Origin of the sequence: Pseudomonas sp. JAI111, from assembly GCF_024809425.1 — a bacterium.
In the GTDB taxonomy this organism is placed as follows: Bacteria; Pseudomonadota; Gammaproteobacteria; order Pseudomonadales; family Pseudomonadaceae; genus Aquipseudomonas.
The window spans coordinates 347,553-402,980 of the sequence record NZ_JANUCB010000004.1; the positions used below are offsets into that span (position 1 = coordinate 347,553).

At 60.2% G+C, this 55,428-nt stretch carries 57 protein-coding genes and 2 pseudogenes (1 of these 59 cut by a window edge); 29 read left to right on the forward strand and 30 right to left on the reverse strand.

The annotated features are described in order from the left end of the window. Positions 1-21: 21 nt before the first annotated feature. From HNR03_RS15695 to HNR03_RS15705, 3 genes are all read right to left on the reverse strand, one after another. The gene (locus HNR03_RS15695; protein WP_259154517.1) at positions 22-360 is read right to left on the reverse strand and encodes an FKBP-type peptidyl-prolyl cis-trans isomerase; all 339 of its coding nucleotides are present in this window, start codon (positions 358-360) and stop codon (positions 22-24) included. A gap of 216 nt (positions 361-576) precedes the next feature. Beyond that, positions 577-1,086, reverse strand: a complete 510-nt coding sequence (locus HNR03_RS15700) for a hypothetical protein (RefSeq protein ID WP_259154518.1) — start codon at positions 1,084-1,086, stop codon at positions 577-579. Between the two features lie 43 nt (positions 1,087-1,129). Further along, positions 1,130-1,852 (reverse strand): hypothetical protein, encoded by a 723-nt coding sequence (locus HNR03_RS15705; protein ID WP_259154519.1) that lies wholly within the window; start codon positions 1,850-1,852, stop codon positions 1,130-1,132. A 159-nt stretch (positions 1,853-2,011) separates the two neighbouring features. Here HNR03_RS15705 and HNR03_RS15710 point away from each other — a divergent pair, with 159 nt between their 5' ends. Further along, entirely contained in the window at positions 2,012-3,085 is a 1,074-nt protein-coding gene (locus HNR03_RS15710) for a sensor domain-containing diguanylate cyclase (RefSeq protein ID WP_259154520.1), read from the forward strand. Positions 3,086-3,095: 10 nt separating this feature from the next. On the opposite strand, the gene HNR03_RS15715 is transcribed toward HNR03_RS15710, so the two are convergent. Next, positions 3,096-3,404: an RcnB family protein gene (locus HNR03_RS15715; RefSeq protein WP_222587165.1), complete on the reverse strand. Its 309-nt coding sequence runs from the start codon at positions 3,402-3,404 to the stop codon at positions 3,096-3,098. Between the two features lie 267 nt (positions 3,405-3,671). On the opposite strand from HNR03_RS15715, the gene HNR03_RS15720 reads away from it, so the two are divergent. Together HNR03_RS15720 and HNR03_RS15725 are read left to right on the forward strand one after the other, a co-directional pair. Then, positions 3,672-4,964, forward strand: coding sequence for an MFS transporter (locus tag HNR03_RS15720; RefSeq protein ID WP_259154522.1), 1,293 nt, complete (start codon positions 3,672-3,674; stop codon positions 4,962-4,964). Positions 4,965-4,985: 21 nt separating this feature from the next. Further along, complete coding sequence (locus HNR03_RS15725; protein ID WP_222587167.1) at positions 4,986-5,762, forward strand: substrate-binding domain-containing protein; 777 nt, start codon at positions 4,986-4,988, stop codon at positions 5,760-5,762. On the opposite strand, the gene HNR03_RS15730 is transcribed toward HNR03_RS15725, so the two are convergent. Continuing rightward, a complete protein-coding gene (locus HNR03_RS15730) occupies positions 5,752-6,666 on the reverse strand; it encodes a LysR family transcriptional regulator (protein WP_259154526.1) in 915 nt (304 codons plus the stop codon). The two genes, HNR03_RS15725 and HNR03_RS15730, sit on opposite strands and share 11 nt — an antisense overlap. Before the next feature lie 182 nt (positions 6,667-6,848). Here HNR03_RS15730 and HNR03_RS15735 point away from each other — a divergent pair, with 182 nt between their 5' ends. Beyond that, complete coding sequence (locus tag HNR03_RS15735; RefSeq protein WP_259154528.1) at positions 6,849-8,660, forward strand: monovalent cation:proton antiporter-2 (CPA2) family protein; 1,812 nt, start codon at positions 6,849-6,851, stop codon at positions 8,658-8,660. 265 nt (positions 8,661-8,925) lie between these two features. On the opposite strand, the gene HNR03_RS15740 is transcribed toward HNR03_RS15735, so the two are convergent. Further along, positions 8,926-9,861 (reverse strand): hypothetical protein, encoded by a 936-nt coding sequence (locus HNR03_RS15740; RefSeq protein WP_259154530.1) that lies wholly within the window; start codon positions 9,859-9,861, stop codon positions 8,926-8,928. Positions 9,862-10,044: 183 nt separating this feature from the next. Further along, complete coding sequence (locus HNR03_RS15745) at positions 10,045-10,353, reverse strand: hypothetical protein (RefSeq protein WP_259154727.1); 309 nt, start codon at positions 10,351-10,353, stop codon at positions 10,045-10,047. 177 nt (positions 10,354-10,530) lie between these two features. Here HNR03_RS15745 and HNR03_RS15750 point away from each other — a divergent pair, with 177 nt between their 5' ends. Further along, entirely contained in the window at positions 10,531-11,214 is a 684-nt protein-coding gene (locus HNR03_RS15750; protein ID WP_010455216.1) for a response regulator transcription factor, read from the forward strand. Next, positions 11,192-12,586: a HAMP domain-containing sensor histidine kinase gene (locus HNR03_RS15755; RefSeq protein WP_259154533.1), complete on the forward strand. Its 1,395-nt coding sequence runs from the start codon at positions 11,192-11,194 to the stop codon at positions 12,584-12,586. The genes HNR03_RS15750 and HNR03_RS15755 overlap by 23 nt, the downstream gene beginning before the upstream one ends. Before the next feature lie 135 nt (positions 12,587-12,721). On the opposite strand, the gene HNR03_RS15760 is transcribed toward HNR03_RS15755, so the two are convergent. Genes HNR03_RS15760 through HNR03_RS15770 form a run of 3 tightly spaced genes read right to left on the reverse strand, consistent with a single transcriptional unit; the run spans position 12,722 to position 14,976 of the window. After that, positions 12,722-13,132, reverse strand: coding sequence for an SRPBCC family protein (locus HNR03_RS15760; RefSeq protein WP_259154534.1), 411 nt, complete (start codon positions 13,130-13,132; stop codon positions 12,722-12,724). A gap of 27 nt (positions 13,133-13,159) precedes the next feature. Continuing rightward, positions 13,160-13,957 (reverse strand): SDR family NAD(P)-dependent oxidoreductase, encoded by a 798-nt coding sequence (locus tag HNR03_RS15765; RefSeq protein WP_090184933.1) that lies wholly within the window; start codon positions 13,955-13,957, stop codon positions 13,160-13,162. Positions 13,958-13,959: 2 nt separating this feature from the next. Further along, complete coding sequence (locus tag HNR03_RS15770; RefSeq protein ID WP_259154536.1) at positions 13,960-14,976, reverse strand: aldo/keto reductase; 1,017 nt, start codon at positions 14,974-14,976, stop codon at positions 13,960-13,962. A 132-nt stretch (positions 14,977-15,108) separates the two neighbouring features. Here HNR03_RS15770 and HNR03_RS15775 point away from each other — a divergent pair, with 132 nt between their 5' ends. Next, positions 15,109-16,005 carry a LysR substrate-binding domain-containing protein gene (locus HNR03_RS15775; RefSeq protein WP_259154537.1) on the forward strand — a complete coding sequence of 299 codons (897 nt, stop codon included), beginning with the start codon at positions 15,109-15,111 and terminating at the stop codon, positions 16,003-16,005. Between the two features lie 104 nt (positions 16,006-16,109). Here HNR03_RS15775 and HNR03_RS15780 read toward each other — a convergent pair. After that, positions 16,110-16,470: pseudogene (locus HNR03_RS15780) on the reverse strand (DUF6124 family protein). 650 nt (positions 16,471-17,120) lie between these two features. Here HNR03_RS15780 and HNR03_RS15785 point away from each other — a divergent pair. Further along, on the forward strand, positions 17,121-17,558 hold the full coding sequence (locus tag HNR03_RS15785; protein ID WP_259154538.1) for a hypothetical protein: 438 nt from the start codon (positions 17,121-17,123) through the stop codon (positions 17,556-17,558). A 164-nt stretch (positions 17,559-17,722) separates the two neighbouring features. On the opposite strand, the gene HNR03_RS15790 is transcribed toward HNR03_RS15785, so the two are convergent. From HNR03_RS15790 to HNR03_RS15810, 5 genes and pseudogenes are all read right to left on the reverse strand, one after another. Continuing rightward, entirely contained in the window at positions 17,723-18,319 is a 597-nt protein-coding gene (locus HNR03_RS15790; RefSeq protein ID WP_259154539.1) for a DinB family protein, read from the reverse strand. Positions 18,320-18,412: 93 nt separating this feature from the next. Then, a complete protein-coding gene (locus tag HNR03_RS15795) occupies positions 18,413-19,528 on the reverse strand; it encodes an NAD(P)/FAD-dependent oxidoreductase (protein ID WP_259154540.1) in 1,116 nt (371 codons plus the stop codon). Positions 19,529-19,561: 33 nt separating this feature from the next. Next, a pseudogene (locus HNR03_RS15800) lies at positions 19,562-19,957 on the reverse strand (SDR family oxidoreductase); the annotation flags it as partial. A gap of 31 nt (positions 19,958-19,988) precedes the next feature. Beyond that, the gene (locus HNR03_RS15805) at positions 19,989-21,329 is read right to left on the reverse strand and encodes a sorbosone dehydrogenase family protein (protein WP_259154541.1); all 1,341 of its coding nucleotides are present in this window, start codon (positions 21,327-21,329) and stop codon (positions 19,989-19,991) included. 150 nt (positions 21,330-21,479) lie between these two features. Then, the gene (locus HNR03_RS15810) at positions 21,480-22,406 is read right to left on the reverse strand and encodes a LysR family transcriptional regulator (protein ID WP_222587179.1); all 927 of its coding nucleotides are present in this window, start codon (positions 22,404-22,406) and stop codon (positions 21,480-21,482) included. A gap of 175 nt (positions 22,407-22,581) precedes the next feature. Here HNR03_RS15810 and HNR03_RS15815 point away from each other — a divergent pair, with 175 nt between their 5' ends. The 11 genes from HNR03_RS15815 (at position 22,582) to HNR03_RS15865 (ending at position 35,028) form a co-directional block, all read left to right on the forward strand. After that, positions 22,582-23,721 carry an iron-containing alcohol dehydrogenase gene (locus tag HNR03_RS15815; protein ID WP_090184967.1) on the forward strand — a complete coding sequence of 380 codons (1,140 nt, stop codon included), beginning with the start codon at positions 22,582-22,584 and terminating at the stop codon, positions 23,719-23,721. A 75-nt stretch (positions 23,722-23,796) separates the two neighbouring features. Next, entirely contained in the window at positions 23,797-24,576 is a 780-nt protein-coding gene (locus HNR03_RS15820; RefSeq protein ID WP_259154543.1) for an enoyl-CoA hydratase-related protein, read from the forward strand. Position 24,577: 1 nt separating this feature from the next. Then, the gene (locus HNR03_RS15825) at positions 24,578-25,783 is read left to right on the forward strand and encodes a CaiB/BaiF CoA-transferase family protein (RefSeq protein WP_259154544.1); all 1,206 of its coding nucleotides are present in this window, start codon (positions 24,578-24,580) and stop codon (positions 25,781-25,783) included. Between the two features lie 160 nt (positions 25,784-25,943). After that, positions 25,944-26,987: a TRAP transporter substrate-binding protein gene (locus HNR03_RS15830; RefSeq protein ID WP_259154545.1), complete on the forward strand. Its 1,044-nt coding sequence runs from the start codon at positions 25,944-25,946 to the stop codon at positions 26,985-26,987. A 15-nt stretch (positions 26,988-27,002) separates the two neighbouring features. Next, positions 27,003-28,901, forward strand: a complete 1,899-nt coding sequence (locus tag HNR03_RS15835; protein ID WP_259154546.1) for a TRAP transporter large permease subunit — start codon at positions 27,003-27,005, stop codon at positions 28,899-28,901. Positions 28,902-28,941: 40 nt separating this feature from the next. Further along, positions 28,942-29,400 (forward strand): thioesterase family protein, encoded by a 459-nt coding sequence (locus HNR03_RS15840; RefSeq protein WP_259154547.1) that lies wholly within the window; start codon positions 28,942-28,944, stop codon positions 29,398-29,400. A 15-nt stretch (positions 29,401-29,415) separates the two neighbouring features. Then, positions 29,416-30,375 carry an amidohydrolase gene (locus tag HNR03_RS15845; RefSeq protein WP_259154548.1) on the forward strand — a complete coding sequence of 320 codons (960 nt, stop codon included), beginning with the start codon at positions 29,416-29,418 and terminating at the stop codon, positions 30,373-30,375. Beyond that, the gene (locus HNR03_RS15850) at positions 30,368-31,309 is read left to right on the forward strand and encodes an amidohydrolase (RefSeq protein WP_259154549.1); all 942 of its coding nucleotides are present in this window, start codon (positions 30,368-30,370) and stop codon (positions 31,307-31,309) included. The genes HNR03_RS15845 and HNR03_RS15850 overlap by 8 nt, the downstream gene beginning before the upstream one ends. Before the next feature lie 30 nt (positions 31,310-31,339). Then, positions 31,340-32,917 (forward strand): aldehyde dehydrogenase (NADP(+)), encoded by a 1,578-nt coding sequence (locus tag HNR03_RS15855; RefSeq protein WP_259154550.1) that lies wholly within the window; start codon positions 31,340-31,342, stop codon positions 32,915-32,917. Between the two features lie 131 nt (positions 32,918-33,048). Next, positions 33,049-33,621, forward strand: coding sequence for a PPC domain-containing DNA-binding protein (locus HNR03_RS15860; RefSeq protein WP_222587188.1), 573 nt, complete (start codon positions 33,049-33,051; stop codon positions 33,619-33,621). A 99-nt stretch (positions 33,622-33,720) separates the two neighbouring features. Beyond that, a complete protein-coding gene (locus HNR03_RS15865) occupies positions 33,721-35,028 on the forward strand; it encodes an OprD family porin (protein ID WP_259154551.1) in 1,308 nt (435 codons plus the stop codon). A 52-nt stretch (positions 35,029-35,080) separates the two neighbouring features. On the opposite strand, the gene HNR03_RS15870 is transcribed toward HNR03_RS15865, so the two are convergent. After that, complete coding sequence (locus HNR03_RS15870) at positions 35,081-36,520, reverse strand: glycosyltransferase family 39 protein (protein WP_259154552.1); 1,440 nt, start codon at positions 36,518-36,520, stop codon at positions 35,081-35,083. 74 nt (positions 36,521-36,594) lie between these two features. On the opposite strand from HNR03_RS15870, the gene HNR03_RS15875 reads away from it, so the two are divergent. After that, positions 36,595-36,762 (forward strand): hypothetical protein, encoded by a 168-nt coding sequence (locus HNR03_RS15875; protein WP_259154553.1) that lies wholly within the window; start codon positions 36,595-36,597, stop codon positions 36,760-36,762. Positions 36,763-36,788: 26 nt separating this feature from the next. Here the strand turns inward: HNR03_RS15875 and HNR03_RS15880 are convergent, their stop codons facing one another. The 5 genes from HNR03_RS15880 to HNR03_RS15900 all read right to left on the reverse strand — a co-directional run bounded on the left by HNR03_RS15880 (position 36,789) and on the right by HNR03_RS15900 (position 41,397). Then, positions 36,789-37,436: an amino acid ABC transporter permease gene (locus HNR03_RS15880; RefSeq protein ID WP_222587191.1), complete on the reverse strand. Its 648-nt coding sequence runs from the start codon at positions 37,434-37,436 to the stop codon at positions 36,789-36,791. 1 nt (position 37,437) lies between these two features. After that, positions 37,438-38,118 carry an amino acid ABC transporter permease gene (locus HNR03_RS15885; protein ID WP_222587192.1) on the reverse strand — a complete coding sequence of 227 codons (681 nt, stop codon included), beginning with the start codon at positions 38,116-38,118 and terminating at the stop codon, positions 37,438-37,440. Positions 38,119-38,121: 3 nt separating this feature from the next. Further along, a complete protein-coding gene (locus HNR03_RS15890) occupies positions 38,122-38,898 on the reverse strand; it encodes an amino acid ABC transporter ATP-binding protein (RefSeq protein WP_259154554.1) in 777 nt (258 codons plus the stop codon). A gap of 16 nt (positions 38,899-38,914) precedes the next feature. Next, complete coding sequence (locus tag HNR03_RS15895) at positions 38,915-39,880, reverse strand: transporter substrate-binding domain-containing protein (RefSeq protein ID WP_222587194.1); 966 nt, start codon at positions 39,878-39,880, stop codon at positions 38,915-38,917. Positions 39,881-39,963: 83 nt separating this feature from the next. After that, positions 39,964-41,397 (reverse strand): amino acid permease, encoded by a 1,434-nt coding sequence (locus HNR03_RS15900; RefSeq protein WP_222587195.1) that lies wholly within the window; start codon positions 41,395-41,397, stop codon positions 39,964-39,966. A 338-nt stretch (positions 41,398-41,735) separates the two neighbouring features. Between HNR03_RS15900 and HNR03_RS15905 the strand changes: the two genes are divergently transcribed. From HNR03_RS15905 to HNR03_RS15920, 4 genes are all read left to right on the forward strand, one after another. Then, on the forward strand, positions 41,736-43,154 hold the full coding sequence (locus tag HNR03_RS15905) for a PLP-dependent aminotransferase family protein (protein WP_259154555.1): 1,419 nt from the start codon (positions 41,736-41,738) through the stop codon (positions 43,152-43,154). A gap of 5 nt (positions 43,155-43,159) precedes the next feature. After that, on the forward strand, positions 43,160-44,404 hold the full coding sequence (locus HNR03_RS15910) for an FAD-binding oxidoreductase (RefSeq protein WP_259154556.1): 1,245 nt from the start codon (positions 43,160-43,162) through the stop codon (positions 44,402-44,404). 28 nt (positions 44,405-44,432) lie between these two features. After that, on the forward strand, positions 44,433-44,783 hold the full coding sequence (locus HNR03_RS15915; RefSeq protein WP_259154557.1) for a RidA family protein: 351 nt from the start codon (positions 44,433-44,435) through the stop codon (positions 44,781-44,783). 117 nt (positions 44,784-44,900) lie between these two features. Further along, positions 44,901-45,215, forward strand: coding sequence for a DUF2388 domain-containing protein (locus tag HNR03_RS15920; RefSeq protein ID WP_259154558.1), 315 nt, complete (start codon positions 44,901-44,903; stop codon positions 45,213-45,215). 59 nt (positions 45,216-45,274) lie between these two features. Here HNR03_RS15920 and HNR03_RS15925 read toward each other — a convergent pair whose 3' ends face one another. Both HNR03_RS15925 and HNR03_RS15930 read right to left on the reverse strand, forming a co-directional pair. Beyond that, positions 45,275-46,195: a pyridoxal-phosphate dependent enzyme gene (locus HNR03_RS15925; protein ID WP_259154559.1), complete on the reverse strand. Its 921-nt coding sequence runs from the start codon at positions 46,193-46,195 to the stop codon at positions 45,275-45,277. A 101-nt stretch (positions 46,196-46,296) separates the two neighbouring features. After that, a complete protein-coding gene (locus HNR03_RS15930; RefSeq protein WP_222587201.1) occupies positions 46,297-47,088 on the reverse strand; it encodes an SDR family oxidoreductase in 792 nt (263 codons plus the stop codon). 125 nt (positions 47,089-47,213) lie between these two features. On the opposite strand from HNR03_RS15930, the gene HNR03_RS15935 reads away from it, so the two are divergent. Further along, positions 47,214-48,161 carry a GlxA family transcriptional regulator gene (locus HNR03_RS15935; RefSeq protein ID WP_259154560.1) on the forward strand — a complete coding sequence of 316 codons (948 nt, stop codon included), beginning with the start codon at positions 47,214-47,216 and terminating at the stop codon, positions 48,159-48,161. A gap of 80 nt (positions 48,162-48,241) precedes the next feature. After that, positions 48,242-48,901 (forward strand): isoprenylcysteine carboxylmethyltransferase family protein, encoded by a 660-nt coding sequence (locus tag HNR03_RS15940; protein WP_259154561.1) that lies wholly within the window; start codon positions 48,242-48,244, stop codon positions 48,899-48,901. 17 nt (positions 48,902-48,918) lie between these two features. Here HNR03_RS15940 and HNR03_RS15945 read toward each other — a convergent pair whose 3' ends face one another. From HNR03_RS15945 to HNR03_RS15965, 5 genes are all read right to left on the reverse strand, one after another. Beyond that, positions 48,919-49,587, reverse strand: coding sequence for an HAD-IA family hydrolase (locus HNR03_RS15945; RefSeq protein WP_259154562.1), 669 nt, complete (start codon positions 49,585-49,587; stop codon positions 48,919-48,921). A 74-nt stretch (positions 49,588-49,661) separates the two neighbouring features. Next, entirely contained in the window at positions 49,662-50,069 is a 408-nt protein-coding gene (locus HNR03_RS15950) for a response regulator (protein ID WP_259154563.1), read from the reverse strand. A 180-nt stretch (positions 50,070-50,249) separates the two neighbouring features. Beyond that, the gene (locus HNR03_RS15955) at positions 50,250-50,546 is read right to left on the reverse strand and encodes a pentapeptide MXKDX repeat protein (RefSeq protein ID WP_259154564.1); all 297 of its coding nucleotides are present in this window, start codon (positions 50,544-50,546) and stop codon (positions 50,250-50,252) included. 69 nt (positions 50,547-50,615) lie between these two features. After that, positions 50,616-51,401: a molybdopterin-dependent oxidoreductase gene (locus tag HNR03_RS15960; RefSeq protein WP_259154565.1), complete on the reverse strand. Its 786-nt coding sequence runs from the start codon at positions 51,399-51,401 to the stop codon at positions 50,616-50,618. Then, the gene (locus HNR03_RS15965; RefSeq protein WP_259154566.1) at positions 51,398-52,018 is read right to left on the reverse strand and encodes a cytochrome b/b6 domain-containing protein; all 621 of its coding nucleotides are present in this window, start codon (positions 52,016-52,018) and stop codon (positions 51,398-51,400) included. Before HNR03_RS15965 ends, HNR03_RS15960 begins: the two co-directional genes overlap by 4 nt. A gap of 172 nt (positions 52,019-52,190) precedes the next feature. On the opposite strand from HNR03_RS15965, the gene HNR03_RS15970 reads away from it, so the two are divergent. After that, on the forward strand, positions 52,191-53,132 hold the full coding sequence (locus HNR03_RS15970) for a class I SAM-dependent methyltransferase (RefSeq protein WP_259154567.1): 942 nt from the start codon (positions 52,191-52,193) through the stop codon (positions 53,130-53,132). A 23-nt stretch (positions 53,133-53,155) separates the two neighbouring features. On the opposite strand, the gene HNR03_RS15975 is transcribed toward HNR03_RS15970, so the two are convergent. After that, positions 53,156-53,929 (reverse strand): helix-turn-helix transcriptional regulator, encoded by a 774-nt coding sequence (locus tag HNR03_RS15975; protein ID WP_259154568.1) that lies wholly within the window; start codon positions 53,927-53,929, stop codon positions 53,156-53,158. A gap of 111 nt (positions 53,930-54,040) precedes the next feature. On the opposite strand from HNR03_RS15975, the gene HNR03_RS15980 reads away from it, so the two are divergent. Together HNR03_RS15980 and HNR03_RS15985 are read left to right on the forward strand one after the other, a co-directional pair. Further along, entirely contained in the window at positions 54,041-55,144 is a 1,104-nt protein-coding gene (locus tag HNR03_RS15980) for a polyamine ABC transporter substrate-binding protein (protein WP_259154569.1), read from the forward strand. Between the two features lie 56 nt (positions 55,145-55,200). Beyond that, positions 55,201-55,428: the start of a P1 family peptidase gene (locus HNR03_RS15985; RefSeq protein ID WP_222587212.1), read on the forward strand. 903 nt of this gene lie beyond the right edge of the window; 228 of the gene's 1,131 nt are visible here — the first part of the coding sequence; it begins with the start codon at positions 55,201-55,203; its stop codon lies beyond the right edge, outside the window.

Sequence of the window (55,428 nt, forward strand, 5' to 3'; positions counted from 1 at the left end):
CCCGTCACTAAAACCACACACTCAATCATCACGCGTCAGCACTTCCAACAACTCAATCTCGAAAATCAGATTCGAATTCGGCGGGATCGCGCCCATCGTGCGCTCTCCGTAGGCCAGATGCGCCGGCACCAGCAGCTTGCGCTTGCCACCGACTTGCATCCCCATGATCCCTTGATCCCACCCTTTGATAACCCTTCCGGTGCCAATCACACACTGGAACGGCTTGCCGCGGCTGTAGGAAGAGTCAAATTCAGTGCCGTCTTCCAGCCATCCGCGGTATTGAGTGGTGATCAGCGCGCCTTTGACGGCGGCTTTGCCGTCGCCTGGTTGAAGGTCGATGATTTGCAGTTCGTCATTCATGCGTCGTACTCGTTTACTGTCGCCCGGGTCTTGAGGGCGCGGACGGAGGTTTTCGCAGAATCTGCCTTGAATGGCAATCGGTGGGGATCGAAAGTATTTCGTTTTGCGCCGGAAGAAATAAAAGATCGCAGCCTCGTTTCACTCGACAGCTCCTACAAGGGATGCCGGGTCCCTGTAGGAGCTGTCGAGTGAAACGAGGCTGCGATCTTTTGAGTTTCACGCACCTTTATCAGGATTTGGCACCTGCGCCTCGACCTTTTTTTCTTCCTTGGCCTTGGCATCGACGGCGAAGTCCTTGCCAAATATGGCTTCTGGAAAGATCCACTTGCCCAGGCTGCTTTTCTGGTCGGTGACAATGCCGATCTGGTCGCCCTTGTTGAAATCGAACCAATGAAAGTCTGTAAAACCTTTCAGGTCCAGGGTCTTGAGCATGTTCCCTTCCATGACTTGGATTTTCTTGTCTTTGGGGTCGACGCTCACCACCTCCAGCGGGGAACGGGTGATCAGCGGCGGCGTCGCCACAATAATCTCCTGGCTGTTCGTACACCGTTGACTGGTCGGCTGGATCTTGCCGTCCGCCGAACTGTGGGGTCGCTTGTCGCAATCGACGAAGATGCCCGAATGGTCCACCGTCTGGTTGCCCAGGTATTGCTCGCCACTGGGCATCAACAATATTTCCTCGCCCTTCGTCGCGCTGGCTAAAAAAACCAGCGACAGCACCATCATTCGTCTGGTCATAGCGCACCTGCCATAAGTCCAGAATGAGTCATTACAGGAACTTGTCAGTAAACAACGTCCGGGTTACGCGTGGCATGTTGGGAACGTCGATTTCGATGTAGGTCACCTGCTTTTTCGGCACTTGATACACCGTGCCGAATGAATCGTAACGTTGTGGCTGCTTATCGGTTTTCACCAGTACCTTTTGCACCAGCACGTAATAGGTCGCAGCCGTTTCAATCAGCAACACCGCCTCTTTTATCCCGCCGTCCTTGCTGGCCGTGGCCATCATCAGTTCAGGCGGATAACTCTTTACGTACTTTTCGTCGAAATGCAGGCGAATCGGGCGCAATACCCCGCCGTCGCGCACTTGCTGAGCCTGGAGAGTGCCGAAGTGCTCGGCCAGCACTGATGTTCCCCACAGGCCGACAATCAGAAATACCGTAAACAACACTTTGTGCAGGAAGTAGGGAATTGGCCTCTCATCCGAAGACCAACCGCTGTTGAGCAAGACATAAACGAGGGCGCCGCCGATCAGGTACCAGAGACCAAACTGTTTCGCGACCGTCCAGGCAAAGGCGAGATAGAAGTACAGCGAGATATCGAGCGACACCAACGGTATGCCGAACGTCTTGAAGTAATAAAACAGGTGTAGCCATGAATAAAAAAACAGGTAAGCGCCGAACAACAACGTCGGACCGCCGAAGTGGGTCGACAATTGCGAACTCTCCGGCGCAGGCGGAGGCACAGCGGCCGATGCGTTGACCTGAGTCATGGTGATGATTCCCTGCCGGGCGGACGATCACGATGCTGATAACGTGCCTATAAAGTCTAGCGTCCGCTGAAGAGAAAGCGACTGCTACTCGGTGCGCGTCTGAACTAATCTATGAGGCATCTCCCTTCATGGTTAATACACAACGATGGCAACGCCTGAATGAATTTTGTCTGGACCAGCGCTGCCATCGGCTCGGTGATGATTGCCCTGATCGCCCTGCTGATCTGCCGCGAGCGCTCGCTGCAAAGGCAGCTGGCCGAGCAACGCGCGTTGATCGCCAGCCTGTCCGAGCGCCAGACGCTACGTCAGGATGGTGATGCCGAACGCTTCAAGCGCAGCCAGTATTTCGCCCGCATCGGCACCTGGGACTGGGATGTCGACACCGACAAGCTCTACTGGTCGGACGCCATCTACGGCATGTTCGGCTTCAAGATCGGCGAGGTGACGCCCTCCTACGCGCTATTTTGTGCCTGCGTACACCCCGATGACCGGGCTCAGGTGCGGGCCGGGGAATTGCGTTGCCTGCAAACCGGTGAAAACCATGACGAGGAATACCGCGTCGTCTGGCCCGACGGCACCATTCGCTGGTTGCGCGAGACCGGCAACGTGGTCAAGAACGACCATGACGCCACCGTCAAAATGATGGGGGTAGTGCGCGACATCACCGAGGAAAAAGCCTCGGCCAGCTACCTGCAACATTTGGCCCATTACGATCCGCTGACCGGACTGCCCAACCGCCTGGTGCTTGAGGAACGCTTGTCCGAGGCACTGGAACAGGCGCGTATCAGCGCAACCAGGGTGGCGCTGGTGTTCGTCGATCTGAATGGTTTCAAGGCCATCAACGACCACTATGGCCATGCCGCGGGTGACCGGGTGCTGATCACGACCGCCACACGCCTGAAGAAAATCCTGCGCTCGACCGACACCGTCGCGCGAATCGGTGGCGATGAGTTCGTGGTGATCCTGCAGGGGCTGCCCCAGGGCATCAGCCTGCAGGATGAAGCGCGCAACATCTGCCAGAAAATCTTCATCGAACTGTCACCGCCCATCACCATCGGCAACGACCAACGCCACATCGGCACCAGCCTTGGCGTCGCGGTGTTCCCGGACCATGCGCCGAGCATGGACCGGCTGATTCACATCGCCGACCTGGCGATGTATGAGGCTAAACGCAGTGGGAATAATCAGTATCGGTTGGGCACCGAAAGCCTGATGCGTGCTCACAGCGAATAGCCGCTTCGGCCTATCGCTCCACTGGCGTGATATCGACAATCATCCCGTTGGTAATCATCACCATCATGTACTTGTCATTGATCTGCACCCATTGCGCCTGGTCTTTCGGGGCTTTGAGGCCCTTCTGTTTCCAGTTGCCCAGGGCTTTTTCGCTGCGTTGATAAATGTCCGGGGCACGGTCGCCGACCACCAGCTTGCGGGCATTGTTAACGCCGGGCTGAACGGTTTTTTGTGGTGGGTCATCCGCTTGAACGATCGGGGCGATACCGGCCAGGCCTGCAACGAGGGCGAGGCTGGCGATAAGGGTCTTGTTGTTCATTGATGAACCTCCAGTAAATTCTTGGTAGCTGAAGTGGGACCGCCCAGACGCTCGATCATTCGAAAAATTATTAGCCACCTTGAAGTCGAGCGCAGGCTCGGCAGCGGCAACCCATCTATCTGCGCTTGTCATTGATCCGCTTCACGCATTAATGCATGTCAACAATGCACTTATCATATCGATGTCCCTGATCCACCATTCGCCCCAATAAGAACCGTGCATTGCGTCCAGGCCATGCACGTCATAAAAGCGGTGGAGTACAGATCAATGACAACATCAATCCCTTCCGGGCGCTCCCGCGCCAGTGCGATTTTCCGGGTCACCTCGGGCAATTTTCTCGAACAGTTCGATTTCTTCCTTTTCGGTTTTTACGCCACGCAGATTGCCGCTGTGTTCTTCCCGGCCAGCAGCGAATTCGCCTCGCTGATGATGACCTTTGCAGTGTTTGGCGCAGGCTTCCTGATGCGGCCGCTGGGTGCCGTAGTGCTGGGCGCTTACATTGATGATGTGGGCCGGCGCAAAGGTTTGATTGTCACGCTGTCGATCATGGCCAGCGGCACGATCCTGATTGTGCTGGTACCCGGCTACGAAACCATCGGGCTGTTCGCTCCTGCCATCGTGCTGATCGGCCGACTGCTGCAAGGCTTCTCTGCCGGAGCGGAAATGGGCGGAGTGTCCGTGTACCTCTCAGAGATCGCCACGCCCGGCAACAAAGGCTTCTTCACCAGTTGGCAATCGGCCAGCCAGCAAGTGGCGATCATTGTCGCCGCCGCGCTGGGGTATGGACTGAACCAGTGGATGGCGCCGGCGATGATTGCCGATTGGGGCTGGCGAATTCCGTTTTTCGTGGGTTGCATGATCGTGCCGTTCATTTTCTTCCTGCGCCGTAACCTGGAAGAAACCGAAGAGTTCGCCGCGCGTAAACACCGTCCGAGCATGGGCGATGTGTTCCGCACACTGGCGCAGAACTGGGTGATCGTCTTCGCCGGCATGATGATGGTCGCGCTGACGACTACCGCCTTCTACCTGATTACCGTGTACGCACCGACGTTTGGCAAAACCGTGCTGCACCTGAGCACGTCCGATGCGTTGCTGGTGACCTTGCTGGTGGGGGTTTCGAACTTCTTCTGGTTGCCGATTGGCGGTGCATTGTCCGACCGGATCGGTCGTCGTCCGGTGCTGATTGCCATGGCGTTGTTGACCCTCGCCACCGCGTATCCAGCGCTGACCTTCCTGGTCAACGCGCCGAGCTTCATGCACATGCTGCTGGTATTGCTGTGGCTGTCGTTCATTTACGGCTTGTACAACGGCGCGATGATTGCGGCGCTCACGGAAATCATGCCGGTCGAAGTCAGGGTTGCGGGTTTCTCCCTGGCGTACAGCCTGGCCACCGCAGTGTTTGGCGGTTTCACCCCGGCGATGTCGACCTTCCTGATTCAGTACACCGGCGACAAGGCCGCGCCCGGTTACTGGATGAGTTTCGCCGCGCTCTGTGCGTTGTGCGCGACGCTGTATCTCTATCGCCGCTCGACCGGTCGTCTGCAACCGGCGATGTCCTGAACCCTTTGAGAACAAATGACAATGAAGAAACTATTCAATTTTGCTGCCCTGACTTTGCTGGCCAGTCTCAGCCTGAGCACCATCGCCCAGGCCGAAGAGATCCACGTGATGACTTCCGGCGGGTTCACCGCCGCCTATAAAATCCTCGGCCCGAAATTCGCTGCCTCCACGGGCAACACACTGGACACCGCCCTTGGCCCGTCGATGGGCAAGGCGCCGGAAGCGATCCCCAATCGACTCGCGCGTGGTGAGCAGGCCGATGTGGTGATCATGGTGGGCTACGCCCTGGACGACTTGATCAAGCAAGGCAAAGTCGACCCGGCGTCTCGGGTCGAACTGGCGGATTCACGAATCGGCCTGGTGGTGCGCGAAGGTGCGCCGAAGCCGGACATCAGCTCTGTCGACGGACTGAAAAAGACTTTGCTCGACGCGAAGTCCGTGGCCTATTCCGACAGCGCCAGCGGCGTGTACATCGAGGAGCAACTGTTCAAGCGCCTGGGCATCGAGGATCAACTCAAGCCCAAGTCGAAGATGATTCCAAAAATCCCGGTCGGTTCGGTGGTTGCCACGGGCGATTACCAACTGGGCTTCCAGCAAGTCAGCGAACTGCTGCCCGTGCCGGGAGTGAGTTTTGTGGCGAAAATTCCGGAGTCGGTGCAGTCGGTGACGCGTTTTGCGGCTGGCATTCCGGTAGGCGCGCAGCACAAGGAGCAAGCCAAGGCGCTGCTTGAATACCTGGCCTCCTCAGCCGCTCAATCGGACGTGAAGGCCACCGGGCTGGATTCGGTCAGCCGCTGACCGCAGACGGCTGGACTTTCATCTCCACCACCAGTCGTTCCAGTTCCAACGCCGCCGGGGTCAGGGTTCGACCCCGGCGCTTGATCAAGCCGACACTGCGCATCACCTGCGGATTGGTCAGCGGCACCCGTGTCAGAATCGGGTGATCGGCCGCCGGCATCGCCATCAACGGTACCGCCGCCACGCCCAACCCCGCCTCCACCAGACCGATCATCGTCGTCACATGGCGGGTCTGGCAGATACTCGGCCGCTGCGGGACAATTCCGCTGAGCGCCTGATCCAGCAAAAAGCGATTGCCGGACGTCTTGTCCAGCGAAATGTAATCCTGCTGATAGAACTCGTCCCAGGTCACGCTGCTGCGCTCCGCCAACGGGTGATCGCGCCGACAGGCCACCACATACTCTTCCTGCACCAGAGGTTCGAACTCGACTTCGGCCTCCAGTGTGCCCATGAAACTCAGGCCGAAATCCGCCTCGCCATTGACCACTGCACCGAGCACGTCGTGAGCGCTGGAATCCAGCACTTTGACTTTGATCCGGGGAAATTGCTGGTGGTAACGGGCGATCACTCGCGGCATAAAGTAGTACGCCGCCGACGGCACACACGCGACCGTGACATGGCCGAGTCGGGTCGAAGCGACTTCACTGATACCCAGCAGCGCGATGTCGAGATCATCGAGCAGGCGCTCGACACTCGGCATGAAACCGCGCCCGGCCTGGGTCAGGCTGACCTTGCGCGTGGTGCGCTCGAACAAGCGTACGCCGAGGGCGTCTTCCAGTTTTTCGATACGCCGGCTCAGTGCCGGCTGGGAGATGCGCACGGTGTCGGCAGCCTTGCGAAAACTGCCCTGCTCGACCACGGCGCGAAAGGCTTGCAGATCGTTGAGGTCGAAGTTGATGGCCATATCGCGTACTCGAGAAACATGCAGATTGATTAGCTTATCCTATGAATGTAACTAATTGATGCTAGATGTAACCAGATTCGCCTGGTCTTCTTGCAAGCTGAAACGCTTCATGTTCCGGCTGACGCCTGAAGCCTCAGCCTTTATCCTTGTCGCCCCGCCGTATCAAGTGTCTGGAGTTCGTCATGCCCCACGAAGGCAACCTTTTACAAGCCGCCGTCGTTTTTCTGTTCGCGGCCGTGCTCACCGTGCCCTTGGCCAAACGCCTGCAACTGGGGGCTGTACTCGGTTATCTGTTTGCCGGCGTGATCATCGGGCCGTCGGTGCTGGGGTTGATCGGTAATCCGCAGAGCGTCAGCCATATTTCTGAGTTGGGCGTGGTGTTGCTGCTGTTCATCATCGGCCTGGAATTGTCACCACGCCGCTTGTGGGTGATGCGTAAATCGGTATTTGGCGTGGGACTGGCGCAGGTGCTGTTGACGGGTTCGGTGATCGGCGTGCTGGCGCTGTTTGTCTTCGGCCAACCGTTGAACAGCGCCATCGTGCTCGGCCTTGGCCTTGCGTTGTCTTCCACCGCGTTTGGCCTGCAAAGCCTGGCCGAGCGCAAAGAGCTGACCAGTCCTCACGGACGCCTGGCGTTTGCGATCCTGTTGTTCCAGGACATCGCCGCGATCCCATTGATTGCCATGGTGCCGCTTTTGGCCGGCGGCGATCACACCTCCACCGCCGCCGACGACTTGAACCACGGTTTGCGGGTGTTGGGTAGCATCGCGGTGGTGGTGGTCGGTGGACGGTATCTGCTGCGACCGGTGTTTCGCGTGGTGGCCAAGACCGGTTTGCCCGAGGTCTCGACGGCGACCGCGTTGCTGGTGGTAATCGGCACGGCGTGGCTGATGGACCTGGTCGGCGTGTCCATGGCCCTTGGCGCGTTTCTCGCCGGGTTGCTGCTGGCGGACTCTGAATATCGTCATGAACTGGAAGCGCAGATCGAGCCTTTCAAGGGTTTGTTGCTGGGGTTGTTTTTCATTAGCGTCGGCATGGGCGCCAACTTGAGCCTGTTGCTCAACGCACCGGTCACGGTGTTGGGGCTGACCCTGCTGCTGATCGCCCTCAAATTACCGCTGCTGTTTTTGGTCGGTCGACTGGCCGGCGGCTTGGGTAAAGTCAGTGCCATTCGCCTTGGCATCGTGCTGGCGGCCGGAGGTGAATTTGCGTTTGTGGTGTTCAAGATCGGGCGCGACCAGGGATTATTCGAACCGCGCCTGTACGACTTGCTGGTGCTGACCATCACCCTGTCCATGGCGGTGACGCCGCTGTTGTTGCTGCTGTGCGCGCGGCTGTATACGCCCAAGGTGCAGCCTGTCGAAGTGCCGGAGAAATTTCGCGACATCGACACCGACGCGCCGCGCGTGGTGATTGCCGGCATGGGCCGGATGGGGCAGATCGTGGCGCGGATTCTGCGGGCGCAGAACATCACGTTCGTGGCGCTGGACACCTCGGTGGAATCCATCGAACTGTCGCGCAGTTTCGGTAGCGTGCCGGTGTTCTATGGCGACCCGATGCGTCCGGAAATCCTCAGCGCGGCCAAGGTCGAGCAAGCGGAATACTTTGTCATCGCCACCGATGACCCGGACACCAACATCAAGACCGCCGAGCTGGTGCACAAGCTATATCCGCACATCAAGATCATCGCCCGGGCGCGTAACCGTCAGCATGTGCACCGGCTGATGGACCTTGGCGCCGAGGCGATTCGGGAAACCTATTATTCGAGCCTGGAAATGAGCCGGCGCACCCTGGTCGGCCTCGGGTTGACCCAGGCGCAGGCCGATGCGCGGATCAAGCGCTTCAAGCATCACGATGAACAAGTGCTGGAAGCCCAGCACGCGGTGTATGACGATGCGGCGAAGGTCTTGCAGACGGCACAGGAAGCGCGGGCGGAATTGGTAAGATTGTTTGAGGCGGATCAGATGGAGGAGCGGGAAGCCGGTAAGGTTTAGGCTATGTGGCGGCTGGTCTGCCGCCATCGCGGGCAAGCCCGCTGCCACAGGGATTTGTGCCGATCACAAGAACCCTGTGGGAACGAGCTGGCCCGAAGTCGCGTTACTGGATCTCAGAAAGCAAAAAGCCGCTTCCACCAGAGGCGGAAGCGGCAGAGGCATAAGCCTCAGAGAATCAATGCATGAACAGGGCGATCAGGATGATGATCGGGATTGGCACGCCGAGAAAGAACAGCAGTAATGAGCGCATGAGAATTCTCCTGGGTTAGCGAACTGGCAAGGTAGCGGTAGTGACGTAAGTGTCGGATTCCAGATACACCACGGCATCCCGACGACGACCTCCGAAGGTAGCGGCGAAGCTGGCGAAAAACGCACCGATCAGCAAGGCGACGAACATCCACAGCGACGTCCAGGCAGCGACTTTGGCAGCGGTGTCAGCAGCTTGTTGGGCAGCCAGTTTGGCGTCGGCAACAGCTTTTTGAGTGCGGGCATAGACTTCATCGACACGGCGCTCGGCATCGGCCTGGGTCAGGTTGGTGCGCTGGGCGACCAATTGAGCCAGGTAAGTCCGGTCTGCGGGGGCCAGTTGACCATCGCTCAGGGAGCGCACGAAGATCCGGGTCACGGTGCTGCGGGCAGCGTCATCGCTGACAGCGGCAGGACGATCATCGCGGAACAGGGTGTCGACGAAGTAGCCATATTGGTCACTGTCGGTTTTAGCTGCGGCGGTGCCAGCGGCTTGAGTCGCGACACTGGCCGCACCACCGACAACGCTTGCGCCGGCTTGCACGCCACCGCTGACGATGCTGCTGACTGAACCGACGACCAACGTCGCAGTCACCAGCGTGGCGACGCACCAGGCCAGGAAGCCGTGGGCGGTGTCACGGAAATAAACTTCATCGCCGTGCATGTTGGCCCACTTCACCCGCAAGCGACCGGCGATATAACCGCCGAGCCCGGAAGCCACGATTTGCGTTACGGCCAGCCAGACGATTGTGGAAATCCCCAGGCCTTTGGCGCTCACGCCTTCATGGGCCCAAGGCGAGACCGCCGAAAACCCAAGGCCGAAACCGAGCAGTACGAGGATCAGCGACAACGCCGCCGCTGCAGCAGCCCCGGCAAAGATCGCACCCCAGGACACCCCCGACAGCGTGCTTGATTCTTCTATATCGGGATAGAAACCATCAGAGGATCTATTCATTGTTTTCGCTCCAGGCAGAAAGATGGTGTTACAACTCTTCAGAAGAAGAATTGCAGTCACCGTGCCAGTCGCAAGATTTAAATAATCCCTTACATTTCAATGGCTTATAAAGTTTGAACTTCCAGTTTTATTGCAATTTGCAAGGTAGGGGCAATTGCAGCGGGTTTTATGCACTGCGATTAACTACTTTCGCTTGTAGCTCTTGTTACCGCTGGGCGTGAGGCAATAGACCCCGCCTCTGGGCCCAGTGCAGAACGAGCCGGTGCCGCAGGCGCAGCCATCATTACGCTGTAACACGGTTTGCGGTCGGGCTTGGCTTTGGCCGCCATACACCGCCGAGCAACTTTTCTTCGAACCGCTGATAGATCCGTCATTACACAGAAACAGATCGCCGTCACATCGATCGATTCCGCCCTTTTTTCCCGAGCACGGTGTATTACCCGCCCAGCTGGAAGCGCTGGCAATGCACAGCAAAAACACTGTAATCGGCATCCCGCCGCGACGATTCAAAGTAAGCACAGCGCAGTTTCCTGAATGAGTTATGGCCGTATGATATCAATGCTCTGCACAGACTCTTCAAGCAACATGAAAGTTAATTTATTCAGCCCCCAGTAATTCTTGGCAAAATGCCCCCACACTCCGCCATGAACTGACTATCAGGCACGCCCTATGACCCGCATCTTGACCATCGAAGACGACGCCGTGACCGCCCGGGAAATCGTCGCCGAACTGAGCAGCCACGGCCTCGACGTCGATTGGGTCAACAATGGCCGTGAAGGACTTGAGCGTGCGGTCAGCGGCAATTACGACCTGATCACGCTGGACCGCATGCTGCCCGAGCTCGATGGCCTGGCGATTGTCACCACGTTGCGCACCATGGGCGTGGCCACGCCGATTCTGATGATCAGCGCCCTGTCCGACGTCGACGAGCGGGTGCGTGGCTTGCGCGCTGGCGGTGACGATTACCTGACCAAGCCGTTCGCCACCGATGAAATGGCCGCGCGCGTTGAAGTGCTGCTGCGTCGCCAGAACACCGTGACCGCTCAGGCGACCACGTTGCGCGTCGCCGACCTTGAGCTGAACCTGATCAGCCACGAAGCCAGCCGCGACGATCAGTTGCTGACGCTGTTGCCCACCGAATACAAGCTGCTGGAATTCCTGATGCGCAATACCGGGCAGATCCTGTCGCGGATGATGATTTTCGAGGAAGTCTGGGGCTATCACTTCGACCCCGGCACCAACCTGATCGACGTGCACATCGGCCGCCTGCGCAAGAAGATCGACCCACCTGGTAAAGTCCCGTTGATCCGCACCGTGCGAGGCTCGGGATATGTCATTGCTGAACCCCTCTAAAGGCTGGCGTTCGTCCAGCAGCCGCCTGCTCGCACTGTACAGTTCGCTGTTCGTGCTCTGGAGCGGGATCCTCATGGGGGTCATGTATTTCGAGGTTTCGGCTTACCTGGACAATTTGGCCAAGCACTCGCTGATGCAACGCCAGCACCTGTTTTCGCATTTTCAGGGCGAGCAACTGCTGGACGCCCTCGCCGTCAGCATGACCTTCGACATTCGCGGCATTGACGCCTATGGCCTGTTCGATGCCCAGCACCGCTACCTCAGCGGGGCGATGCAGAGCATCCCCGAAGGTTTGCCGCTGGACGGCAAGATCCACATACTCAGCGACTGCGCCGAATCCGACGACCCCAGCCTGCCCGCCGACAGTTGTGACGCTGTAGCGACCCAGACCCGGGACGGTCGCTGGCTGGTGCTGGTGCGCGACAACGGTTCGTTGTTCGCCGTGACCCGCATCATTCTGCATGCGTTGTTCTGGGGTGTGACGCTGACCATTCTGCCCGGCATCGTAGGCTGGCACCTGTTGCGGCGGCGCCCGTTGCGACGCATTCGTGCGATTCAAGCGAGCGCCGAAGCCATCGTCGCTGGCGACCTGACCCGGCGCCTGCCCCTGTCCAACCGCCGCGATGAGCTGGACATGCTCGCCGCCATCGTCAACGCCATGCTTGAACGCATCGAACGCCTGATGAACGAGGTCAAGGGTGTGTGCGACAACATCGCCCATGACCTGCGCACCCCGCTGACCCGCCTGCGCGCGCAGTTGTACCGGATTCAACAGCAGGCGGATGAAGGCTCGACGCTGGCCGTGCAGCTGGATTCAGTGCTCGCTGAAGCCGACACCTTGATGGCGCGGTTTCGTGGCTTGTTGCGGATTTCCGAACTGGAGGACCGACAGCGCCGCTCCGGTTTTGTGCAGCTGGACCCGGTGCCGCTGCTGCAAGAATTGCACGACTTCTACCTGCCGTTGGCGGAGGAAGGCGAGTTGGTGTTCACGCTGCAATTACCGGCATCGCTGCCACCGTTGATTGGCGATCGCGCGCTGTTGTTTGAGGCTGTGGCGAACTTGTTGAGCAACTCCATCAAATTTACTCCGCCGGGCGGCGAAGTGATTTTGCGTGGGATCAATGTGGCTGGGCACACGCGAATCGAAGTGCTCGATTCAGGCCCCGGCATCCCGAAAAGCGAACGCGAAGCGGTGTTCCAGCGCTTTTATCGGGCGGACGGTGGCAATCAGAAAAACGGCTTCGGCCTGGGCCTCTCGATCGTTGCGGCGATCGCCAGCCTGCATGGTTTTGCGCTTGAAGTGGGCACCAGCGAACTCGGCGGCGCGCGATTGACCCTAGATTGCCAGCAAAGCCTGATGTCCCAGACCTAAGCCATTCTCCCAGACAAAGAAGCTCCCCTGTGGGAGCGGGCTTGCTCGCGAAGGCGGTAGATCAGGCGACATCATCGTCGACTGTAAGACCGCCTTCGCGAGCAAGCCCGCTCCCACAGGGGAATTATGGTGTTTTCAGGCTGGGTAGTTGGCTCGAAGCGCTTCGAGGCCGCCCTGATAAATCCCGGCAAACAACGCCTCGACCTCTGCCTCGCTCACCCCAACCGGCGTAAACCGGCCCGACCACGTCACCCGGGCGCCCTCGCCCTGTGCTTCCACCTTGATAGTCGCCAGGTATTCAGTCGCTGGAAACGGCGCCTGCACAATCGAATAGCTGTAAGTCTTCCCGGCGTTATCAAACGCCTCCAGGCGCTCAACCACCACCGCGCCGTCCGCCGTTTGCAGGCTGCGCACCCGCCCGCCTTCGCTCAGTTCGCTTTTCGGGATAAACGGCAGCCAGTCCGGCAGCGTGTCGAAGCCGCCAATCAATTGCCACACCTGATCGGCCGACGCCGGGATATCAATGAATGCTGATGCAGTTGCCATGTAGTCCTCTCTCTTAATTAATAAATTTCAAATCGCCATGCTGTCGACGACACCGCCATCGACCCGCAGCGCCGCGCCCGTGGTGGCCGAGGACAGCGGCGAAGCAATGTAGGCCACCAGATTGGCGACTTCCTCGACATTCGCCACGCGCTGGATGATCGACGTCGGCCGGGCCTTGCGCACGAACGCATCGGCTTCTTCGCGAATACTACGCCCCGACGCGTCAGTGGCGTCCTTGAGCATCTGCTCCAGGCCATCGGTCAGCGTCGGGCCGGGCAGGATCGCATTGACCGTCACGCCGGTGCCAGCCAACCGTTTGGCCAGGCCGTGGGACACCGCCAGGTTGGCGCTCTTGGTCACGCCGTAGTTGAGCATGTCGGCCGGAATCGCGATGCCGGACTCCGAGGACAGGAAGATCACCCGCCCCCAGCCCTGCTTGACCATGTCCGGCACGTAATGCCGTGACAGGCGCACACCAGAGATCACATTGACCTCATAGAAACGCGTCCACTCGCTGTCCGGCGTGTCGAAAAAATCCACGTCATTGAAGATCCCGAGGTTGTTCACCAGGATGTCGGCGCGGGGTTCGGCAGCGAACAGCTTTTCAGCGCCTTCAGCCGTGCCGAGGTCGGCGGTCAGGCCACGCAGTTGCGCGTCCGGTACGCTCTGGCGGATGCTTGCCAGTGCGTGTTCGACCTTGGCCGTCTCGCGACCGATCACCACCACCGTGGCACCGGATTCGGCCAGTGCCTTGCTGATGCCCAGGCCAATCCCGGCGGTGCTGCCGCTGACAATGGCAAGTTTTCCAGTCAAATCGATTTTCATGCTCATGCTCCTGTGATCGGCAATGGCGCACGGTCAGAAACCAGTTTCGCCTCGCGCATCGCTTGCCAGAATGCGGCGGGAATCACCGCCAACAGCGCGGCCACGTCTTCAGCAATCCGGTCCGGACGGCTGGAGCCTGGAATCACCGCGGCCACCGCCGGGTTCGCCAACGAGAATTGCAAAGCAGCGGCCTTGATGTCGACACCGTGGGCTGCAGCGATACGTTTGATCTGCTCGACTTTGTTGATGATCGCCGGGCTGGCTTTCTGGTATTCGAAGTGCGTACCACCGGCCAAAATGCCCGAACTGTAAGGACCGCCAACCACGATCTCGACGTTCTGCGCCAGGGCGGCGTCCATCAGACGCTGCAAGGCACGATCATGGTCGAGAAGAGTGTAGCGACCCGCCAGCAGAAAGCCGTCCGGCTGCGCTTCAGTCAGATCAAGGGTCAGCTCGCAAGGTTCAACCTTGTTCACACCCAGGCCCCAGCCCTTGATCACGCCTTCTTCGCGCAACCGGGTCAGCACTTTGAATGCGCCGGTGCGGGCCTGGTTGAAGTATTCCAGCCACTGATCGCCATAAAAGTCCTGGGCAATGTCGTGCACCCAGACGATGTCCAGTCGGTCGGTCTGCAGACGCTTGAGGCTGTCTTCGATGGAGCGCAAGGTCGCGTCGGCGCTGTAGTCGTTGACGATCTTGTTCGGGCGACCGTGCTCGAATACCCCGCTCTTCTCGCCGAGGTCGCGGGCAGCGGTGTCTTCGACTTCATCAAGGATGACCCGCCCGACTTTGCTGCTCAGCACGTAATCGTCGCGGTTGTAGTGGGCCAACGCAGCGCCCAGGCGGATCTCCGACAGGCCCGAACCGTAAAACGGCGCGGTGTCGAAGTAGCGCACGCCGGCATCCCACGCGGCGTGCACGGTGGCCAGCGCCTCTTCTTCAGGAATGGCGCGGAACATGTTGCCCAATGGCGCCGTACCGAAGCCCAGCGCGCCGGGCAGTTTGTCTTTCAAGCTCATGGTTCAATCCTCGTCAGTTTCAGAGGTCGCCCTTCATCAAGTGGTGCAGGTGACCGATGAGCAGATCCTAGATTGCGATGATCGGACCGTCCAAGACATAATGCGCAGCACTTAAGTCCCGATAGGTCTGACATGATCGACATCCGTCAATTGCGCTACTTCGTTGCCGTCGCCGAAGAAGAACACGTCGGTCGCGCCGCCGAACGTTTGCACATTTCCCAGTCGCCCCTGAGCCGGCAGATCGCCCAGCTTGAAGAACGTCTGGGCCTGACTCTGTTCGAGCGCAGCCAGCAGCGCATCCGCCTGACCCGCGACGGCCAGACTTTCCTCGCCGAAACCCGCGCCCTGCTGACCCACGCCAATCGCCTGGAATCCTTGGGCAAGCGCCTGGGCCGTGGCGAAGAAGGCGGCTTGTGCATTGGCTACATTGAAAACGCCATGCACGCCGGCGTGTTGCCCAACGCCCTGCGCGTACTGCGCGTCGACCGGCCGAACGTGCACGTCGCGCTGTACAACCTGAGCTCTGCCGAACAACTCGAAGGCCTGCGTCAGCGTAGCCTGGACATCGCCCTGGTTGGCGAACCGCCCGTGGCCGATGATCCGGACCTGCTGGGTTTCCAGGTGCTGGACGACCCAATGCTGCTCGCCCTGCCCGAGCATCACCCGCTGGCTAAACAGCTTGTAATGACGCCGACCGACCTGGCCGATCAAGAATGGATCGGCGTGCAACACCGCCAGAACGATGCCAGCCGCGACGACTTCATCAGCGCCTGCATCCGCGCCGGTTTCACCCCGGACATCCGCATGGAAGCCACCGAGCCCTTCACCGCGTTGGGGCTGGTGGCGTCGGGGCTGGGGATTGCGATGATTCAGAAAGGCTTGAGCCGCAACGCACCGCCGGGCGTGGTGTTGCGGGAAGTGCCGTGGATTTCCTTCACCACGCCACTTTGGGCGGCGTGGCACCGGATCAATCTGCGGCCGCTGGTGGAGACATTCAGGAAAGTGCTGACAGAACCGGGCTCGCCATGATCGTTCCCACGCTCTGCGTGGGAATGCAGCCCGGGACGCTCCACGTCCCTTTCCCGACCTGGAACGCGGAGCGTCCCTTGAGGCATGACGTGGGAACGATCTCGTCAGGCGTCCTGCGGATCGACGTTATCCAGCGCCCGGTTCACCGCCAGCTCGCCAAGCATGATGATCTGCTGCAACGCCAGCATCTTGTGGCGCTGCGGCCCTTGCAGCTCCCCGGCAAAATCACTCGCCATCACACTCGCCGAGGCCATGGACTCGCAGGCGTGAGCCAACAGGCTTTCCGAATCGATATCGGGCGCGATGAGGAACATCGTGCTGGGTTTTCTTGCGGCCAGTGCCTTGGCGGGGTTGAGGTAATGGTCGAGTGCGCGGTCGGCGGCTTCGTTGAATTTTTTGGAGTCGGGGGGATTCGTACGGAGAAACGTCGTTTATATCCGGAGGATTGGGGGTGGCTTTGAACACAGTGAAGCTCCTTGATTGGTGGAGCTGCGACCTGACGCGGTCAAACGAAAGGTGGCAGCTGTACGCGGGTTGACCGACCGGAAATCAAGGAATCCGGCACACTCGAAAGTGTCCCTCGCACAGCCACCGCAAAAAGCCTGGAGCTTTTCTTGGCCACTGGTACGCCTTGATCGATTCGGACGGTCAAGTCCGGACGCTGAATTGGCAGCGACCCGGAAACGATAGAGTCCAGGCCCAAGGCGCACAAGCCGGCGGATTCTGGCGCAGACGTAGGCAACGACGCAAGGATGTGTAGCCTGAGAGAGTGTCTGGAGATGTCGATTAAACATCGACGTTTAAAACCCGCCCCGCGCCCATACACCACGGACCAGACTGAAAAATAAATGCGCCTCCTTTTCCGGAGACGCTCAGGAAAGTACTGACCAAATCGGGCTCGCAATGATCGTTCCTACGCTCCGCGTGGGAATGCAGCCCGGGACGCTCCGCGTCCCCTTGGAAAGCTGGAACGCGGAGCGTCCCTAGAGGCATTACCACGCGGACGGTTCGACGTGTAAACGATCATACAAACCTGTCAGATATGACAGTAGATAAACGCTAAATAATAGGTAAGCATTCAGGGCACATCCTCTAACGGAAATGAGGCACCACCCATGAATTCGACTCGTATTGACCCAATCAGGTATCTAAACGGCGAATCCTCAAAATTCGGAAAATTTACGGCGACTACAATAGTTGTACGTCATCCATCCTATCCACCACCACACTCGGAACTAAGAATAATTGGCAATACCCCTTATGGCGGTGGCGCCCACGGTGTAATTCTTGTGATACAGCGCAGTGAAATTAATATTGGCAAATACCAAATAGCCGAAAAATCAGATGTTACTGCTATCTATGGCTATGGCGAACCATCCTATTTTGATAACAACGGCACACTTGAAATTGAAGCGTTCAATTCCAAGGATCAATATGTTAAAGGTCGATTTAGTTTTACATCCAAAATAGCTGACACAACTGTTAACGGGGAGTTTGAAATCACTGGATTTGAGCGTAATCAAATTGAACATCCGACCCTGAGCAGTGATTGAGATCGTTCCCACGCTCTGCGTGGGAATGCAGCCCGGGACGCTCCGCGTCCCCTTCGAAAGCTGGAACGCGGAGCGTCCCTAGAGGCATTCCCACGCAGAGCGTGGGAACGATCACCCATCTAGCCAGCAGTTGGTGCTTTGACTCGCTTGTCATGCACCGGGCGTCAACGATAACGATTCGGCAGAACGTTGGTTGCGCTCGAAAATCGTCCAATACAGGTCGGCGCCGCAGCCGGGGGATTGATCGATTGGAAAGACGCGGGATCGGTTTCGCGCAGGAAGATCGGCATATCGGTCATCGGCGGCATGGCGGGAATATCGAAATACATCTGGATCACCCAGCCCCGATGATAGCTGGCGTGGTTAACCACGTGCAGCAACATCGCGCCGGCGCTCATGGAGCCGCTCTCGCCCGAGACGAAGGTGAACTCAACGGGTTTGTCCAGCGAGGCCTCGGTCTGCCGGGCGCTCCAATCGCAGTACCAGTGATCGATGTCCTTTTGCGCCAAGCGCAAGTCAGCCAGGTCGGGATGCAGCAGATCGTGTGAGGTTTTGAAGCCGTGCCCTCGGCCTTCGAGGTGAGCCTTCCAGATGCAGTCCACGACATAGATGTGGTTCAGGGTGCCGATCATGTTCCTGAACACCGACACCCGCTCTTTGTCGACCTCTCCCGGCGGCAGTTCGGCCAGGCTGTCAAACAGGCGCTTGTCGGCCCATTGCTTGTATTCGGCAAGCATGCGGGCAGTGCGTACGTTGATCATCACAGCTCTCCCATGACAATGGGCACTCTGCCAAGCATAGACCTCTGGACGCTAAGCGGCGCAAACGCTGATAACCGGCAGCTTCACCTTCGGCTAAAAGGCATACGGCGCCAAACGCTGCACCACCCGCTCGGCCAACGCCAGGCAGCTGGTCAGGCCTGGGGATTCGATGCCGAACAGGTTGACCAGCCCTGGCACGCCATGCTCGGCAGGACCGCTGATGATGAAGTCAGCCGTCGGCTCGTTCGGGCCGGTGATTTTCGGGCGGATGCCGCTGTAGGCCGGCTGCAGACTGTTATCGGGCAAACCGGGCCAGTAACGCCGGATCGCTTGGTAGAAGCCGTCGGCCCGGTGCGGATCTACGCGGTAATCCACCTGATCGACCCATTCGACATCCGGCCCGAAACGCGCCTGCCCCCCAAGATCAAGGGTCATGTGCACGCCGAGCCCGGCACTTTCGGGCGCCGGATACACCAGATGCCGAAACGGTGCCCGACCGCTGAAACTGAAATAGCTGCCCTTGCACAGTCGCGCCGTCGGAACGTGCTGCGGTGGCAGACCTTCAATCCGGCTCGCCACGTCCGGCGCGGACAACCCGGCGCAATTGATCAGCTCGTGGCAACTCAACGTCATCGGTTGTGTGCCGCCCATGTGCAGTTCAAAACCTTGCTCGGTGCAGCGGGCAGACGCCAGCGGCGTGTGAAAGGCAATCGACGTGCCGTGCGCTTCGGCGTCTGCCTGAAGCGCCAGCATCAGCGCATGGGAATCGACGATACCGGTGGAAGGCGACCAGAGCGCCGCGACGCAGGACAGCGCCGGTTCAAGCGCTCGTGCCTGTCCTGCGTCCAGCCATTGCAAGTCATCGACGCCGTTGCGTAGGCCCTGCTCCAACAATGTTTGCAAGGCCACGCACTGGCGGTCATCGGTGGCCACGATCAGCTTGCCCAGGCGCTGGTAATCGACGCCCCGCTCATCGCAAAAGGCATACAACCGTTGTTTGCCCTCCACGCACAACTGCGCTTTCAGGCTGGCGCTCGGGTAATAGATCCCGGCATGGATCACTTCCGAATTACGCGAACTGATGCCCACGCCGATGCCGTCGCCGGCCTCGACCAGGATCACTTCCCGCCCGCTCCGGGCCAGCGCCCTGGCCACCGCCAGGCCAACCACGCCGGCCCCGACCACCACGCATTCGATATCGACGCTCACTTGCCTTGTGCTCCTTCCACGCCTGACGATCCGTCAAAACGTACCGGGATAACTGCCGCCATCCAACAACAAATTCTGCCCGGTCAGAAAACCGCTGTGAGCACTGCAAATGAACGCGCAATAGGCGCCGAATTCATCGGGCTGGCCGAAGCGCTGGGCCGGCACATGTTTGCGCCGCTGTTCACTGATCTGCTCGACATCGGTGCCATTGGCCTGGGCGGCCGCGCTCAGGGTTTTGTGCAAGCGCTCGGCCTCGAACGGGCCCGGCAGCAGATTGTTGATCGTCACGTTATGCCCGGCCAGCCGTGACTGGCGAGCCAGCCCGGCGATAAAACCGGTCAAGCCACTGCGCGCACCATTGGACAGGCCGAGCACATCGATGGGTGCTTTTACCGCGCCCGACGTGATGTTGACGATGCGCCCAAATCCATAATCGTGCTCCTGACAATTGTGATGTTGACTAGGGTTTCACACTCGCGATACGCCAGATCTTGTTCCCGACATCATCGGCGACCAGCAACGCGCCGCGCTGATCCAGCGTGACACCAACCGGACGCCCACGCGCTTCGCCGTCGGCGTTGAGAAACCCGGTCAGGAAATCAACCGGCATCCCCGCTGGTTTGCCATCGCTGAACGGGATGAATACCACTTTATAGCCCGCCTGCGGGTTGCGGTTCCACGAGCCATGCTCGCCAACGAAAACACCCTGGGCGAAGTTCGCCGGCATGGCCCGCGAGTCCGAGAATGCCAGGCCCAGCGGCGCGACGTGAGTGCCCAGCGCGTAATCCGGGGCAATGGCCTGGGCCACTTTGTCCGGACGCGGTGGCTCGACGCGGGTGTCGACGTGGGCGCCGTAGTAGCTCCACGGCCAGCCGTAGAATGCGCCGTCCTTCACCGACGTCAGGTAATCGGGCACCAGGTCGCTGCCGATTTCGTCACGCTCATTGACCACGGTCCACAGCTGCGTCGTCCCCGGCTTCCAGGCCAGCCCGTTGGGGTTGCGCAGACCACTGGCAAACAGACGCTTGCTGCCATTCTTGACGTCGACCTCCCAAATCGCGGCGCGACCTTCTTCCGCGTCGAGACCGTTCTCGCCGACATTGCTGTTGGAGCCTACGGTGACGTACAGCCGGGTCCCCTCAGGGTTGGCCAGTACGTTCTTGGTCCAGTGATGATTGATGCCTGCAGGCAAGTCGGTGACTTTCACCGGCACTGCCTTTATCTCGGTCTGGCCTTCGCTGTAAGGCACCTTGACCAAAGCGTCGGCGTTGGCGATGAACAACTCATTGCCCACCAGCGCCATGCCGAACGGCGAAGTCAGGCCGGTCATGAACTCGGTCCGCACCTCGGCGTGACCGTCGCCGTCGACATCGCGCAACAAAGTGATTCGGTTGGCGCTCGGGGCATCGGCCCCCACGCGGCCCATCACGAAACCCATCGCCGTGCGGCGCATCCAGGCGATCGGCCCGGTACCACCATCGGTGGCGCCTTCAGGCATCGGCGGATGGTTGCTTTCGGCGACCAGCACATCGCCATTGGGCAAGACATAGATCCAGCGCGGGTGGTCGAGGTTTTCAGCCAGGGCAGTCACGGTAAAACCGGCGGGGGCCGTGGGGCGGTCATGGCCCGACCAGCCCACCGCTTTTGAAACTTTCAAGGTGGGAATCAGCGAAGTGACGGGCTCGGGCAGCTGCGGAGCCGGGCCGACGCTGGCCTGCGACGGCAGTTTGGAAGACTCACCACAGGCAGTGAGTAGCGCAGCAGTGGTGATCAAGAGCGCGAGCCGGTTGGGCACATTCATGTTGGAACCTCGCAGTGGCCATCCGTGGGCCAATTATTGGGCAGGCAAAATCCCTTGAAGTATTGCGGCGCAGATCCCGTTCAAAACACCGCACCTGCGGCAAATCACATTTGCCTTAATCGCACGAATGCTCACTGGCAGACGCAGGCATTATCCCGAGGGATTCAACAAAGCCTCTCGCAGCAAGCGCGCCGCCGGCGAGTCCGGCACGCCTTTGCGCGATACCAGTTCATAGGGTTCGCTGCGTGAGGTGATGGGCAGCGGCAGCGTGGTGGTGAAACCGTAGCCGGAGCAGAACTTCGCCACATCGGTCGACACCAGGGCGACGAGCGTCGGGTTTTCCTGGAGCAACGAGAGGGTGGCAAACGCCGAGGTGGTTTCCAGCAAGTGCACCGGGAATCGCAGGTCGGCCTCGTGAAATTCGCGCTCCAGCAACAAGCGCATCGGCATGTTGGCGCGGTAGACGATCCAGCGGTAATCCACCAGATCCTTGAGGGACAACTGCCGGGCGTAGGCGAATGGATGTTGGGTGCTGGCGATCACTGCCAGGGTTTCCTCGACGAAGGTCGAGCTCTCATACAAGTAGGGCGTGGTGCTGATGGTGGTACGGCAGATCGCAAGGTCCAGGCGCCCGGCGTCGAGCTGGCTGAGCAGCGCAGCGCTGGTGTCCTCGACGATCTCGATCGACAGCTTCGGGTTGTCGGCAATGACTCGGCTGATCGCGGTGGTCAACAGCGGCACGGCGCCCATGATGGTGCCGACGGACACCCGCCCGCCCTCGCCGCTCATGATGCCGATGATCTCTTCGCGCAGGTGCGCGAGGTCGGTCTGGATCAGCCGGGCGTAGCGGATCACCGAGCGTCCGGCATCGTTCGGTTCAAGCCCGCGGTTAGTGCGGGTGAACAGTGAAGTGCCAAAGGTGGTTTCAATTTCCTGCAGGGCTTTGCTGGCGCCGGGCTGGGTCAGCGCGACCTGCTTGGCCGCGCCCAGCAAGGAGCCGTGCTCATCCAGGGCTATCAACAAACGTAGCTGCTTGATGTGCAGGCGGGACATGATCGAATTGAGTGAGGGCGTCATCAGGGTTAACTAAAAGTTATAGAGGTATCGAAAGTTGTCAGTATCGAGGCTCGCCACGACGGCCCTATAGTCCACCCCACAACCAGGCAATGCAATGGGTTTGACCCGAGATCGAAAGCTCTCCTGCCCCTGACCGATTGCAACAATAACAATCCTGTATAACTTGTGGTGAATCATGTCCCTCATCAACTACGTCACCAAAATCCAGTTTGGCTACGACAGCCTGCAGCATCTGGCCGCCGAAGCCGAGCGCGCCGGCATTACCCGTCCGTTGATCGTCACTGACGTCGGCGTGCGCCGTGCCGGTATCGTCGACAAGGTCATCGCGGCCCTCGGCGCTGAGCGTACACCGACGATTTTCGACGCCACTCCGTCCAATCCCAACGAACACGCCGTGCGTGAAGCCGTCGAGCAATACCACCTGGGTGAGTGCAACGGCATCATCGCGGTGGGTGGCGGTTCTTCGATTGATCTGGCCAAAGGCGTCGCGGTCTGCGCCACTCACGACGGCCCTCTGCAAAGCTTTGCGGTGATCGAAGGCGGCCTGGATCGCATTACGTCCGCCACCGCGCCGCTGATTGCCATTCCGACCACGGCAGGCACTGGCAGCGAAGTCGGCCGAGGGGCCATTCTGATCCTCGATGATGGTCGCAAGGTGGGCGTGATCTCACCTTATGTCGTGCCTCGCGTGGCCATCTGCGACCCGGAACTGACCCTGGGCCTGCCAGCGATGCTGACCGCCGCCACCGGCATGGACGCCATCGCCCATTGCATCGAAACGTTCATGGCGCCGGCCTTCAATCCTGCCGCCGATGGCATTGCCCTCGATGGCCTGTGGCGCGCCTGGGAACACATCGAGCGTGCCACCACCGAACCCGGTGATCGTGAAGCCCGGATGAACATGATGAGTGCGTCGATGCAAGGCGCGCTGGCCTTCCAGAAAGGGCTGGGCTGTGTGCACAGCTTGTCCCACGCCCTGGGCGGCATCAATCCGAAACTGCACCACGGCACGTTGAACGCGATCTTTCTGCCCGCCGTCGTCGACTTCAACGCCAACGCGCCCACCGTTCGCGACGAACGCAAGCTCGAACGCCTGCGCCATGCCATGGGCCTCGCGGCCGGCGCCAATATCGGTGAGGCCATCGAAGACATGACCCGACGCCTGGGCCTGCCAACGCGCCTGAGCGAGATCGGCGTCGACCCAAGCCTGTTTGCCGGCATTGTCGAAGGCGCCTTGCACGATCACAGCCACAAGACCAATCCCCGCGAAGCATCGCCCGCGGATTACCTGTCGATGCTCGAACAATCGCTGTAAGCAGCCGCTATCCAACAACAATAAATCAGGAGGCAACCGCAGCGTCGAACGCGATTCGACGCCAGCGGAACAATCATGAAGCCCACCGTCCTTATCGACCGGCAAGACAGCCTTGCCATTGTCACCCTCAGTCATCCGGGAAAAATGAACGCCCTGACCTTGTCCATGTGGCAGGACCTGGGTGACGTCATGACCGAGTTGTCCGCCGATACCAGCGTGCGCTGCGTGGTGTTGCGCGGTGCTGGCGAGCAAGCGTTTGCCGCCGGCGCCGATGTCGGTGAGTTTCCCGCTGTGCGCGCCAATCAGGCGCAAGCACGGGTCTATGCCGACGTCACTTCCAGGGCCATGCGCGCGGTTGCCGACTGCCAGCACCCGGTGATCGCAATGATCCACGGCGTGTGCGTCGGCGGCGGCCTGGAAATCGCCGCACTGTGCGATTTGCGCATCTGCGGCACCTCCAGCCGCTTCGGCGCGCCGGTCGGCAAGCTGGGGCTGGTCATGTCCTATGACGAAATGGCCGGTCTGGTGGCATTGGCTGGACGCTCGACCACCCTGGAAATTCTTCTCGAAGGGCGGATTCTCGACGCCAACGACGCCTACGTGAAACACCTCGTGACCCGCGTCGTCGCTGACAGCGAGGTCGAGTCCGAAACCCTCGCCACCGCCATGCGCATCGCCAACGGCGCGCCCGTCGTCGCCCGCTGGCATCGCCAGGCCGCACGCCAGCTTGAGGCAGGCGTCGCGCCCACCGTCGAGCAGATCGACAGCAGTTACAGCTGCTACGACACCGACGATTTTCAGATCGGCCTGAACGCTTTCATCGCGAAAGCCAAACCACAATTCAAGGGGAAATAACATGGGACCGCTGACAGGAATGCGCGTGGTAGAACTGGCTCACATCATGTCCGGCCCGGTGTGCGGGATGATGCTGGCCGACATGGGCGCCGACGTGGTGAAGGTCGAGAAAGTCCCGGACGGTGACGACTCGCGCCGCTTCTCGCCGATCATGGCCAGCGGTGAATCCGCTTCGTTCATGGTGGTCAACCGCAACAAGCGCGGCATTGGCCTGAACCTGAAAACCGAGGGCGGGCGCGACGTTTTGCGCCGCCTGCTGATGGACGCCGATGTGGTCACGGAAAACTACCGCGCCGGCACCATGGAGAAATTCGGCCTCGGTTACGACACCTTGAAAACCCTCAATCCGGGGCTGATCTACTGCGCGATTTCCGGTTACGGCCGTAGCGGGCCGTTTGGCGAGAAAGGCGGTTTCGACCTGATCGCCCAAGGCATGAGCGGCATGATGAGCATGACCGGCGAAGCCGGGCGTGAACCGGTCAAGGCCGGTTCGCCGGTGGCCGACATCAACTCCGGCATCCTTGCTGCCCTCGGCATCTGCGCGGCCTACGCGGCCAAACAGAAAACCGGTCTTGGACAGATGGTCGACACCTCGCTGTTCGAAGCCGGCCTGCAACAGATGTACTGGCCGGCGGCGGCGTATTTCGCCGATGGCACCATCCTGCCGAAGATGGGATCGGCCAACTCCACCAGCGCGCCCTATCAGGTGTTCCGCACCGCCGACGGCTGGATCAACATCGGCGCCGCCAACCAGGCCAACTACGAACGACTGGTCGAAGCACTCGCCGTGCCGCAACTCAAAGCCGACCCGCGCTTCGCCAGCAACGCGCTGCGCATGGAGCATCGCCTGGCCCTGGTGGAAATCCTCAACGAAGTGCTGGTCGCGCGCACCACGGATGAATGGATGGTGCTGTTCGACAGTCTCGGCCTGCCTGCCGGGCCTGTGCTGGACATCGCGGCGGCGCTCGCGCATCCGCAAACCAAGGCCCGCGGCATGGTCGTGGAAACCGAACACCCCACCGAAGGCCGAGTGCGCGGCATGGGGCTGCCGATCCACTTCTCCGACATGGACAACGCCGCGCCACCGACCAGCCGCCCTGCTCCATTGCTGGGTGAACACACTCGCGAAGTGCTGAAGGAAAGTGGCTTCTCGGAAACCGAAATCGACGAACTGATTAAAAGCAAAGCCGTGGTGGCATTGGCATAACGCAAAAAACCTGTGGGAGCGAGCTTGCTCGCGATGAGGTCGTGTCAAACGACATAAGTGGTGACTGATACGCCGCCATCGCGAGCAAGCTCGCTCCCACAAGGATCAGCATTGATCCGCAGTTTTTTTGAACAACAACAAAAACAAGAAGGTGAACATCATGAGCCGTATCTTGACCGAGGCCGTCAGCCGCCGATCATTTCTAGTGTCTGCCGGCGTCACCGTGGGCGGTGCATTCGCCGCCAACCTGCTGCCTTCCAGCGTCTTCGCCGCGACCAAACCGATTGTGTTGCGCTACACCAGCAGCCTGCCCGACACCCATCCGTTGAATAAACAGATGAAGGCCGCGTCCGAAGCCATCAAGGCCGAAACCAACGGCGCCGTGGACCTGCAGGTGTACGCCAATGGCGCCATGGGCGGAGACACCGACATGCTGTCCCAGGTACGTGCCGGCGCCATCGACTTCATTCCGCTGCCAGGCGCGATCCTCTCCACGCTGGTGCCGGCCATGTCGATTGAAAGCATGCCGTTCGCTTTCAAGGACTACGACAGTGTCTGGGCAGCACTGGACGGCAAGCTGGGCGAGCACGTCCGGGCCAAGACCGAGAAAGTCGGCCTGATCCCGATGGAGAAAGTCTGGAACAACGGCTTCCGCCAGATCACCAGTTCGACCCGACCGATCAACACCCCGCAAGACCTCGCCGGTTTCAAACTGCGCGTGCTGGTCAGCCCGTTGTGGACCTCAATGTTCAGCGCACTCGGCGCCTCCCCGACCGGCATCAGCATCAACGAAACCTACTCGGCGTTGCAGACCAAAGTCGTCGACGGCCAGGAAAACCCGTTGGTGGTGGTCGAGTCCGCACGGTTCTATGAAGTGCAGAAATACTGCTCCATGACTGACCACATCTGGGGTGGCTTCTGGATTGTCGCCTCGGGCAAGACCTTTCCGAAACTACCGGCGGACGTGCAGGAAATCGTCTCCCGGCAAATCAACGCCGCCGCCCTGGTGCAGCGCCAGCAGGTCATCGACCTCAACTCCAGCCTGGAACCGTCCCTGACCGCCCACGGCATCACCTTCAACAAAGTCGACCGTTCGTTGTTCCGGGCTGACCTGCAATCCAAAGGGTTCTACACCCAATGGAAGGACAAGTACGGCCCCGAAGCCTGGAGCTTGCTCGAGCAGTACGCGGGTCAACTGTCCTAAGCCGGAGACAAGGTCATGAAAAACCAACTACCAATGACGGATGTTTCTCCCGCTGAAGGACTCAGCCCACACCAGGCCACATTTCGTCTGGGCCGCGCACTCGACACCGGGTTGCGCTGGCTGACTGAAGGCAGCGCGGCGTTGCTGGTGGTTATCGAAGTCACGTTGCTGTTTTGCAATGTGTTCTCCCGATACGTACTCAATCAGCCCATCGTCTGGGGTGATGAACTGGCCTCGCTGCTGTTTCTGTGGCTGGCGATGCTCGGTTCGGTGGTGGCGATGCGGCGCGGCGAGCACATGCGCCTGACCTCTTTCATCGGGCGCTTGCCGCTCGAGAAGCGCGCCTTTGTCGACACCTTGGGCGCGGTGATCGTCATCACCTTCATCGGATTGCTGTTCACGCCGGCCTGGGAATACGTCAGCGACGAATGGATCATCACCACGGCCGCCCTGGAAATCCCCAACGCCTTTCGCGTGTCGGCCATCGCGGTTGGCCTGAGCCTGATGCTGATGACCTGTGTCGCGCGGTTGCTGACCAGTGCGCGGCTGATCGATTTCTCGGTGTCGGTGGCGATGCTGGCCTCGCTGGCCGGGTTGTTGTGGGTGGCTGAAGGTCCTCTGCTGTTGATGGGCAACTGGAACCTGGTGGTCTTCTTCATGATCGGCGTCATGGCCATGATCGTCATCGGCGTGCCGATCATGGTCGCCTTTGGCCTGGCAACCGTGGCGTATCTGTCGACCATGACCAGCACGCCGCTGACCCTGGTGGTCGGGCGGATGGACGAAGGCATGGCGAGCCTGATTCTGCTGGCCATTCCGTTGTTCGTGTTCCTGGGTGCGTTGATCGAAGCGATGGGCATGGCCCGCGCAATGATCCACTTCCTCTGCTCGTTGATCGGCCATGTCCGTGGCGGCCTGTCGTATGTGCTGATCGGCGCGATCTACCTGATCTCGGGCATTTCCGGCTCCAAGGCTGCCGACATGGCGGCCATCGCCCCGGCGCTTTTTCCGGAAATGAAGAAACGCGGCGAGGATGAAAACGAACTGGTGGCGATGCTCAATGCCTCCGGCGCGATGTCGGAAACCATTCCGCCAAGCCTGGTACTGATCACCATCGGTTCGGTGACCGGGGTGTCGATTTCGGCCCTGTTCACCGGGGGATTCATGCCGGCAGTGGTCGGCGCCATCGCGATGGCGGCAGTGATCTGGTGGAAAAACCGCAAAGGCGAAGTCACCACTGGTAAACGCGCCTCGGCCAAGGAAATCGGGCATTCACTGCTGGTGGCGTTACCGGCCCTGGCCCTGCCCTTCGTGATCCGCACCGCTGTGGTCGAAGGCGTGGCCACCGCCACCGAAGTCGCCGCCATTGGCGTGGCCTACACCTTCATCGTCGGGTTGCTGTGCTACCGCTGCTTTGACTGGCGTCGGCTGTATCCGATCCTGGTCAGCACCGCGTCACTGTCCGGCGCGATCCTGATCATCATCGGCAGCGCGACCGCGATGGCCTGGGCGCTGACCCAATCGGGCTTCTCCCACCAATTGGCGCAAGTGATGTCGACCGTGCCGGGTGGTGCGCTGGGTTTCCTGATCATCTCCGCCGTGGCGTTCATCCTCCTGGGCAGCTTTCTGGAAGGCATCCCGGCCATCGTGCTGTTCGGACCGCTGCTGTTTCCGATTGCCAAGGCCATGGGCATCAACGACGTGCATTACGCAATGGTCGCGATCTTTGCCATGGGCCTGGGCTTGTTCGCCCCACCGTTTGGTGTGGGCTTCTATGCCGCGTGCGCCATCGCCAAGGTCGACCCCAGCGGCGCCATGCGTCGAGTCTGGCCGTATCTGGGCGCGCTCGTTGTCGCCCTCGGGGTGCTGATCGCCGTGCCATGGATCTCCATCGGTTTCCTGCCCGCCACCTGAATCACTCTTTGACTGACAGCACTCAAATACGAGGTTTCTCATGAATTTCTCCACGCTCGAAGCAGGCACCGCCACCGAACACAAACTGATCGTCGACAAGGAACGCACCATCTCGTTTCTGGGTGAAGACTTGCGCATCTACGCCACGCCTCGCCTGGTGAACGACATCGAACAAACGTGCCTGGACTACCTGCTGACCTTCCTCGACGAAGGCGAAAACACCGTTGGGGCCGCAGTCGATATCCGACACGTCGGCGCAACGCTGCTGGGCATGTCCGTCAGCATCGTCGCCACGGTCACCCGCATCGAGGGGCGCAGCGTCACGTTCAACGTCGAGGTGCGCGATGACGTCGAACTGGTCGCGACGGCGGCCCATACCCGCGTTGTAGTGAACGTCGCCAAACTGCGCAGCCGCGTCCAGGCCAAGGCTGATGCGGCCGCCGCCGGCGAAGTCGAAGACGGCGTGCTCAGCCCTTCCCAATTCGCCGCCTCGCGCTGAACAAGGGCCTACGTCATGATCACGCTGCACGAACGCAATGGCTTGCCCAACCTTGCGGCCGAGGATGCGCTGCCGATTGTCGATGCTCACCACCACTTGTGGGACTTGGGCAACGGTCGTTATCCGTGGCTGCAAGACGAGTATCACGAGGATTTTTTCCTCGGCGACTATCGCAGCCTTTGCCGTGATTTCTTGCCGGAAGACTTTCTCGCCCTGACCGCAAGGCAACGGTTGGTGGGCACGGTGCACGTCGAAGCCGAACGGGCCCGCGATGAGCAAGTGGCCGAGACACGCTGGCTGGAACAGGTGAATGCCCGTTACGGCTTCCCGAATGCCATCGTGGCCCATGCCTGGTTCGACCGTGAGGACAGCGTGGAGATTCTTGCGGCCCAGGCCACCAGGCCGCTGGTCAAAGGCATACGCTCCAAACCCGTCACGTCGACGTCGCCCGAGGTGTCGATTGCAGGCGCCAAGGGCACCATGCAGGACCCGAAATGGCTGGAAGGCTTTGCGCGCCTGGCCGATCACGACCTGTCGTGGGATTTGCGCGTGCCGCCGTGGCATCTGGTGGAAGCCGCTGAAGTGGCGGCGATGTTTCCGCAGATCCGCATCGCGCTCAATCACACCGGTTTTGCCTGGGATCGCAGCCCGCAAGGCATGGCCCGTTGGCGCAAAGGCCTGGAAGCCCTGGCCCTGCAGCCCAATGTGCACATCAAGCTCTCGGAGTTTGGGTTGAAAGACTCGCCCTGGCACTACGACGACAACCGGATCGTGGTGCTGACCGCGCTGGAGATCTTCGGCCCCGAGCGCTGCATGTTTGCCAGCAACTTCCCGGTCGCCGGATTGCGCGCGTCCTACGACACGATTGCCGACGGCATGGCCGCGATGCTTGCGCCTCTGGGCCGGGCCGTGCAGGAAGCGGTGTTCGCTGGCAATGCACGACGTTTCTATCGCCTGGAGGAACAGCATGGATAACCGCGCACGCTTTCTGGCCAGTGGCGAGGATGCGGACTTGCCCATCGTCGACGCTCACCAGCATTACTTCGACATCGAACAGCATTACTACCCGTGGCTGAATGACCGGCCGTTGCGGCCCTTTCGCTACGGCGATTACTCGTCGATCTGCCGCAATTTTCTGCCTCAGGACTATCGCCGGCTGACGGGGCGCCATCGCATCGTCCAAACCGTCGTCATCGAAGGTGAATGGGACCCCACGACGCCCGCCGATGAAGTGAGGTTTGTCGAGTCGCTGGCTCAAGACGAACCCACGCTGGCGGCGATGGTCGCGCAGGCCTGGCTCGATCGTGAGGACGCCGCGCAGCTCTTGCGCCAATACGCTGACCATCCGCTGGTGCGCGGCGTTCGCCACAAACCGGCGGTGACCAGCCTTGAAGCCTGGCGCGAAGATTTCGTCGCGCCAGGTTCGATGCGCGATCCGCGCTGGCGCGAGGGTTACGCCCAACTGGCCGCCAATGGCCTGCACTTCGAGTTGCAGGCGCCTTGGTGGCATCTGGCGGAAGCCGCCGAGCTGGCCAGGGATTTCCCGGACGTGACCCTCGTGGTCAATCACACGGCGCTGCCGGCGGATCGTTCGGAAGAAGGCTTGGCTGGCTGGCGGCAAAACCTCGCCTTGCTGGCGCGGGAGCCGAATGTCGCGCTGAAGATTTCCGGCATCTGCCTGCCGGGCAAGGCGTGGCCCGTGGAGGCGAACCGGGTCGTGGTCAACGATGCAATTTCAATATTCGACGTCAGCCGCTGCGCGTTTGCCAGCAATTACCCGGTGGACGGCGTCGTCAACGGCATGAGCGAGATCTTCGACGGTTTCAAAACGATTACCCGCGACCGTTCCCCAACCGATCGGCTCGCCCTGTTTCATGACAACGCCCGGCGCATTTACCGGCTTGCTTGACCCTCATTGAACAGCCCTTCAGGAGTTCCCATGTTTGAAGTTTCAGGCCACAACTACATCGCCGGCGCGCGTTCCGCACAAGGTTCGACCACCTTGCAAAGTCACGACGCGCGCACCGGCGAAACACTGCCGTATCACTTCCATCAGGCGACCGTGGATGAAGTGAATGCTGCCGCAGAAGCAGCGGCCACGGCTTACCCGACATTTCGTCAGCTGTCGGCCGTACGCCGCGCTCAGTTCCTGGACGCCATTGCCACTGAGCTTGAGGCGCTGGACGACACGTTCATTGCCCTGGTGTGCCAGGAAACCGCCCTGCCCGCCGGCCGCATTCAGGGGGAGCGCGCCCGCACCAGCGGCCAGATGCGCCTGTTCGCCACGATGCTGCGTCGCGGCGATTTCTACGGTGCGCGCATCGACCGTGCATTGCCGGACCGCCAACCGTTGCCGCGTCCCGATTTGCGCCAATACCGAACCGGGCTCGGTCCGGTCGCGGTGTTTGGCGCCAGCAACTTCCCGCTGGCCTTCTCGACCGCTGGCGGCGACACCGCCTCGGCCCTCGCGGCAGGTTGCCCGGTGGTGTTCAAGGCCCACAGTGGTCACATGGCCACCGCCGATTACGTCGCCGATGCAATCACCCGTGCCGCGCGCAAGACCGGCATGCCCGAAGGCGTTTTCAGTTTGCTGTATGGCAGCGTCGGCGAGGCACTGGTCAAGCATCCGGCGATCCAGGCCGTCGGTTTCACCGGTTCGTTACGCGGTGGCCGGGCCTTGTGTGACATGGCAGCGGCACGCCCTCAACCGATCCCGGTGTTTGCTGAAATGAGCAGCATCAACCCGGTGGTGCTGATGCCCGACGCACTCAAGGTTCGCGGTGACAAGATTGCCGCCGACCTGAGCGCTTCCGTGGTGCTGGGTGCCGGTCAGTTCTGCACCAATCCCGGCCTGGTGCTGGGCATTCGTTCGCCCGAATTCAGCGCTTTCCTCGAACGCTTCAGCGCCTTGATGGGCGAACAACCGGCGCAAACCATGCTTAACAGCGGCGCCTTGAAAAGCTATTGCCACGGCCTCGACAACCTGCGCGCTCACCCCGGCATCACGCACCTGGCCGGCGCCGCGCAACAGGGCAATCAGGCGCAGCCGCAAGTGTTCAAGGCTGACGTCAGCCTGTTGATCAACGGTGACGAGTTGCTTCAGGAAGAAGTCTTCGGCCCGACCACCCTGATCGTCGAAGTCGCCGATCACGCCGAACTGCTCCAGGCCCTGCAAGGTTTGCGCGGCCAGTTGACCGCCACGCTGATGGTCGAGGATTCGGACGCCGCGACCCTGGACGACATCCTGCCGCTGCTGGAACAGAAAGTCGGACGTGTGCTGTTCAACGGCTATCCGACTGGAGTGGAAGTCTGCGATGCGATGGTCCACGGCGGCCCTTACCCGGCCACATCGGATTCGCGCGGCACCTCGGTCGGGACGCTGGCAATCGACCGCTTCCTGCGCCCCGTGTGTTACCAGAACTGCCCCGACAGCTTGTTGCCGGACGCCCTGAAGAATGCCAACCCGCTGAGCATCGCCCGACTGGTTGACGGCGTCAGTTGTCGCGATGCGCTGTAAGTCGCGTTAACCCGGCTTCAACTAACACCGATTGTTAACAACAACTCCCGCGCCTGTTGAACAACAGGCGCCGGATTCGCTCGTCCTGAAAACCGCTTCACCCCCACAACAACAAAAACAGAGGAAGTCTCATGCACGTTCAACTTCACCCGAAACACCGCGTTTGCAAATTGATGCTGGCCGTGGCCGCCGCCGTGATGATCAACACCACAGGCATGCAACTGGCCGCTGCCGAAACCACTCCCGCCGCGACGACAGCCCCCATGCAATGTGCCACTGAAGCGACACCGCGTTACACCAAAACTCCCACCGGCTACCTCATGGTCCTGCGCATGGGGGATAACGCCTTCAAGGAACTGACCAAGCTGGCCATCGCCGAGAAGATCCCCAGCGCCTCGATCACCGGCATCGGCTTCGGCAATGTGAAGTTCGGTTTCTGGAACAAGGACAAGAAAGACTTCGACGCCAAGACCTTGAACAGTGTCGAGATGGCGAGCATCACCGGCTCAGTGGCGTGGAAGAACGATCAACCTTCGATCCATATGCACGGCGTCGCTGGCGATGCCACGTTCCAGGCATATGGCGGCCACATCCTCGACTTCGAGGTCACCACCGGCTCGATGGAAATCACCGTGATCGTCCATCAGCGTCGTCTGGAACGCGGCATTGACCCGTGCATCGGCGCCAACGTGCTGGGTATTTAACTCAAGTTTCACGCTCCCGCAGGCCGTTTGCCTTGCCGGCATTCGCGACGGCGGGAGCCACCCTCCCCCTATTCAAATTACAAAAAAAGGGCGATTTCGATGAGCAATAAAACCACGGCGGTAACGATTGCACTGGGCGCCATTGCGCTGAGCACCCAGGCGCACGCCGACTTCCTGAGTGACAGTAAAGCCACCCTGGGACTGAGGAATTTCTACTTCAACAACGACAACCGCGACGGCACCGCCGCGCCTTCGAAAACCGAGGAGTGGGCGCAGGGTTTCATGCTCGATTACAAGTCGGGCTACACCGATGGCACGGTCGGTTTTGGCGTTGATGCATTGGGCTTGATGGGGGTCACGCTGGACAGTGGCAAAGGACGGCATGTCGGCAGTTCGATGATTCCTTCGGACAGCGACAACCGAGCCGTCGACGAGTGGAGCCGGCTGGGGTTGACCGGCAAGGTCAAGCTCTCGAAAACCGAATTGCGCCTGGGCACGCTGATGCCGAAGTTGCCGATCCTGGTGGCCAACGACGGGCGCCTGCTGCCACAAACCTTTGAAGGTGGCCAGGTCACCTCGGGCGAGTTCAAGGATTTGACCTTCACCGCCGGGCGAATCGAACACGCCACCGGTCGCGGCTCAACCGACCAGACGGGCTTGGCCGCCACCGGCGGCACCCGTGAAAGCAATGCGTTCGACTTCGCCGGCGGCGACTGGAAAATCACCAAGGACCTGACCGCGCAGTATTACTACGCCAATCTGGACAACTACTACACCCAGCAGTTTTTCGGCCTGATCCATACACTGACGATCTCGGAAGGACAGTCGCTGAAGACCGATTTGCGCTACTTCAAGACCGATTCCTCCGGCAAAAACAGCTCGGGCACCTCGGGATACAGAATCAGCGGCTTCACCGAAGGCAATGATGGCGAGATCGACAATAAAACCTGGAGCGCCGCGCTGATTTACACCGTGGGTGGCCACGGCATCACCGCCGGCTATCAAAGCGTTTCCAGTGGCAGCAACTTCACGCAGCTCAATCAGGGCAACCTGGCCGACAAAGGCGCTGGCGGCAGCAGTCTTTACCTGTACACCGACCGCCTGATTCAAACCTTCACCCGCGCGGGCGAACGCACCGCCTTCGGTCAATACGCCTATGACTTCGCGGCGATGGGCGTGCCCGGACTGAAAGCGTCCGTCATCTACCTGAGTGGGGACGATATCAAGACGACCTCGGGGGACTCCCAGAAGGAATGGGAGCGCGACATTGCCCTGGACTATGTGATTCAGTCCGGTTCGCTTAAAGGAGTCGGTTTTGGCTGGCGCAACGGCAAGTCCAACAGCGAAGCGACGCGTGACCAGGATCAGAATCGCCTGATCGTGAGCTACAGCATTCCCTTGCTGTAGAGCTACTGGAAGGTTGCAAGAGATCAGCGCTGATGTTCGTCAGCGCTGTTTTTTATTGCCCGACGAAGTAGTAATGCTGTTTCCCGACCGTCATGGATTTGAGCACTTTCAAGGGCGCAGGTGGTTCGGCATCGGCGGCCATGACCGCTACATTGGAGGGCGACGCCTTCAAAAACTCATGCAGCTGCGCCTCGGTATCCAGTCCTTTGAGCACGCGGTGGGCATAGAACACGCTGGCGCCGCCCAGGCGTTCGTTGGCTTGATACAGTGCGACTTGCTGACCGTTGGCTTGCAGGGTCCGGATCTGCTCGGTCAGTGGCAGGAACGACAATGTGCGGTCGGCGTAGGGTAGCGCCCATTGTGCGGCGGCGAGGTAGCCGCCGATCACCACCGCCAGCGTGCCAAACGCGACGCTGCGGCGATGGCGGGTGACGCTGGCTGCCAGGGTGGAGACGTCTTGCCGAGCCTTCAGTTTTGCGTAAAGGACGCTCGCGTACTCGGCGGCGATGACGGCCGCCGCCGGCGTCAGCGACATCAGGTAGACCGTGCGTTTACTTGAAGCCAACGTCAGCATGACGAACTGCGCCAGTATCCATAGGGTGAAGAACAACAGGTAACGATTGGCCATCAGGCTTTTGCGGAAATGCCACAACCCCAGGTACACCAGAATGTTCCAGGGCAAAAACGCCTCGGGCAGTTTGGCCAGGTAGTAGTAGAACGGTTCGTAATGACCGGCTTCCTCGAACGAGCCACTGAAGCGACCGACGCTATTGGTCAACAGCACTTGCGTCACGGCCTCGATGCCGCCGCGTTGATACAGCAGCGCCAGCCAGATCATCAAGGGCAGCAATCCCAGCAGTGTCAGCAGCCCCGGACGTAGCCAGTGCGAGGGGTACAGGCGCTTGTCCATCAGACTTTCGGCCAGCAAAAAGGCGAAGATCACCACCCCTGGCATCGCCAGTCCCAGGATGCCTTTGCTCAAGGTGGCGATGGCGATGCCCAGGGCAAACAACAACGCGTTGCCGGGACTCGATTGTCGATGTCCCTGGAAGAATGCCAGCAGCGCCAGCGTCACGCCGAGGGCGAGCAACGCGTCTTCGCCGACGCCACGCACATTGCTCCAGTAACTGGCCATTGTCGCCAACAGCAATGCTGCGGTCCAGGCCAGGGCTGTTGGCCGGCCGAAGCGTCGCAGCATCGCGAACAACAGCATCACGCTGAGCAATCCGGCACAAGCCGAGGTCAGGCGTACCGCCCACGGCGTGCCGCCGAATGCGCCGATCGCCCCGGCGTCGAGCCACAGGCTCAGGGGTGGTTTTTCCAGGAAGGGTTCACCGAACAGGCGGGGGGTCACCCAGTCGTTGTCCAGGTGCATCTCCATGGCAATGCCGGCGACCCGCGCCTCGGTGGAACCTTGCAGCTGGTGATTGCCCAGGGCGAAGAAGAACAGCAGCGCGGCGAGCAAGAACAGTGAGGAAGTAGAGCGCGACATGGGCTTTCGGAGACCGGGAGGGAGTGCTGACCCCGAGCATACGAAGCGAATCCTTAACAAAACGTGAACGAGGCGTGAAAGCTTTAGTAAAGCTGTCTTGCCCAGTGCTGATCAGGGTCTATATAGACCTTGCTGACCAGACGTCCCTGCAACCGGGCGCCGCGTTCGTTGTCGGGGATGGCTACCGGGAAGGCGAGTTCTTTTTCATGAAGATCAAGAGCGTCTTTCCCGGTAATCCGTGAAGAACCTGTTATTTGGGGATGTTTGATCAGTGTCGCGTCTTGCGCTCCAGCAATCGCACGCCCAGAGACAGCGGATAACACAGCGCAAAATAAATCGCGCCGACGAGGATGTAGATCTCCAGCGGCATGAAGTACACGGAACTCAAGTCCTGAGCCCGCAACATCAGGTCGGGGGCAGCGATCAGCGAGGCCACCGAAGTGTCCTTCAACAGCGAGATTGCGACGTTGCCGATCGGCGCCAGCACGATCCGAATGGCCTGGGGCAACACGACCCAGCGCAACACCTTCAGATGAGGCATGCCAATCGCCTTCGCCGCTTCCACCTGCCCCTTGGGCACCGCCTCCAGACCCGAGCGGTAGATTTCCGACAAATAAGCCGCCGCATTCAGTCCCAACCCGATCATCGCCGCCTGGAACGAACTGAACTGAACGCCGATTTCGGTCAGGCTGAAATAGACGATGAACAGTTGCACCAGCGCCGGGGTGCCGCGAAATACCTCGATGTAGATCAGCGCCGCACGGCGCAACGGCCGGCTGTTCGACAAACGTGCCAGCGCCACCAGCAAACCGACGATCAAGCCGATGACCAGTGCCCCGAACGCCAATTGGAGCGTGGCCCAGGCCGCCGCCAGCAATTCGACATGGGTTGCTTCCCACAACTCGCCATAACCCATATCAGTTCTCCTTGACCACTTTGAGACGGCGTTCGGTACGCGCCGCCCAGTGGGACAGCACCAGGCTCAACACCAGGTAAATGGTCGCCAACAAAAAGTAAATCAGGTTGGTCTGGTAGGTTTCGCTGACCAGCATCCGCGCCTTGAACGTCAACTCCGGCACCGCCGCAGCCGAGGCCAGCGAAGTGTCCTTGAGCAAACCGATGGCAAAGTTGGCCATCCCCGGGATCGCCACCTTGAACGCCTGGGGCAGCACGATGATGCGCATCGCCAGGGAACGGGTCATGCCGATGGAATACGCCGCTTCGCTTTGCCCGCGATCGATGGTGCGGATGCTCGAACGGAACACTTCCGACAGAATCGCCGCGCCGTTCAGACCAAAACCAATGATCGCTGCGCCAATCGCCGGCAAGGTGATGCCGATGTAGGTCAGCCCGAAGTACAGGATGAACAGCTGGGTGAGGATCGGTACGTTGCGAAAAATCTCCAGGTAGACACTCGCGACCAGGCTTAACACCCGGCTGCGGGAAAGACGCATCAACGCCAGGCAAAATCCCAACAACGTCGCCACCACAAACGCTGCCGCCGTCAGGCCGATCGTCGTCACTGCACCGAGGCCCAGCACATTCAAAAAGTACGGGAGCATGTCGATGGCTTTGTGCAGGGCAATGGAATCGAACATCGATCAATGCTCCTGCACGGCACGAATGAAGGAGCGGGTGCGTTCGATCTGGCTCTCGCGAAAGATCTGCCGGGGTGGCCCCTGTTCGACGATGTTGCCGTCGGCCATGAAGATCACTTGATCGGAGACGCTTTCAGCGAAGTGCATTTCGTGGGTCACGATAATCATCGTCATGCCCTCCTCCGCCAGCTTACGCATGACCCCCAGCACTTCACCCACCAGCTCCGGGTCGAGCGCCGAGGTGGCTTCGTCGAACAACATCAACTTGGGCCGCATCGCCAATGCCCGGGCGATGGCGATGCGTTGCTGTTGTCCGCCCGAAAGCTGTTCCGGAAACACGTCGCGCTTGGCGAACATGCCCACCTTGTTCAGCAGGTCCTCGGCCAGTTCAACGGCTTCGGCGCGGCTGCGCTGTTGCACCTTGAGCGGGCCGAGGATGATGTTTTCCAGCACCGACAGGTGTGGAAACAGGTTGAAGCGCTGGAACACCATGCCGATTTCAGTGCGCATGCGCGCCAGCTCCTTGTCGCTCATGGGCACTTTGCGGGTGCCCACCAGTCGCTGGCCGATCAGTTCGTTATCGATGTAAATGTCGCCTTTGGTCGGCTCTTCCAGGTAATTGACGCACCGCAGCAATGTGGTCTTGCCCGACCCGCTGGGGCCGATCAGCGAGATCTTCTGACCTTGCTGCACGCTGAGGTCGATACCTTTGAGCACGTCCAGATTGCCGAAGGACTTGTAGAGTCCCTCGATGCGCACCAGTGGGGTTGAATCAGCCATGAGCTATATCCTCGACTCAGGCAAAGGCCTGACTGAAATCACGCGGCGGGTGTTCGAACGGCCCGATCAGGTTGCCCTTCTCGTCACGGTCGACGCCGATGCGCGGATCCTTGGCCGGAGGCACAAGGTAGTCAGGGTTTTTGATCCCGTATTTGGCGAGGATCGGGCGGATCTGATCCGTCGCTTTCAGCCAGCGCAGGCCCTGATTGATGCCATCGAACAAATCCTGATTCTGCGGATGAACGCCCCAGATCGCCTCGAACTTGGCGGTCAGGCTGGGGAATTTTTCATCGTAGGACATGGGGATCTGCTTGAGCTTGAGGCTTGGATCCTGAAGGATCATGTAGTCGATGGTCGGGGCATCCAGCACCGCAAAATCCAGGCGTCCGGCGCGCACGTCGCGTAGGCAGGAGTCGGTGTTGTCGTAGAGCTTGACCTCCTTCACCCCCTCGATTTTCTTCATGTCCGGGATGGTGAAATAGCCGGTGATAGCGCCGATGGTGCGGCCCTTCACATCGTTCACGGTGATGGCGGTGTCGAACGGTTCGCTGTCGCGCATGATCACGTAGGCGCCGGTGTAGAACACCGGGTCGGTCAACAGCAGGATCTTGGAGCGCATCGGGTTCCAGGCGAAGTTGCCGCCGAACCAGTCGGCGCGTCCTGATCTCACGGCCTCGACCACTGCCGGGAACCCCATCGTCAGCACATCGAGCTTGAGCTCGAGGCGATCGGCAATGATCTTGAGCAATTCCAGATCGGTGCCGACCGGAACACCTTCACGCAACGCCCCCAAAGGCATGTCGCCCAGGCAAGCGGCTGTCAGATAGCCGGGGCGCACGGTCTTGATCGGTTGGCCGGCCGCGAAGGCGAAGGACATCGGGCCCATCGCACTCCCGACCAATGCCGCCAATGTGCCGTAGCCAGTGGCCTTGAGCAGGCCGCGTCGGGAGAAACCTTGGGAATCAAACTTGAAGTCGGACATAGATCACCTATGGGCAAATAATTGTTTTGACCGGTGCAAGCCTTACTACTCAACAGCCTTCCGTGGCTCGATATCCCTGCGTTTCAAGACCGTGTCGGCAAACCCGCGAGAATGTCGATGGCACTGACGTGGGGCTTGCCGGCCTGCTGACGACGGCGCTTGAGCACCACGTAAGCGGCGGAGACCACGCCGAGACTGACGAGGCTGGCAAGGAACTGCGTACGCAAGGATTCCTGGAACGCCATGGCGACCAAAACACCCGCAATCACTGCCACCACAGCATAGGACAGCCACGGAAACAGCCACATTTTGAGGGTCAGCCGAGCCGGCGCCGTGGCTTCTACCTGGCGGCGAACCTTGATCTGCGCCAGCGCCACCGCGAGGTACACGAACAGCATCACCGCACCGGAAGCATTGACCAGGAACAGGAACACGCCTTCCGGAGAAATGATCGCCGCCATGATCGCGATGTAGCCGATCACGCTGCTCAGCAGCACGGCCGCCCGGGGCACTTTGCGCCCGGTCAGGACCGACAGTTTCGCTGGCGCATCGCCGCGCTGACTGAGGCCGAACAGAATCCGCGAAGACACGTACAAGCCGGAGTTCAGCGCCGAGAGCACAGCCACCAGCACCACCGCTTGCATGATCATCGCCGCGCCGGGAATGCGCATGACTTCAAGCGCCGCCACGAATGGAGAGTGACCGGCAACGATTTGACCCCACGGCACCACGCAGACAATCAGGAAGATCGAGCCGACATAAAAGGTGATCACCCGGAAGATCACCGAACGGGTCATGTTGGCCACGTTCTTCGATGGATCGTCGGACTCGGCGGCGGCGATGGTCGCAATCTCTGCACCGCCAACCGCAAAGATAACCGTCGGCACACCCGCCAGAATCGCGCTGACGCCGTAAGGCATGAAACCGCGGTCATTCACCAGATTGCCCAGCAGGTCGCTGGTGCTCGGGGCGAAACCGAAGAGGTAGGCGCCGACCACGAAGATGAAGACGATGATCGCGAAGACCTTCAATGAAGCGAACCAGTATTCGAACTCGCCGTAGGACTTCACGGACAGGCAATTGATGGCGGTCATGATCGCCAACAGGCTCAGACCGATCATCCACGCCGGCAACGGTATCCATTGCTGGAGGATATTGGCGCCGACCACCGCTTCCACCGCCACCACGATCACCCAGAAGTACCAGTACAACCAGCCGCTGGTGAAGCCGACCCAATTGCCCAGGCCGATGCGGGCGTATTCGGTAAAGGAGCCGACGCCGGGCAATGCCACGGCCATTTCGCCGAGCATGCGCATGACCAGCATCACCACGATGCCGGCAGCGAGATAACTGAGAAAAGCCGCTGGGCCAATGGCCTGAATCGTTGCGCTGCTGCCGACAAACAGGCCTGCACCGATGATCCCGCCGAGGGAAATCATGGTGATATGACGCTGACGCAAGGCCCCGCTGAGGCGCTGCTGGCCGGGTTTTGTATCGGTTGGCTGGGCCTTGTTCACTGGATGACCTCCGCTTCAGGGTCTGGGGTCGATTGACCGGATAATTTCATCGAAGACTTTGCGCGAGGGGGACAACACACCGGATACTCTGTGCCGCCCGCTGACAGCCTGAAGAGTCGGTGGTGCCGGGACAAACCCGGCTGGAACGTTTTGATAGTCATGTGCGTACCCGTTGGGCTGAGCATGGCAGCCATTTTCTTATTGTGTTGCATGACAAGCATTACAATTCACACACTAATCACGGATTTTTAGCTTGTCAATGGGCTTTGTATCGGATAAAAAGCAATACAAATTTGCTTATTGTCTTGCTACAAGCATGACAAGCAGGGAACAGCACCATGAGTCAATTCGAACAATTGCTGGACGAACTGAAAGCCAGCGCCGCGTTGCAGCGCGACAAGGCCGAGACCCTTTACGCGCAATTGGCCGATTCACTGGCTGAAGCGATCGGCAACGGCAAGCTCAAACCGGGGGAGCGTCTACCGCCCCATCGCGAGTTCGCCAGTGCACTGGGGGTGAACATCACCACGGTGACCAAAGCCATGGCGGTGTTGCAGCAGAAAGGCCTGGTGGAAAGCCGTCCCGGCCGTGGCACGCAAGTCGCGCAGCCACGTCATCCCGCCGCACAATTCCAGTCGGCGCCGAGCAATGACCCGGGCACCGTCGACCTGAGCGTCAACCGCCCCGCCACCGACGGGTTCAATCGGGTCCTGGCGCAACTGCTGCCGCGACTGTCGAGCGATCCGCGTTTCGGCGACATGAAGGACTATCACCCGTCCGAAGGTCCGCTCTGGGCACGTGAAGCCGCGGCCCAGTGGTTACGGCACACGGGCGTCGAGGCCCAGGCCTCGCAAATGCTGATCGTCGAAGGCGCCCAGCATGGCATTGCCAGTACGCTGCGCAGCCTGACCAACAGCGGCGATACCGTGCTTGCCGACAGCGTGACCTATCAAGGCATCAACGCCTTGTGCCGCTCGCTGGGCCTGATCCTGGTCGGGGTCGACGCTGACGCTCACGGCATGTCGCCCGAAGCGTTGCGCCTGGCGTGCGCCGAACATCAGCCACGATTGCTGTTTCTGGTGCCGTCGATTCACAACCCTACCGCCATCACCCTGGACACCGAGCGCCGTAAAGAACTGGCCGCGGTGATCCGCGAAACCAACCTGCTGGTCATCGAAGACGACGTTTATCGGCCGCTGCTGGACCAATCGCCGCCGGCTCTGGCGGCGTTGATGCCGGAACGCACGATCTACATTTCCGCCCTGTCCAAATGCATCGCGCCGGGGTTGCGCATGGGTTTTGTCATGGCGCCGCAACCGCTGGTACAAGACATTGCCGCCATGCAACGCATCGACTGCTGGAGCACTTCGCCGCTGACCGCCCTGATCGCCACCCGGTTGATCGAGGACGGTCATGCCGACCAGTTGGTCTCGGAGCAGCGCGAAGAACTGCGCATCCGCCAGGCGTTGCTGGCTACTCACCTTGAAGGCCTCGAATTTCAGCACAGCGCCACCGGCACACACGCCTGGCTGGTGTTGCCGGAACCCTGGACCGGCTCGCGTTTTGCTCGTCTGTGCCACGACCGCGGCGTCGTGCTGCTGGCTGGCGGCGCCTTCACCTTGCGTCCGGAACTGTCGCCGCAAGCGGTGCGAATCAACATCTCGGCGGCCCTGTCACGGGACTCGCTGATCAATGCCTTGAACGTCATCAGTCAATTGGCGCGCCAGGGTCATCTCTACATGCACAACCGGATCTGAGGAACATGACACAGCCAGTTCATTGCGAAATCGCCGTCATCGGCGCAGGCGTTGTCGGGGTTGCCACCGCACTCTGGCTGCGCCGCCAGGGTTATCAGGTGGTGTTGCTGGAGCGCGATGCGATTGCCAGCGGAGCGTCCTACGGCAATGCCGGCACCCTGGCACCTTACGGCGTGATGCCGATCGCGCAGCCATCGCTGCTCAAGGCAATTCCATCGCTGCTGTTCTCGCAGGAATCGCCCTTCGTCATCAACTGGGCGCGCCTGCCCCGGCTGATGCCCTGGCTGTTGCGTTTTCTCAATGAATGCCGTGCTTCGCGCTGTGAAGCGAACACCCTGGCGCTGACAAAAATCCTCCAGCACACCTACGACGGCTATGCACCATTGTTGGCTGACTGCCCGCAGGCCGATCAGCATTTGCGCCACAACGGTTGCCTCTATGCCTATGGCACGGAGCAAGGTTTCGCCGGCGCCCAGGCCGCCATCGAGTTGCGCCGTTCGCTGGGAATTGCGCAACAGGTTCTGAGCGCTGCCGATGTCGATCAGCTGGAGCCGGCCCTTGCGGGCAAATCAGTGGCCGGCATTCTGTTCCCCGAGTCGTCGCACATGGACGATCCGCGAGCCTTCATCGAAGCGTTGGCCGCACCGCTGGTTGCCGAAAGTGTGTTGCATCAGGCAACGATCACCGGTGTACAACGCCAGGCCGATGGCCTGCACCTGAGCAGCGCCGAAGGCAAAACCTGGCGCGCCGACCGGGTGGTGCTGTGCGGCGGAGCGTGGTCTGCGGCGCTGGCACGTCAGGTCGGGGATCACATTCCATTGGATACCGAACGCGGTTACCACATCGAATTTGATCTGCAAGACACCCTGCTCAATCGCCCCTGCTGCCCGGTGGAAAGAGCGTTCTACATGACGCCCATGGCCGGACGCCTGCGCGTGGCGGGCACGGTGGAACTCGGTTCGATCAACGACCCGTCCAATCCAAAGCGCTTCGACTATCTGGAGCGACATGTGCGGCGCGTCATGGGCCTGACCGAACCGGTCGCCCGTCGATGGCTCGGCTTCCGCCCTTCGTTGCCAGATTCGCTGCCCGTCATCGGTCCATCGCCTAACGAGCCACGAATGATCTACGCCTTCGGGCACCAGCACCTGGGCCTGACACTGGCGGGGGCCACCGGGCAGTTGGTCGCCGACTGCATTGCCGGTAAAGCGCCCTCCTGGCTGGACAGTTTTTCAGTGCAACGCTTCTGAGCGATTCCATTTCAAAGGAGAACAATTGATGCAAATCATCGAGCGTAAACACACCAACCAGCGCATGAGCCAGATCGTTATCCACGGCAAGACCGTGTACCTGGCCGGGCAAGTCGGCGAACCTCATCATGACGTCGCCGACCAGACGCGTGATGCGCTTGCGCGCATTGATGTCTTGCTCGCAGAAGCAGGTTCCTCCAGAGAGCAGATGCTGCAGACCACTATCTGGCTGGCTGACATGGCGGATTTCGAAGCGATGAACGCCGTGTGGGATGCCTGGATCCCGACGGGGCACGCGCCGGCTCGCGCCTGTGGTGAGGCGAAACTGGCGGATCCACGGCTATTGGTGGAAATCATCGTTTGCGCGGCGAAAGGCTGAATCTTCAAGCTGACGCTTTCGAACGGATAACGCTTCGCCAGGGAACTCCTGACAACGCCCATGCATCCAAAATTATGAGGTACTTCTTTTTTGCTTCACGCTTCAGAGGACTTTGCCATGCGCCGTCTGATTATCGTTTCGTCGTTCATGTTGTGCTTACCCTTCGGTTCGGCCTTCGCCAAAGTGGATGCGGGCGATGTCGCCACCTCAGCAGGGGTTTCTGCGTCGCTTTACTCGACGTTCAAGGATCACAAACTGGCGATTCCCGCCCGTGATGATGCCTCGAGCTTCGTGGCCAGTGGCGGTACGATTCGCGGGGTGTATCTGGAATCGGTGTTGAACAAGATCCGCCAGGAAAATCCAGGCCTCAAAGCCAGCGACGAAGAGTTGGCCAGAGCCATCCTTATTCAGGAAAGCACAGCGGGTCAGTAAGGATTGAAATGTAGCGGTAGGGCTAGCGACACCTGGATCGTTTGCAGCCCTGCCTCGTTTCACCGCGGCAATGAACGCGCCCAGCCAGCGACCAGCTGTACGCTGATGCTGACCCCGCCACACACCACAATCACCACGTCATGGGCCTGGGCAATCGCCGGATGGTCAAGGTACGCGACAGCCAATGAAACACCGCATGCCGGCTCGACCAGTTGACGCAGGTCGCTGGCGTAACGCACCACGCCCATGATCGCCTCATCATCTCCGAGCACCACGCACTCGTAGGGAAACTCGCGGATGTGCTGCACGGGCCAGGCAGCCACTTGTGCTGCGCCAAGCGAAGTGGCGACGGTATCGATTCGCGGCAATCTGACCGGATGGCCAGCCTCCATGGCAGCCGCAAAAGACGCCGCTCCCAGGGTTTCGCAGGCGATGATCCGACAGTCCTTGCGGTTGTGCCGAATCAACCCGGTCAGGATGCCCGACAGCAAACCGCCGCCCCCCACCGACGTCACGATCGCATCGACTTGAGGACAATCCTCAAGGACCTCGTCGATCAGCGTGCTGTGCCCTTCCCACAACACGGGATGGTCGAACGCCGGTACGTATTGAGTATCCGATTCTTGCGAGAGTTCTTTCGCCCGCTGATTGGCCTCGTCCCAGACCTTGCCATGAACGATCACCTCGGCCCCGGTTTTGCTGATCCGTGCGCGGGTGGTTTCAGGCGTGGTGTGCGGCACCACGATGCAGGCTTGCAACCCGAGGGCCGCGGCCGCCATGGCGGTGGCAAAACCGGCGTTGCCACCGGACGGACAAACGACTTTGCGTTTACCCTGTGCCTTGGCCTGACTGCATAACAGGCCCATGCCGCGCAATTTGAATGAACCACTCGGTTGCAGGTTTTCCAGTTTGAGCCAGATACGTCGGGCCGGCGTCGACAAGCCCGGGTGCAGAATCAACGGCGTTCTGATGTGCAGCATTTTGCGCTCCCTAGGGCAACACCGACCTGCCGGGATTTTCGACACGTCGGTGTGAATGGTCCTTATTCAAGCTTAGTTCACCTTGCCCCCAAGGTTACCTTCTACCGATAGCGCGGCGCCACCGACGAGTGGCCAAACGACCCGGACAGCACTTGGCGTTGGCTTTCATAGGTATCCCACTTGTCACCCTCGTGCAAACTCGGGATCGTCACTACTTCCCCTCTCGCCAGCCCCAGCAATGCGGCGTCGACCATATCCTCGGCGGACATGACGATCTCTTGCGGCAGGTTTTCCACCGGGTTGCCGGCTTCGCTCCAGAAGTCGGTGGCGGTAGCGCCGGGCAGCACGGCCTGAACGTGAACGCCCTTGTCGGCCAGTTCGCGGTGCATTGACTGGCTCAATCCCAAGACAAAGGCCTTGGTCCCACCATAAACACCGTTGAGGATTTCCGGGGCGATCGCGACGATCGAGGCGATGTTGATCACGGTGCCGGTGCCGCGTGCCACAAATCCAGGGACCACGGCATAAGATAAACGCATGAGCGCGGTGACATTGAGCGCAACCATGTCTTCCATGTCGTCCACCGGGCTGCCGAGCAACGGCATGACGCCGCCAACGCCGGCATTGTTGACCAGCAATGTGATGCTCGCGTCGTTGCGCAGGATGCTTTCGACCTTAAGCAGGTCGGCCTTTTGCTTGAGGTCGGCGGCGACCACTTCGATGGCGCGGCCGGTTTCGTTGCTCAGGTGGTTGGCCAGCGCGTTGAGCTTCGCCTGGCTGCGAGCCACCAGAATCAGGTCGTAACCCTGGCGAGCGAGCCGGTCGGCATAGACCGCGCCGATGCCCGAAGAAGCGCCAGTAATCAATGCAGTGCCTTTGGATGAGAGCGCCATGTTCAATTTCCTTCACAGTGAGGCGATAAGGTCGCCGGGTGTGAACTGTTATAAATTGACTTACGCGCGTCTCAAATGACGTTTAAAGTACGTTTTTCGGACATGACCGTTTGAGGGCATCATCGATGACATCCGTGGCGTTCGTGGTTTTCGAGGGTTTTCAGTCCATGGCGCTGGCCGCCATGCCCGTGTTCGAGTACGCCAACTTCAGCGCCGGCGAGGCGCTGTATGACGTAAGCGTGATTTCTGAGGACGGCCGCACGTTGCGCGCTTCCGGCGGTTTGAGCGTAGGGACCCAGGCGTTCGATGAGCGGGTGTTCGACACGGTAATCGTGGTCGGTGGCGACAGCATCCTCGAACAGGTCCCCGAAGGCGTGCTGGCCTACTTGCGCGCCAGCGTGAAAACCGCACGGCGCACCGCCTCGATTTGTTCGGGGGCATTCGTGCTGGCCCAGGCCGGGCTACTCGATGGACGACGCGCCACCACGCACTGGGCCTACGCGCGGGAACTGCAAGCGCGGTTTCCCTCGATCAAGGTCGAAGAGGATCGCATTTACGTGGTCGACGGTGCCTTCTGGACTTCGGCGGGCATGACCGCCGGCATCGATCTCGCGCTGGCAATGGTCGAAAAGGACCACGGCGCCGAACTGGCCCGCTCCGTCGCGCAGAAACTGGTGATGTACCAGCGCCGTGGCGGTGGCCAATCGCAGCATTCGGCGTTGCTGGAACTGGCGCCCAAATCCGACCGTATCCAGACCGTCCTCGGCTACGCCCGGGAACACTTGGCCTCACCGTTATCCGTGGAGCAACTGGCGGAAGTCGCGCGACTGAGTCCTCGGCAATTCAGCCGGACCTTTCGCGCAGAGACCGGGCAGTCCCCGGCCAAGGCCATCGAAAACCTGCGCCTGGAATCGGCGCGACAACTGCTCGAACACGGGCGCCTGACCCTTGATCAAATCGCCACCGAATCAGGGTTCACTGATCGTCGCCGCATGCGCGAAGCCTTCCTGCGCGCGTTTGGTCAGCCGCCGCAGGTGATTCGGCGCAACGCCAGGTCGCGGATGACGGCGTGATGTTTGGTGAGCAGGCTGCGCCGACGAATCAGCCTGAGCTTCTACACTGAAGAAGTCGAAGCAACCCCGGAAGGATGCCCATGAAAATCTCGCCCAAACTGGCGTTTTTCGCCATCGTCTCCACCCTCGCCTACCTCGCTCTCGCGATCTGGGGGCTGGGCGGATTGGCGGCGTTTTTTTCTCATGCACCGCTGGTGGTCATTGCCCTCGCCACCTTGGCGATGGCCATTGCCTCGTTGTTCACCGAGGTCAATCTGAGTTCCGGCGAACGGGAGGACCGGGCCAATCGTTGGGTGCTGCCGGCATTTGGGGTGATTGGGTTGTTGAGTGGTTACCTGCCGGCCTATACCGACCGGATCGACTTCTGGACCTTCGGTGGCGAGGGTGTGCGCTGGCTGGGGGCATTGCTGTTTATCGTCGGCGGCGCGCTGCGGATGTGGCCGGTGTTTGTGCTGGGCAAGCGTTTTAGCGGGCTGGTGGCGATTCAACCGGGGCACCGTCTGGTCACCGACGGCATTTACCGGCGTTTGCGCAACCCCAGTTACCTGGGAATGTTGGTGATCGCCGTGGGCTGGGCCCTGGGTTTTCGCTCGGCTATTGGACTGCTGCTGGCAGCGCTGACGGTGATTCCGCTGATTGCCCGCATTCACTCGGAAGAGGCGCTGCTAAGGGCGCAATTCGGGAGTGAATACGAGGCTTATTGCGCGCGAAGCTGGCGGTTGATTCCCGGAATTTATTGAAACTCCCGACCCCATATTCAGCGTTGCGTCAGGCAGATTTTCCCGTCGGGATCTACTCGCGCGGTCACCCGGTCATAACCGGCCAAGGTGGCATGTCGCGTCTGGATCGGATGGTCATGTGTCGCGGTGATGATCACGAGGTCTGCCCCGGCAGCTTCCGCCGCCAGAATGCCCACGGCGGCGTCTTCGAAGATCAGACAATCAATGACCTGAAAACCTAGCCGTGCAGCGGCCAATCGATAGCCCGAAGGATCCGGTTTGCCGGCACTGACGTCTTCTGCAGTGACCATCACGTCAGGCTCGGGAATCCCCGCGGCGGCCATTCGGCGCAAGGCCAGCGCTCTCGGCGCCGAGGTGACGATCGCCCATTGATTCGCTGGCAAGCCGTTCAGGAAGTTTGCTGCGCCGGACACCTCGACAATGCCCTCGACATCCTCGATTTCCGCTTCGGTAATCCAGTTGGCTTCGGCCTCTGCATCCACTGCCGGCAAGGCCAGACGATTGATGGTGTCGATGGCCCGGGCGCCGTGAATGGTCGGCAGGAAAGATTCAACATCCACCCCGTGGCGCAAGGCCCAGGTTGTCCAGATCCGCTCGGCGGCGGCGATGGAGTTGAGGACGGTGCCATCCATATCAAACAGAAAGGCACGATACGGCGTATTCAAAATGCAATCGTGAGCAGACAAGGAGGAGCTTCCTCTCGCAAGAGCCAGGACGGGTTCGCCGAGCAATGTAGCACTTGCAAAGAGCCAGCGACGTATCAGCCGACCGATTTGGACTTCAAGGCCACGTCTACGCAATCCAGCAATTGCCCGATCGCCCACGGTTTCTTGATGAACGTGACCGGGTGCTTCACCCCGGAAGTTTCGGGGGTTTCGAAACCGGACATGATCATGATCGGCGTCTGCGGCCAGCGATCACCGCACAGATTGGCCAGTGCTGCACCGTTGATTTTGCCTGGCATGGTGATGTCGGTCAGTAGTAGAGAGACGCCGTCGGCATGCTCCTCCAAATACAGTGAAGCAGCGTCTGCACTGGTTTGCGGTGCAACCTTGAAACCTTCCTCCTGAAGAATTTCGCAGAGAAACTCCAGGATCAACGGGTCATCCTCGACCACCAGAATCAACCTTTCTGGAAGGTGCTCGCCCGCCTTCGATACTGGACACATGACTTCGTCACTCCCTGATTGCACAAATGATTTCGCGGACTCAAATCCGCTACCTACAGGTATGAGCAGCGGACTCGGCGGAAATTCACTTTTGATACAGGACTGCGACAAAATGAGGCGCCTTGCAGTCTGCTTCGGCGCCTTAATGCCCTGTTTCGGCCCTCAGGGACGGTATTCGGCTCAGTACGAGGGGGCTTCTTTTTTCATGGTGTCCTTGGACATCGCATCCTTTTTCATCGTGTCCTTGCTCATGGCGTCCTTGGACATGGTGTCTTTTTTCATTGTGTCCTTGGACATGGCGTCCTTGGACATCGTGTCCTTTTTCATGGTGTTTTTCTGCATGGCATCTTTGGACATGGCGTCTTTGCTCATGCTGTCGTTGCTCATGCTGTTATTAGTCGTCGCATCGGCGGCGAAAACGCTGGCGGCGCCGACGGCGAGGCACATGGAGAGGACAACGGTGGTTAGCTTTTTCATGATGAGGCTCCAGACGTACAGGTTGCGATTGAGCGCAGCACGAACTGCGCGATGAAATGACCAGCGCCGTCAGCTACCGCCGAACCAGTTGTAGCCCTGGTCTTCCCAGTAGCCACCCGGATAGGTGTTGGTGACGAAAATGGCCTGAATGTGTTTGGGATTTTTGTAGCCCAGCTTGGTGGGCATGCGCAGCTTCATCGGGAAGCCGTACTGGCGCGGCAGGACCGCGCCGTCATAGGTGAGCGTCAGCAAGGTTTGCGAATGCAGCGCCGTGGCCATGTCGATGCTGGTGTAGTAATCGTCAGCGCACTTGAAGCCGACATATTTGGCGTCCGTATCGGCACCGACCCGTTTCAGGAAGTCACTGAAGCGCACGCCGCCCCAGCGCCCGATCGCGCTCCAGCCTTCGACGCAGATGTGCCGGGTGATCTGGTCGGTCTGGGGCATGGCCCGCAGCTCTTCGAGGCGCCAGCTGCGTTTGTCCGCGACCAGGCCTGTGACCTCCAGTCGATAACTTTCCTCCTCCACGGTCGGCGCTTCATCGACACTGTAAAAGGCATTGAAGGGAAACGGCCGGGTGATCATCGACTCGGGATAGGTCGGCGCCAGTGCGTTGGGGTTGAACAACCAGCCCTGCACCCGATCATTGAACCGGGACATGGAAGACAGCGCGGTCTCGACACTTTCGTTGTCGGTGATGTCGCAGCCGGACAACAGGGCCATACCACCGAGGGTCAGGCCGCGAAGCAGGAACGAGCGACGTGAGCGGTCTTCGATCTGCGGAGCAATGATTTTACGGGCCTCGGACAGGATGGAGGACTCGTCCAGCCCCGAGCCTACAATGCGCTTTTTCATACAGGCTCCTTATGACCAAAAATCATGGCCCATAACGTCTTTGGAACCACCGCGACCATCACCAGATGCACCGCGACGAAAGCCACCAGCAGCGACATCGCGATGAAATGCACATGCCGCGCGGTGTCATACCCGCCCAGCAGTTCACGCAACAACGGGAACTGCACGGACTTCCACAACACCAGCCCGGACACCACCAGCAGCGTGATGTCGACCATCACAAACAGGTACGCCAGACGTTGCACCTGGTTGTAATGACTCAGGTCGGCATGACCCAACCGGCCGCGCAAGGCTGCCCACAGGTCATGCAAAATTCCTTTGGGTGAAACCGGAAGAAAGCGCCGTGACAAACGGCCGCTGGTGATATTGATGATCAGATAGACAAGGCCGTTGATGGCCAGCAACCACATCGCTGCGAAATGCCATTGCAAGGCGCCCCCCAGCCAGCCGCCCAGCGTGATGGCCTTGGGAAAACTGAAATCGTAAAGCGGGGAAGCGTCGTAGATGCGCCAGCCGCTGGTGACCATGACCAGCACCGCCAAGGCGTTCAGCCAGTGGGTCAGTCGCAGCCAGCGAGGATGCGTGCTGACCGTAGGTGAAGCAGTTAACTTCGACATGTCGGGCTCCCGGTGGCTGTTGTTATTGGTTGGAGCCGATTATGCGAGCCGACTGTTCGCCAAATCCTCACGCAAAGTTAAATTAAACGTGATAACTCTCGATCCCCGACTGCGGTGCTCACCCCGCAATTGTGGTTAAAATGCCGCCCCCCAAAATTGCCGACGCTGCCCGATGAACTCAGATGCCCTCTCCACCCTTCACAACCATTTGCTGACAGCGCTGGCAGCGGCTCCCGCGGAAACCCGCCGGCTGTTCCACGGCCGTGGCCGATGCTGGCCGGGGCTGGAGCAATTGACCGTCGATTGGTTGCAGGGCGTGGTGCTGGTGTCGCTGTTCAAGGAACCTGAGGCGACTCAGCTGGAAGCGCTGAAAGGCGTGCTGATGGACATCACCCAGTCGCCACAATGGAAACAATCCGGCGCGCAAACCTTGCTGCTGCAACACCGCTACCTGCTGCAAAGCACCACCGAATGGTTGCTGGGGGACGCAATCGAGGAAATGACCATCACCGAAGGTGGCCTGCGCTATCGCGTCGACCTGGGCCGCAAGCAGAACACCGGGTTGTTCCTCGATATGCGCTATGGCCGTGATTGGGTGCGAGCCAATGCCGAGGGTAAACGGGTGTTGAATCTGTTCGCCTACACCTGCGGTTTTTCGGTGGCGGCCATCGAGGGTGGCGCCGAACACGTGGTCAATCTGGACATGTCCAGCCCGGCCCTGAACCGTGGCCGCGACAACCATCGGCTCAATGGCCACGACATGAGCAAGGTGACTTTTCTCGGCCACGATCTGTTCAAGTCCTGGGGCAAGGTGATTGGCAAGGGCCCTTATGATCTGGTGATCATCGACCCGCCGTCCTTCCAGAAAGGCAGTTTCCTGCTGACCAAGGATTACCAGCGTGTGCTGCGCCGACTGCCGGAATTGCTCAGTCCCGAAGGCACAGTACTGGCGTGTATGAATGACCCGGCGTTCGGTGCCGACTTCCTGATCGAGGGTGTCGAGCGAGAAGCGCCGAGCCTGCGTTTCGTGCAACGGCTGGAGAACCCGCCGGAGTTTCCGGACGCTGATATCGAATGCGGGTTGAAGGCGTTGGTGTTCAAGCTGGGGGCCTGAGTGCTGCCACAGAGATCAAGTGATCAGAGCGGCTGCAGCACCAGCGCAAACAACTCGCCGTGACCATTCACATTGAGCTTGTGATAGAGATTGCGCCGATGCACCTTCACCGTTTCCGGTGAAATGCCCATTTGCTGGGCGATGGCTTTGCTGGAAAAGCCCTGGAGAATCAGTCGCGCGGTTTCGACTTCTCGCACAGACAATCGCGCGTCAAAGCGATCGAGCAAGGTTGCCAGGTCGCCGGCCACAGGCTCAGCGGCCACGCCTTGCGGTGGCATCAATTGCAGATGACGGCGCATCGCCGCCAGCACCCAGTCACGCACGCACAGCAAGCGGCCCTGCTCCTCGAGGGTAAATCGCGTTGAGCGACCCATCGACAGACCCAGCACGGCGCCGTCGACGTTGACCATGAATTGCAATTCGTCACTGCCCACCACCGAGCGGAAATAGCTCAAGTAGTACTCGCTCTGCAGGAACTGGTCGGCGGCCACCGAATCCAGGCTGTGCAAACCGTCGACAATTCCGGCACACACCGCTTGGTAAAAAGGATCGAGCAGGTACATGCCGGCGCTGTAGTCCGCCAGTTCTTCCTGTTCGGTGGCGCTGCCTTTTGAGTCGAAGTCGATCAACAGCCGTGGCACTCGCCCCGAATGCATCAGCGCCACCAGGGCGTTGTCCATCGGCACCAACAGCCGCAGCGTGTCGACCAGCGCGCGCCAGAAACCGTCCTGCCCCAGCGCACCAAACACCCGCGCCAGCCCCTGATGCACCGGCAACTCTTTCAACAACGCGTCCACGCACTACCCCTTTCGAGTAACCCATGATGGGAATGGGTGTGTATTGCGCCTGCCGATACGCTGCAAGCACCTGATCATTACCGGCCTGCAGCAGGCCAGGAGTGCCGCATCATGAGTCGTCCCCGTCAACAGATCAATCTCGGACTGAGCGCCCTTTTGTGTGTTTCGCTGTCGGCCTTTGCCACGGACGGCCCGACCGTCCATGTCTACAACTGGTATGACTACATCGGCCCCAACACCCTGCACGACTTCAAGCGCGACACCGGCATCGAACCGGTTTACGACACCTTCGACAGCGCCGAAGTGTTGGAAGGCAAATTGCTGACCAGCCGCAGTGGATACGACGTGGTGGTGGCGAGCAACTTCAGCCTGCCGACCCTGATCAAGGCCGGCGCCCTGGCGCCACTGCCCCGCGCGCAGATGCCGGATTTCAAGAACATGGACACCGACCTGTTGGCGAAACTGGCCAATAACGATCCGGGCAACCTGTACGCCGTTCCATACCTGTGGGGCACCAACGGCATCGGCTACAACATCGACAAGGTCCGCGCCGCATTGGGCGACAAGGCTCCGGTGGACTCCTGGGACCTGGTGTTCAACGAAGAGAACCTGGCCAAGCTCGGCCAGTGCGGCGTAGCGATGCTCGACTCGCCCTCCGAAATGCTGCCGGTCGCCCTGCACTACCTGGGCCTGCCGCCCAACAGCACAAACCCCGAAGACTACAAGAAAGCCGAAGCGCTGCTGCTCAAGCTGCGTCCGCACATCGCCTACTTCAATTCGTCCAAGTTCATCAGCGACCTGGCGAACGGCAACATTTGCGTGGCCGTGGGTTGGTCGGGCGCAATGCTGGAAGCCAAGAAGAACGCCGAGCAGGCCAACAACGGCGTGAAAATCGCCTACAGCCTGCCCAAGGAAGGTGCGCCGGTCTGGTTCGATACGCTGGTGTTGCTCAAGGACGCACCGCATCCGGAAAAAGGCCTGGCTTTCATCGACTACCTGATGCGCCCCGAAGTCATTGCCCCGGTCAGCGATTACCTGTCCTACCCCAACGGTAACCGCAGCGCGACGCCGCTGGTGGCCGAAGCGACTCGCAACAACCCCGCCGTCTACCCGTCCGCCGAAGCCCTGGCCACGTTGTTCACCCTCCAGCCCCTGCCGCCAGCCACCGAACGGGTGCGCACGCGGGTCTGGAGCAAAGTGAAGAACGGCCAGTAAAACGCAACCGACCCTGTCCCTTGTGAATTAATTATTCAATGAACATGAGAGAAACGATGAAACCACGTGCCCGCGACTTGAACATCCAGTTTGGCCAATTGCAACCCGGCCCCCTCAATGCCATTACTGATGTGCCAGGCGTGCGCGTCGGCCACAGCGATGTGCGCGGACGCACCGCCAGCGGCCGGGACATCTTCACCGGTGTGACCCTGATCGAACCGCGTGCCGGGTCGACCAATCAGCAACCGTGTTTTGCCGGCGTCCATGTGCTCAACGGCAATGGC

Excerpts from the sequence above, each read along its gene's own strand:
- HNR03_RS15695 (WP_259154517.1), bottom strand. The coding sequence starts at position 360 with ATGAATGACGAACTGCAAATCATCGACCTTCAACCAGGCGACGGCAAA.
- HNR03_RS15700 (WP_259154518.1), bottom strand. The coding sequence starts at position 1,086 with ATGATGGTGCTGTCGCTGGTTTTTTTAGCCAGCGCGACGAAGGGCGAG.
- HNR03_RS15705 (WP_259154519.1), bottom strand. The coding sequence starts at position 1,852 with ATGACTCAGGTCAACGCATCGGCCGCTGTGCCTCCGCCTGCGCCGGAG.
- HNR03_RS15710 (WP_259154520.1), top strand. The coding sequence starts at position 2,012 with ATGAATTTTGTCTGGACCAGCGCTGCCATCGGCTCGGTGATGATTGCC.
- HNR03_RS15715 (WP_222587165.1), bottom strand. The coding sequence starts at position 3,404 with ATGAACAACAAGACCCTTATCGCCAGCCTCGCCCTCGTTGCAGGCCTG.
- HNR03_RS15720 (WP_259154522.1), top strand. The coding sequence starts at position 3,672 with ATGACAACATCAATCCCTTCCGGGCGCTCCCGCGCCAGTGCGATTTTC.
- HNR03_RS15725 (WP_222587167.1), top strand. The coding sequence starts at position 4,986 with ATGAAGAAACTATTCAATTTTGCTGCCCTGACTTTGCTGGCCAGTCTC.
- HNR03_RS15730 (WP_259154526.1), bottom strand. The coding sequence starts at position 6,666 with ATGGCCATCAACTTCGACCTCAACGATCTGCAAGCCTTTCGCGCCGTG.
- HNR03_RS15735 (WP_259154528.1), top strand. The coding sequence starts at position 6,849 with ATGCCCCACGAAGGCAACCTTTTACAAGCCGCCGTCGTTTTTCTGTTC.
- HNR03_RS15740 (WP_259154530.1), bottom strand. The coding sequence starts at position 9,861 with ATGAATAGATCCTCTGATGGTTTCTATCCCGATATAGAAGAATCAAGC.
- HNR03_RS15745 (WP_259154727.1), bottom strand. The coding sequence starts at position 10,353 with ATGCCGATTACAGTGTTTTTGCTGTGCATTGCCAGCGCTTCCAGCTGG.
- HNR03_RS15750 (WP_010455216.1), top strand. The coding sequence starts at position 10,531 with ATGACCCGCATCTTGACCATCGAAGACGACGCCGTGACCGCCCGGGAA.
- HNR03_RS15755 (WP_259154533.1), top strand. The coding sequence starts at position 11,192 with ATGTCATTGCTGAACCCCTCTAAAGGCTGGCGTTCGTCCAGCAGCCGC.
- HNR03_RS15760 (WP_259154534.1), bottom strand. The coding sequence starts at position 13,132 with ATGGCAACTGCATCAGCATTCATTGATATCCCGGCGTCGGCCGATCAG.
- HNR03_RS15765 (WP_090184933.1), bottom strand. The coding sequence starts at position 13,957 with ATGAAAATCGATTTGACTGGAAAACTTGCCATTGTCAGCGGCAGCACC.
- HNR03_RS15770 (WP_259154536.1), bottom strand. The coding sequence starts at position 14,976 with ATGAGCTTGAAAGACAAACTGCCCGGCGCGCTGGGCTTCGGTACGGCG.
- HNR03_RS15775 (WP_259154537.1), top strand. The coding sequence starts at position 15,109 with ATGATCGACATCCGTCAATTGCGCTACTTCGTTGCCGTCGCCGAAGAA.
- HNR03_RS15785 (WP_259154538.1), top strand. The coding sequence starts at position 17,121 with ATGAATTCGACTCGTATTGACCCAATCAGGTATCTAAACGGCGAATCC.
- HNR03_RS15790 (WP_259154539.1), bottom strand. The coding sequence starts at position 18,319 with ATGATCAACGTACGCACTGCCCGCATGCTTGCCGAATACAAGCAATGG.
- HNR03_RS15805 (WP_259154541.1), bottom strand. The coding sequence starts at position 21,329 with ATGAATGTGCCCAACCGGCTCGCGCTCTTGATCACCACTGCTGCGCTA.
- HNR03_RS15810 (WP_222587179.1), bottom strand. The coding sequence starts at position 22,406 with ATGACGCCCTCACTCAATTCGATCATGTCCCGCCTGCACATCAAGCAG.
- HNR03_RS15815 (WP_090184967.1), top strand. The coding sequence starts at position 22,582 with ATGTCCCTCATCAACTACGTCACCAAAATCCAGTTTGGCTACGACAGC.
- HNR03_RS15820 (WP_259154543.1), top strand. The coding sequence starts at position 23,797 with ATGAAGCCCACCGTCCTTATCGACCGGCAAGACAGCCTTGCCATTGTC.
- HNR03_RS15825 (WP_259154544.1), top strand. The coding sequence starts at position 24,578 with ATGGGACCGCTGACAGGAATGCGCGTGGTAGAACTGGCTCACATCATG.
- HNR03_RS15830 (WP_259154545.1), top strand. The coding sequence starts at position 25,944 with ATGAGCCGTATCTTGACCGAGGCCGTCAGCCGCCGATCATTTCTAGTG.
- HNR03_RS15835 (WP_259154546.1), top strand. The coding sequence starts at position 27,003 with ATGAAAAACCAACTACCAATGACGGATGTTTCTCCCGCTGAAGGACTC.
- HNR03_RS15840 (WP_259154547.1), top strand. The coding sequence starts at position 28,942 with ATGAATTTCTCCACGCTCGAAGCAGGCACCGCCACCGAACACAAACTG.
- HNR03_RS15845 (WP_259154548.1), top strand. The coding sequence starts at position 29,416 with ATGATCACGCTGCACGAACGCAATGGCTTGCCCAACCTTGCGGCCGAG.
- HNR03_RS15850 (WP_259154549.1), top strand. The coding sequence starts at position 30,368 with ATGGATAACCGCGCACGCTTTCTGGCCAGTGGCGAGGATGCGGACTTG.
- HNR03_RS15855 (WP_259154550.1), top strand. The coding sequence starts at position 31,340 with ATGTTTGAAGTTTCAGGCCACAACTACATCGCCGGCGCGCGTTCCGCA.
- HNR03_RS15860 (WP_222587188.1), top strand. The coding sequence starts at position 33,049 with ATGCACGTTCAACTTCACCCGAAACACCGCGTTTGCAAATTGATGCTG.
- HNR03_RS15865 (WP_259154551.1), top strand. The coding sequence starts at position 33,721 with ATGAGCAATAAAACCACGGCGGTAACGATTGCACTGGGCGCCATTGCG.
- HNR03_RS15870 (WP_259154552.1), bottom strand. The coding sequence starts at position 36,520 with ATGTCGCGCTCTACTTCCTCACTGTTCTTGCTCGCCGCGCTGCTGTTC.
- HNR03_RS15880 (WP_222587191.1), bottom strand. The coding sequence starts at position 37,436 with ATGGGTTATGGCGAGTTGTGGGAAGCAACCCATGTCGAATTGCTGGCG.
- HNR03_RS15885 (WP_222587192.1), bottom strand. The coding sequence starts at position 38,118 with ATGTTCGATTCCATTGCCCTGCACAAAGCCATCGACATGCTCCCGTAC.
- HNR03_RS15890 (WP_259154554.1), bottom strand. The coding sequence starts at position 38,898 with ATGGCTGATTCAACCCCACTGGTGCGCATCGAGGGACTCTACAAGTCC.
- HNR03_RS15895 (WP_222587194.1), bottom strand. The coding sequence starts at position 39,880 with ATGTCCGACTTCAAGTTTGATTCCCAAGGTTTCTCCCGACGCGGCCTG.
- HNR03_RS15905 (WP_259154555.1), top strand. The coding sequence starts at position 41,736 with ATGAGTCAATTCGAACAATTGCTGGACGAACTGAAAGCCAGCGCCGCG.
- HNR03_RS15910 (WP_259154556.1), top strand. The coding sequence starts at position 43,160 with ATGACACAGCCAGTTCATTGCGAAATCGCCGTCATCGGCGCAGGCGTT.
- HNR03_RS15915 (WP_259154557.1), top strand. The coding sequence starts at position 44,433 with ATGCAAATCATCGAGCGTAAACACACCAACCAGCGCATGAGCCAGATC.
- HNR03_RS15920 (WP_259154558.1), top strand. The coding sequence starts at position 44,901 with ATGCGCCGTCTGATTATCGTTTCGTCGTTCATGTTGTGCTTACCCTTC.
- HNR03_RS15925 (WP_259154559.1), bottom strand. The coding sequence starts at position 46,195 with ATGCTGCACATCAGAACGCCGTTGATTCTGCACCCGGGCTTGTCGACG.
- HNR03_RS15930 (WP_222587201.1), bottom strand. The coding sequence starts at position 47,088 with ATGGCGCTCTCATCCAAAGGCACTGCATTGATTACTGGCGCTTCTTCG.
- HNR03_RS15935 (WP_259154560.1), top strand. The coding sequence starts at position 47,214 with ATGACATCCGTGGCGTTCGTGGTTTTCGAGGGTTTTCAGTCCATGGCG.
- HNR03_RS15940 (WP_259154561.1), top strand. The coding sequence starts at position 48,242 with ATGAAAATCTCGCCCAAACTGGCGTTTTTCGCCATCGTCTCCACCCTC.
- HNR03_RS15950 (WP_259154563.1), bottom strand. The coding sequence starts at position 50,069 with ATGTGTCCAGTATCGAAGGCGGGCGAGCACCTTCCAGAAAGGTTGATT.
- HNR03_RS15955 (WP_259154564.1), bottom strand. The coding sequence starts at position 50,546 with ATGAAAAAGCTAACCACCGTTGTCCTCTCCATGTGCCTCGCCGTCGGC.
- HNR03_RS15960 (WP_259154565.1), bottom strand. The coding sequence starts at position 51,401 with ATGAAAAAGCGCATTGTAGGCTCGGGGCTGGACGAGTCCTCCATCCTG.
- HNR03_RS15965 (WP_259154566.1), bottom strand. The coding sequence starts at position 52,018 with ATGTCGAAGTTAACTGCTTCACCTACGGTCAGCACGCATCCTCGCTGG.
- HNR03_RS15970 (WP_259154567.1), top strand. The coding sequence starts at position 52,191 with ATGAACTCAGATGCCCTCTCCACCCTTCACAACCATTTGCTGACAGCG.
- HNR03_RS15980 (WP_259154569.1), top strand. The coding sequence starts at position 54,041 with ATGAGTCGTCCCCGTCAACAGATCAATCTCGGACTGAGCGCCCTTTTG.